Origin of the sequence: Streptomyces sp. CA-181903, assembly GCF_050937075.1 — a bacterium.
GTDB lineage: Bacteria > Actinomycetota > Actinomycetes > Streptomycetales > Streptomycetaceae > Streptomyces.
On the sequence record NZ_JBNJLY010000001.1, the window covers coordinates 4,457,766 to 4,512,837 of the forward strand.

At 73.0% G+C, this 55,072-nt stretch carries 50 protein-coding genes and 3 pseudogenes (2 of these 53 only partly in view); 28 read left to right on the forward strand and 25 right to left on the reverse strand.

Going from position 1 to position 55,072, the window contains the following annotated elements; genetic code table 11:
* From ACQEVS_RS20045 to ACQEVS_RS20055, 3 genes are all read right to left on the reverse strand, one after another.
* Positions 1-395 carry the 5' portion of a putative protein N(5)-glutamine methyltransferase gene (locus ACQEVS_RS20045; protein WP_433022247.1) on the reverse strand. 571 nt of this gene lie to the left of the window's left edge, so 395 of the gene's 966 nt are visible here — the first part of the coding sequence; its start codon is at positions 393-395; its stop codon lies beyond the left edge, outside the window.
* A 305-nt stretch (positions 396-700) separates the two neighbouring features.
* Positions 701-1,039: a deoxyxylulose-5-phosphate synthase gene (locus ACQEVS_RS20050; protein WP_433022249.1), complete on the reverse strand. Its 339-nt coding sequence runs from the start codon at positions 1,037-1,039 to the stop codon at positions 701-703.
* 71 nt (positions 1,040-1,110) lie between these two features.
* Positions 1,111-1,743, reverse strand: coding sequence for a MarR family winged helix-turn-helix transcriptional regulator (locus tag ACQEVS_RS20055; RefSeq protein WP_433022251.1), 633 nt, complete (start codon positions 1,741-1,743; stop codon positions 1,111-1,113).
* A 166-nt stretch (positions 1,744-1,909) separates the two neighbouring features.
* Between ACQEVS_RS20055 and ACQEVS_RS20060 the strand changes: the two genes are divergently transcribed.
* The 3 genes from ACQEVS_RS20060 (at position 1,910) to ACQEVS_RS20070 (ending at position 4,334) form a co-directional block, all read left to right on the forward strand.
* Positions 1,910-2,323: a DMT family transporter gene (locus ACQEVS_RS20060; RefSeq protein WP_433022253.1), complete on the forward strand. Its 414-nt coding sequence runs from the start codon at positions 1,910-1,912 to the stop codon at positions 2,321-2,323.
* A 42-nt stretch (positions 2,324-2,365) separates the two neighbouring features.
* Positions 2,366-2,686, forward strand: a complete 321-nt coding sequence (locus tag ACQEVS_RS20065) for a DMT family transporter (protein WP_433022255.1) — start codon at positions 2,366-2,368, stop codon at positions 2,684-2,686.
* A 157-nt stretch (positions 2,687-2,843) separates the two neighbouring features.
* On the forward strand, positions 2,844-4,334 hold the full coding sequence (locus tag ACQEVS_RS20070; protein WP_433022257.1) for an amino acid permease: 1,491 nt from the start codon (positions 2,844-2,846) through the stop codon (positions 4,332-4,334).
* Positions 4,335-4,708: 374 nt separating this feature from the next.
* Here ACQEVS_RS20070 and ACQEVS_RS20075 read toward each other — a convergent pair whose 3' ends face one another.
* The gene (locus tag ACQEVS_RS20075; protein WP_433022259.1) at positions 4,709-5,572 is read right to left on the reverse strand and encodes an AraC family transcriptional regulator; all 864 of its coding nucleotides are present in this window, start codon (positions 5,570-5,572) and stop codon (positions 4,709-4,711) included.
* A gap of 157 nt (positions 5,573-5,729) precedes the next feature.
* On the opposite strand from ACQEVS_RS20075, the gene ACQEVS_RS20080 reads away from it, so the two are divergent.
* Positions 5,730-6,995 carry a DMT family transporter gene (locus ACQEVS_RS20080; RefSeq protein WP_433022261.1) on the forward strand — a complete coding sequence of 422 codons (1,266 nt, stop codon included), beginning with the start codon at positions 5,730-5,732 and terminating at the stop codon, positions 6,993-6,995.
* Here the strand turns inward: ACQEVS_RS20080 and ACQEVS_RS20085 are convergent.
* Positions 6,982-7,500, reverse strand: coding sequence for a DinB family protein (locus tag ACQEVS_RS20085; RefSeq protein ID WP_433022263.1), 519 nt, complete (start codon positions 7,498-7,500; stop codon positions 6,982-6,984). The genes ACQEVS_RS20080 and ACQEVS_RS20085 overlap by 14 nt on opposite strands.
* Before the next feature lie 76 nt (positions 7,501-7,576).
* Positions 7,577-8,698 carry a phosphoserine transaminase gene (gene serC / locus ACQEVS_RS20090; RefSeq protein WP_433027727.1) on the reverse strand — a complete coding sequence of 374 codons (1,122 nt, stop codon included), beginning with the start codon at positions 8,696-8,698 and terminating at the stop codon, positions 7,577-7,579.
* 231 nt (positions 8,699-8,929) lie between these two features.
* Here serC and ACQEVS_RS20095 point away from each other — a divergent pair, with 231 nt between their 5' ends.
* Both ACQEVS_RS20095 and ACQEVS_RS20100 read left to right on the forward strand, forming a co-directional pair.
* A complete protein-coding gene (locus ACQEVS_RS20095) occupies positions 8,930-9,577 on the forward strand; it encodes a class I SAM-dependent DNA methyltransferase (RefSeq protein WP_433022265.1) in 648 nt (215 codons plus the stop codon).
* A 416-nt stretch (positions 9,578-9,993) separates the two neighbouring features.
* Complete coding sequence (locus ACQEVS_RS20100; RefSeq protein WP_433022267.1) at positions 9,994-10,143, forward strand: hypothetical protein; 150 nt, start codon at positions 9,994-9,996, stop codon at positions 10,141-10,143.
* A 159-nt stretch (positions 10,144-10,302) separates the two neighbouring features.
* Here the strand turns inward: ACQEVS_RS20100 and ACQEVS_RS20105 are convergent, their stop codons facing one another.
* On the reverse strand, positions 10,303-11,541 hold the full coding sequence (locus tag ACQEVS_RS20105) for an MFS transporter (protein ID WP_433022269.1): 1,239 nt from the start codon (positions 11,539-11,541) through the stop codon (positions 10,303-10,305).
* Positions 11,542-11,692: 151 nt separating this feature from the next.
* On the opposite strand from ACQEVS_RS20105, the gene ACQEVS_RS20110 reads away from it, so the two are divergent.
* From ACQEVS_RS20110 to infA, 3 genes are all read left to right on the forward strand, one after another.
* Positions 11,693-12,145: a winged helix-turn-helix transcriptional regulator gene (locus tag ACQEVS_RS20110; RefSeq protein WP_433022271.1), complete on the forward strand. Its 453-nt coding sequence runs from the start codon at positions 11,693-11,695 to the stop codon at positions 12,143-12,145.
* A 565-nt stretch (positions 12,146-12,710) separates the two neighbouring features.
* Entirely contained in the window at positions 12,711-13,574 is an 864-nt protein-coding gene (locus ACQEVS_RS20115) for a GNAT family N-acetyltransferase (protein ID WP_433022273.1), read from the forward strand.
* Entirely contained in the window at positions 13,571-13,795 is a 225-nt protein-coding gene (gene infA / locus ACQEVS_RS20120) for a translation initiation factor IF-1 (protein WP_433022275.1), read from the forward strand. Before ACQEVS_RS20115 ends, infA begins: the two co-directional genes overlap by 4 nt.
* Before the next feature lie 108 nt (positions 13,796-13,903).
* On the opposite strand, the gene ACQEVS_RS20125 is transcribed toward infA, so the two are convergent.
* From ACQEVS_RS20125 to ACQEVS_RS20140, 4 genes are all read right to left on the reverse strand, one after another.
* On the reverse strand, positions 13,904-14,254 hold the full coding sequence (locus tag ACQEVS_RS20125) for a hypothetical protein (protein WP_433022277.1): 351 nt from the start codon (positions 14,252-14,254) through the stop codon (positions 13,904-13,906).
* 4 nt (positions 14,255-14,258) lie between these two features.
* Positions 14,259-14,897 (reverse strand): TMEM175 family protein, encoded by a 639-nt coding sequence (locus ACQEVS_RS20130; RefSeq protein WP_433022280.1) that lies wholly within the window; start codon positions 14,895-14,897, stop codon positions 14,259-14,261.
* A 93-nt stretch (positions 14,898-14,990) separates the two neighbouring features.
* On the reverse strand, positions 14,991-16,184 hold the full coding sequence (locus tag ACQEVS_RS20135) for an alpha/beta hydrolase family protein (RefSeq protein WP_433022282.1): 1,194 nt from the start codon (positions 16,182-16,184) through the stop codon (positions 14,991-14,993).
* 404 nt (positions 16,185-16,588) lie between these two features.
* A complete protein-coding gene (locus tag ACQEVS_RS20140) occupies positions 16,589-16,831 on the reverse strand; it encodes a hypothetical protein (RefSeq protein WP_433022284.1) in 243 nt (80 codons plus the stop codon).
* 370 nt (positions 16,832-17,201) lie between these two features.
* Here ACQEVS_RS20140 and ACQEVS_RS20145 point away from each other — a divergent pair, with 370 nt between their 5' ends.
* On the forward strand, positions 17,202-18,212 hold the full coding sequence (locus tag ACQEVS_RS20145) for an aldo/keto reductase (RefSeq protein ID WP_433022286.1): 1,011 nt from the start codon (positions 17,202-17,204) through the stop codon (positions 18,210-18,212).
* Positions 18,213-18,389: 177 nt separating this feature from the next.
* On the opposite strand, the gene ACQEVS_RS20150 is transcribed toward ACQEVS_RS20145, so the two are convergent.
* From ACQEVS_RS20150 to ACQEVS_RS20160, 3 genes are all read right to left on the reverse strand, one after another.
* Complete coding sequence (locus ACQEVS_RS20150) at positions 18,390-18,806, reverse strand: NUDIX hydrolase (RefSeq protein ID WP_433022288.1); 417 nt, start codon at positions 18,804-18,806, stop codon at positions 18,390-18,392.
* Between the two features lie 262 nt (positions 18,807-19,068).
* The gene (locus ACQEVS_RS20155) at positions 19,069-19,263 is read right to left on the reverse strand and encodes a DUF397 domain-containing protein (RefSeq protein WP_433022290.1); all 195 of its coding nucleotides are present in this window, start codon (positions 19,261-19,263) and stop codon (positions 19,069-19,071) included.
* A gap of 15 nt (positions 19,264-19,278) precedes the next feature.
* Positions 19,279-20,130, reverse strand: a complete 852-nt coding sequence (locus tag ACQEVS_RS20160) for a helix-turn-helix domain-containing protein (RefSeq protein ID WP_433022292.1) — start codon at positions 20,128-20,130, stop codon at positions 19,279-19,281.
* Between the two features lie 723 nt (positions 20,131-20,853).
* On the opposite strand from ACQEVS_RS20160, the gene ACQEVS_RS20165 reads away from it, so the two are divergent.
* Complete coding sequence (locus ACQEVS_RS20165) at positions 20,854-21,315, forward strand: nuclear transport factor 2 family protein (RefSeq protein WP_433022294.1); 462 nt, start codon at positions 20,854-20,856, stop codon at positions 21,313-21,315.
* A gap of 375 nt (positions 21,316-21,690) precedes the next feature.
* Here ACQEVS_RS20165 and ACQEVS_RS20170 read toward each other — a convergent pair whose 3' ends face one another.
* On the reverse strand, positions 21,691-22,086 hold the full coding sequence (locus ACQEVS_RS20170; RefSeq protein WP_433022296.1) for a hypothetical protein: 396 nt from the start codon (positions 22,084-22,086) through the stop codon (positions 21,691-21,693).
* A gap of 453 nt (positions 22,087-22,539) precedes the next feature.
* Here ACQEVS_RS20170 and ACQEVS_RS20175 point away from each other — a divergent pair, with 453 nt between their 5' ends.
* The 4 genes and pseudogenes from ACQEVS_RS20175 to ACQEVS_RS20190 form a co-directional block, all read left to right on the forward strand.
* Positions 22,540-24,525, forward strand: a complete 1,986-nt coding sequence (locus ACQEVS_RS20175) for an acyclic terpene utilization AtuA family protein (protein WP_433027730.1) — start codon at positions 22,540-22,542, stop codon at positions 24,523-24,525.
* A pseudogene (locus tag ACQEVS_RS20180) lies at positions 24,522-26,119 on the forward strand (acyl-CoA carboxylase subunit beta). Before ACQEVS_RS20175 ends, ACQEVS_RS20180 begins: the two are co-directional and overlap by 4 nt.
* A gap of 24 nt (positions 26,120-26,143) precedes the next feature.
* A pseudogene (locus tag ACQEVS_RS20185) lies at positions 26,144-27,186 on the forward strand (biotin carboxylase N-terminal domain-containing protein); the annotation flags it as partial.
* A gap of 171 nt (positions 27,187-27,357) precedes the next feature.
* A pseudogene (locus ACQEVS_RS20190) lies at positions 27,358-28,239 on the forward strand (biotin/lipoyl-containing protein); the annotation flags it as partial.
* 61 nt (positions 28,240-28,300) lie between these two features.
* On the opposite strand, the gene ACQEVS_RS20195 reads toward ACQEVS_RS20190, so the two are convergent.
* Positions 28,301-28,459, reverse strand: coding sequence for a hypothetical protein (locus ACQEVS_RS20195; RefSeq protein WP_433022298.1), 159 nt, complete (start codon positions 28,457-28,459; stop codon positions 28,301-28,303).
* 345 nt (positions 28,460-28,804) lie between these two features.
* Between ACQEVS_RS20195 and ACQEVS_RS20200 the strand changes: the two genes are divergently transcribed.
* The 3 genes from ACQEVS_RS20200 to ACQEVS_RS20210 are packed head-to-tail and all read left to right on the forward strand — an operon-like array spanning position 28,805 to position 31,374.
* Positions 28,805-29,995, forward strand: coding sequence for an acyl-CoA dehydrogenase family protein (locus tag ACQEVS_RS20200; RefSeq protein ID WP_433022300.1), 1,191 nt, complete (start codon positions 28,805-28,807; stop codon positions 29,993-29,995).
* Positions 29,996-30,049: 54 nt separating this feature from the next.
* Entirely contained in the window at positions 30,050-30,781 is a 732-nt protein-coding gene (locus ACQEVS_RS20205) for an enoyl-CoA hydratase family protein (RefSeq protein WP_433022302.1), read from the forward strand.
* 50 nt (positions 30,782-30,831) lie between these two features.
* Positions 30,832-31,374 (forward strand): TetR/AcrR family transcriptional regulator, encoded by a 543-nt coding sequence (locus tag ACQEVS_RS20210; RefSeq protein ID WP_433027733.1) that lies wholly within the window; start codon positions 30,832-30,834, stop codon positions 31,372-31,374.
* Between the two features lie 62 nt (positions 31,375-31,436).
* Here the strand turns inward: ACQEVS_RS20210 and ACQEVS_RS20215 are convergent, their stop codons facing one another.
* Complete coding sequence (locus ACQEVS_RS20215) at positions 31,437-32,531, reverse strand: citrate synthase 2 (protein ID WP_433022304.1); 1,095 nt, start codon at positions 32,529-32,531, stop codon at positions 31,437-31,439.
* An 894-nt stretch (positions 32,532-33,425) separates the two neighbouring features.
* Between ACQEVS_RS20215 and pdxH the strand changes: the two genes are divergently transcribed.
* Both pdxH and ACQEVS_RS20225 read left to right on the forward strand, forming a co-directional pair.
* Positions 33,426-34,130: a pyridoxamine 5'-phosphate oxidase gene (gene pdxH / locus ACQEVS_RS20220; protein ID WP_433022306.1), complete on the forward strand. Its 705-nt coding sequence runs from the start codon at positions 33,426-33,428 to the stop codon at positions 34,128-34,130.
* Positions 34,131-34,573: 443 nt separating this feature from the next.
* Positions 34,574-36,046 carry a PAS domain-containing protein gene (locus tag ACQEVS_RS20225; protein WP_433022308.1) on the forward strand — a complete coding sequence of 491 codons (1,473 nt, stop codon included), beginning with the start codon at positions 34,574-34,576 and terminating at the stop codon, positions 36,044-36,046.
* A 120-nt stretch (positions 36,047-36,166) separates the two neighbouring features.
* On the opposite strand, the gene ACQEVS_RS20230 is transcribed toward ACQEVS_RS20225, so the two are convergent.
* Entirely contained in the window at positions 36,167-36,922 is a 756-nt protein-coding gene (locus tag ACQEVS_RS20230) for an SIS domain-containing protein (protein WP_433022310.1), read from the reverse strand.
* Positions 36,923-37,171: 249 nt separating this feature from the next.
* Between ACQEVS_RS20230 and ACQEVS_RS20235 the strand changes: the two genes are divergently transcribed.
* From ACQEVS_RS20235 to ACQEVS_RS20245, 3 genes are all read left to right on the forward strand, one after another.
* Complete coding sequence (locus ACQEVS_RS20235; RefSeq protein WP_185941432.1) at positions 37,172-37,864, forward strand: metal-dependent transcriptional regulator; 693 nt, start codon at positions 37,172-37,174, stop codon at positions 37,862-37,864.
* A gap of 1,774 nt (positions 37,865-39,638) precedes the next feature.
* Complete coding sequence (locus ACQEVS_RS20240) at positions 39,639-40,550, forward strand: alpha/beta fold hydrolase (RefSeq protein ID WP_433022312.1); 912 nt, start codon at positions 39,639-39,641, stop codon at positions 40,548-40,550.
* 406 nt (positions 40,551-40,956) lie between these two features.
* A complete protein-coding gene (locus ACQEVS_RS20245; protein ID WP_433022314.1) occupies positions 40,957-42,504 on the forward strand; it encodes an FAD-dependent monooxygenase in 1,548 nt (515 codons plus the stop codon).
* 70 nt (positions 42,505-42,574) lie between these two features.
* Here the strand turns inward: ACQEVS_RS20245 and ACQEVS_RS20250 are convergent, their stop codons facing one another.
* The 4 genes from ACQEVS_RS20250 to ACQEVS_RS20265 all read right to left on the reverse strand — a co-directional run bounded on the left by ACQEVS_RS20250 (position 42,575) and on the right by ACQEVS_RS20265 (position 46,481).
* The gene (locus tag ACQEVS_RS20250; RefSeq protein ID WP_433022316.1) at positions 42,575-43,171 is read right to left on the reverse strand and encodes a DUF7691 family protein; all 597 of its coding nucleotides are present in this window, start codon (positions 43,169-43,171) and stop codon (positions 42,575-42,577) included.
* Positions 43,172-43,246: 75 nt separating this feature from the next.
* Positions 43,247-44,875, reverse strand: coding sequence for a transporter (locus ACQEVS_RS20255; RefSeq protein WP_433022318.1), 1,629 nt, complete (start codon positions 44,873-44,875; stop codon positions 43,247-43,249).
* On the reverse strand, positions 44,872-45,660 hold the full coding sequence (locus ACQEVS_RS20260; protein WP_433022320.1) for an ABC transporter ATP-binding protein: 789 nt from the start codon (positions 45,658-45,660) through the stop codon (positions 44,872-44,874). Before ACQEVS_RS20260 ends, ACQEVS_RS20255 begins: the two co-directional genes overlap by 4 nt.
* A 146-nt stretch (positions 45,661-45,806) precedes the next feature.
* Positions 45,807-46,481, reverse strand: a complete 675-nt coding sequence (locus ACQEVS_RS20265; protein ID WP_185941426.1) for a bifunctional DNA primase/polymerase — start codon at positions 46,479-46,481, stop codon at positions 45,807-45,809.
* A 363-nt stretch (positions 46,482-46,844) separates the two neighbouring features.
* Here ACQEVS_RS20265 and ACQEVS_RS20270 point away from each other — a divergent pair, with 363 nt between their 5' ends.
* The 4 genes from ACQEVS_RS20270 to purU all read left to right on the forward strand — a co-directional run bounded on the left by ACQEVS_RS20270 (position 46,845) and on the right by purU (position 51,882).
* Positions 46,845-48,233: a transcriptional regulator gene (locus tag ACQEVS_RS20270; protein ID WP_433022322.1), complete on the forward strand. Its 1,389-nt coding sequence runs from the start codon at positions 46,845-46,847 to the stop codon at positions 48,231-48,233.
* Positions 48,234-48,678: 445 nt separating this feature from the next.
* Positions 48,679-50,226, forward strand: a complete 1,548-nt coding sequence (locus tag ACQEVS_RS20275; protein WP_433022324.1) for a hypothetical protein — start codon at positions 48,679-48,681, stop codon at positions 50,224-50,226.
* A gap of 103 nt (positions 50,227-50,329) precedes the next feature.
* A complete protein-coding gene (locus ACQEVS_RS20280; RefSeq protein WP_040890138.1) occupies positions 50,330-50,773 on the forward strand; it encodes an SCO4402 family protein in 444 nt (147 codons plus the stop codon).
* A 218-nt stretch (positions 50,774-50,991) separates the two neighbouring features.
* Complete coding sequence (purU, locus tag ACQEVS_RS20285) at positions 50,992-51,882, forward strand: formyltetrahydrofolate deformylase (RefSeq protein ID WP_433022326.1); 891 nt, start codon at positions 50,992-50,994, stop codon at positions 51,880-51,882.
* Positions 51,883-51,950: 68 nt separating this feature from the next.
* On the opposite strand, the gene ACQEVS_RS20290 is transcribed toward purU, so the two are convergent.
* Both ACQEVS_RS20290 and ACQEVS_RS20295 read right to left on the reverse strand, forming a co-directional pair.
* Positions 51,951-53,174 carry a zf-HC2 domain-containing protein gene (locus ACQEVS_RS20290; RefSeq protein ID WP_433022328.1) on the reverse strand — a complete coding sequence of 408 codons (1,224 nt, stop codon included), beginning with the start codon at positions 53,172-53,174 and terminating at the stop codon, positions 51,951-51,953.
* Positions 53,171-53,764 carry a sigma factor gene (locus ACQEVS_RS20295; RefSeq protein ID WP_433022330.1) on the reverse strand — a complete coding sequence of 198 codons (594 nt, stop codon included), beginning with the start codon at positions 53,762-53,764 and terminating at the stop codon, positions 53,171-53,173. Before ACQEVS_RS20295 ends, ACQEVS_RS20290 begins: the two co-directional genes overlap by 4 nt.
* A gap of 529 nt (positions 53,765-54,293) precedes the next feature.
* Here ACQEVS_RS20295 and ACQEVS_RS20300 point away from each other — a divergent pair.
* Positions 54,294-54,665 (forward strand): STAS domain-containing protein, encoded by a 372-nt coding sequence (locus ACQEVS_RS20300; protein ID WP_433022332.1) that lies wholly within the window; start codon positions 54,294-54,296, stop codon positions 54,663-54,665.
* A 293-nt stretch (positions 54,666-54,958) separates the two neighbouring features.
* Here the strand turns inward: ACQEVS_RS20300 and ACQEVS_RS20305 are convergent, their stop codons facing one another.
* Positions 54,959-55,072: the final stretch of a sensor histidine kinase gene (locus tag ACQEVS_RS20305; RefSeq protein WP_433022334.1), read on the reverse strand. It continues 975 nt past the right edge of the window; the window shows 114 of its 1,089 coding nt (coding positions 976-1,089); its start codon lies off the right edge, out of view — the gene reads right to left on this strand; the stop codon is at positions 54,959-54,961.

Here is a 55,072-nt window from a genome sequence, read left to right on the forward strand (position 1 = left end):
TCGAGGACGACCGCGCCGGGACGGGCCGCGGTGACGGCCTGCTCGGCCAGGAACTCGGTGCGGCGGCGGGGGACGAAGACCCCGGGGCCCACGGCGACGCGCAGACCGGCGAACTCGGCCCAGCCCAGGACGTGTTCCAGAGGGACGCCGGAGACGCGCCGCTCCACGAGGGCGTCGAGCGCGGCCGGGATGTCGGTCGTCGTTGCGGTACTTGCCGCAGGATTTGCTGCGGAGCTTGCCGCGGAGCTCGTCGATGAGCTCGCCGCGGAGTGGAGCAACTCGGCTTCCTCCTCCGCGAAGACGCACCCGGCGGCACGCAGCCTGGTGACGACCGAGGCGAGGAGGGCGGGGGAAGAGGGGGAGGAGAGAGGGGAAAGAGAGGACGGTGTCGACATGAGAGCCTTCCGGGGAATCAGAAGGGCACTCCCGTACGCCGCGTCGCCTATGCGGCGACCGCACTCTTCCGGAGGGGGAGCACCCGACCTGCCACTGCGGTGATCGGTCCCACCTCCTCGGGTCGTACGCGGTCCTGGTCGGCGTCACTGTACCTGACCTGCCGTCCGGCGGCCGTCCGGCGGCCGTCCGTTGGCCGTCCGGAGGCCGACCAGGGGCCGATGTGAGGCCGACCAGAGGCCGGCGGGAGGCAGGCCGGGGCAGAGGTCCCCTCCGCTTACCGGAATGCCATCGTCCGGTGGGTGGTTCAGGGCAGCTCGCGCCGGAGGAGCGCCCGCGCGAAGGGCTCACCGGTCCGGCGGGCGTACGTCATGCGCTCGCGGACCTCGAAGAGGGATCGCGGGCGGTAGCCGGGGCCCTTGTCGCAGCAGTCCGTGTGGAAGCGGACGCCTGCGTTCAGGAGCACGGAGAGGGCGCGCCAGCCCGCCGTGTCCCGGCGTCGCGGCGGCTGGAACGCGGCTCCCGCCTCGATCATCGGCTCCGCACAGCGCGGACAGCGCCGCGCCGGCTCGCCCGGCCCGAGCCGCTCCCGCTTGAAGGAGGCCCGGCAGGGGAGGCAGACGTGTGCGGTCTTCGCGCGAGGCATGGCGAGAAGGTTAGGCGGGGTGGCGCGGCGGGGCGAACGCTTATGCGGGGGGCAGGGGTTGCGGCCGGTGGTCAGCCCAGGGTGCCCCGCAGGGCCGCGACCGCCGCCCCGGCGCCGCCGTCGCTCTCGGCCGCCTCCTCCAGCGCGGCGGTGAGGGTGGCCTCGTACGTCGCGGTGGCGGCGGCGTGCCGTGCGCGGCCGGCGTCCTTGAGGACGGTGTAGACGCCGCGCTTGTCGTCCGGGCAGAGGTCGCGGTACGTGAAGTCGGCCGCGTTCAGCCGGCTCACCAGGCGGGTCACGGAGCTCTGGTTGAGGCCCAGCCGGTCGGCCAGTTCCTGCATGCGGAGTTCGCTCCGGGGCGCGGCGGCGAGGAAGCCCAGCGCCCGGTACTCGGAGAGGCCGAGGCCGTGGTGGCGTTGGAGCGCGGCGCTCAGCCGGTGCTCGACATGGGCGTGGAGGGTGAGGAAGCGGTGCCACATCCGGACGTCCGCGGAGGGGGCGGACGCGGGCGGTGGTGTGGGGTCCGCCGGACGGGCGGACTCGGAAGGCCCGGCGGATTCGGCGGACTTGTCGGTGGGCTTGGGGGAATCGGCGACGGCGGTCTGGTCGGCCTCGGTGGCCTCAGCGGACCCGGCGGCCCCAATAGCCCCGGCGGTGGCGGCGGGGCGGGCGGATTCGGCGGGCCTGGCGGTCGGTGCGGGCATCTGCGGCTCCGGAGCTGTGGCGAGAGTGGCGGTGAGGCCGGTGGCGACTGACGGCGTTGACACAAGATTACTTGCACGTGCATGCTTCTATCCATCGCCGAAAGCATGCACGTACATGCAACTACACGTGCCGACCATCCGCCAACGCACCGGAGGAGCCGGAACCATGGCCTGGATCTACCTGCTCATCGCATCCGTCTTCGAGGTCGTCTTCGCCCTCGCCACCAACGCCACCGAGGGCTTCACCCGGTTGGGGCCCTCGCTGCTGACCGCCGGAGCCGCCGCGGGCGGCATCTTCTTCCTGAGCCTGGCGCTGCGGACGCTGGACGTCGGTGTGGGCTACACCGTCTGGACCGGCATCGGGTCGGTCGGCACGGTCGTCCTCGGCTCGGTGATCTTCGACGAGCCGGTCAACGCCTGGAAGGTGCTCGCCTTCGTCCTGATCATCGGCGGGGTGCTCGGACTCAAGCTCGCCGACGGGTTCGGCGGGGCCGGGGAAGCGGGCGCGGGCGGTGACGCGCACGCGGAGGGCGGCGGCGACGCGTCCGCCGGCCGGCGTCGTACCCCGGCCTCCGCCTGACCCACCCGCCTCACACCACCACCCCTGTAAAGGAGCGCCGTCATGGCCTGGGTCTTCCTCGCCGTCGCCATCGTCTTCGAGATCGCCTTCGCGCTGGGTACCAATGCCACCAAGGGCTTCACCCGGCTCTGGCCATCCGTCTTCACCCTCCTCGCCGCCGCAGGCGGCATCTTCACCCTCAGCCAGGCGCTCAGGACCCTCGACGTGGGCGTCGGCTACACCATCTGGACGGGCATCGGCTCCATCGGCACCGTCGTCTTCGGCGCCGTCCTCTACAAGGAGAAGATCACGCTGCCGAAGGTGCTCTCCTTCGCCGCGATCATCGCCGGGGCCGTCACGCTCAAGCTGGCGGCCGGCGCCTGAGCCCCGGCGTACGGGGTGTGACCTGCGCCCCTGTGCTGTATGAAGATCTCGAAAACACTTGTCGATGGCCGAAAAGCGTACCTAGGGTCGCTGAACCGAGCTCCGTGCCGAAGAGGCGGCACGGCTCGTCGGCACGGATCGAGAAGGGTTCTGTTGCATGCAGCCACCGACAACGGGCGGGACGACGCCCGCCGGGCCCCTGGACGCCGTCCCCGGCAAGGGAAGCGCGGAGATCGCGGAGCAGGCCGGACCGGGCGGGCGGGACGGAGGGGGCGCGGCGGGTTCTACCGCCGAGGGCTACAAGCGCGGACTCGGCACCCGGCAGATCCAGATGATCGCCATCGGCGGCACCATCGGCACGGGCCTGTTCCTGGGCGCCGGAACGGCCATATCCCAGGCCGGGCCGAGCCTGATCATCTGGTACGCGGTGGCCGGCGCCGTCCTGTTCCTGGTGATGCGCGCGCTCGGCGAACTCCTCACCCACCGCCCGGTATCGGGCAGCTTCGCCGAGTACGCCCGGGAGTTCCTCGGCCCGTTCTGGGGGTACGCGACCGCCTGGACCTACTGGATCATGTGGGTCACCACCGGCATGGCCGAGATCACGGCGGCGGGGCAGTACGTCAAGTACTGGTTCCCCGGGGTGGAGCAGTGGCAGACGGCGCTGGTGTCGCTGGTGGTGCTGCTGGCCGTGAACATGATCTCGGTGAAGGCGTTCGGCGAGCTGGAGTTCTGGTTCGCGCTCGTCAAGGTCGTCGCCATCGTCGCGATGATCCTCGTCGGCGTCGCTGTCCTGGTCGTCGGCTTCGGTGACGTCGGTGACACCGCCTCCGTGACCCACCTGTGGAAGGACGGCGGCATCGCGCCGCACGGCGTGCACGACTCGCTGATGACGCTGCAGATCGTCCTCTTCGCCTACCTCGGCGTCGAACTCGTCGGCGTCACCGCGGGCGAGGCGGAGGACCCGCAGAAGAACATCCCCCGGGCCATCAACAGCCTCCCCGTCCGCTTCGGCCTCTTCTACATCGGCACTCTCGTCGTCATCCTCTCCGTCGTGAGCTGGGCCGAGTTCAGCCCGGGCGTCAGCCCGTTCGTCGCCGCCTTCGCCAAGATCGGCATTCCGGCGGCGGCGGGCATCGTCAACTTCATCGTGCTCACCTCCGCGCTGTCCTCCTGCAACGCGGGCGGCCTCTACTCGACGGCCCGCATGCTGCGCACCGCCTCCGTCAACGGCCACGCCCCCAAGGCCCTCTCCCGGCTCACCGGCCGCGGGGTCCCCGCCCCCGCGCTCTGGGTGTCGGCGGTCGTCATGGGACTCGGCGTCCTCATCAACGCCCTCGATCCGGAGCACGCGTTCGCCTACATCACCTCCGTCTCGACGGGCGGCGCCATCCTCGTCTGGAGCGTCATCCTCATCACCCACCTCCGCTACCGCCGGGCGGTGGCGAGAGGAGCGGCGGAGCCCTCTCCGTACCGCCTCCCCGGTGCCCCTTACACGAACATCGTGGCGCTGGCCTTCTTCGCGTTCGTGACCGTCCTCATCGCCTGGAGCGCGGACACCCGGATCGCCCTGTACGTGATGGGCGTCTGGGTCGTGCTGCTGCTCCTGGGCTGGGCGTTCCTGCGACGGGGGAGGACGGTCAGGGGCTGACGCGGGGGTCTGAGGTGGGGAGCTGAGGCGGGGACCGGACGGCGGCGCCGGGGGCTCGCGGCCGGCACTTGTCGATCGCCGACCGGCGTCCGGCGTCCGGCGATCACCGACCGGCGCCCGTTGACCGGCGCCCGTTGACCGGCACCCGGCACCCGGCACCCGTCGGCCGTCGCACGTTGGCCGTCGGCCGTCGACCGCCGAGCGGCACCCGTCGACCGTCGACGATGCTGCGGCCCGACGCCCGCGTACGGCCGCCTTCGGCGGGCTCGCCGGCCGCCCGTCCGTGCGCCCCGGCAACCGTGCCGGGGCGCACGGCGTTGCCGCCCCCCACCCGGCGCCGGTACGGCGTGGCGCGCCCGGCGTCCTGCCGCTGCTCAACGTCCGGCGGCCGCGCCCCGCAGCACCGCACGTCGGTACACCCCCGGGGTGATCCCGTACGCGCGCTTGAACCAACGGCCGAAGTGCGCCTGGTCCGCGAAGCCGGCGGACTCGGCCGCGTCCGCCGGTGGTACACCGCCCGCCAGCAGGTCCCGGGCCCGGCGGAGCCGCAGGAGGCGCTGGTAGTCGCTCGGAGGCATGCCGAACTCCGCGCGGAAGGCGCGGTACACGGCGTAGCGGCTGCAACCGGCCGCCTCGGCCAGGTCGCCGGCCGACAGCGGCTCGGCGAACGCCTCGTCCAGCAGGGCGCGGGCCCGGCGGGCCGCGTGCCGCCGGCCGCCGTCCGTGAGGGTGCGCCCGCGGGGAGCGCGGGTCGCGCCGCGGGCCGCCATGGCCAGGACGGCCGAGGCAAGCCGTTCCTCCCGGGCCAGTTCGCCGGCCGGCAGGACCAGGGAGGCATGCAGGCGCGCGAGGGCGTGGGTGAGCACGGGATCGGTGAGGACCGGGCGGACGAAGAACGGCGGCGCGACGGCGCGCCCTCCGCACGCGTCGGCGGCGTCGGCGAGTACGTCGGACACCACGGACGCGCCGATGTGGACGATGCGGTACCGGTAGCCCGCCTCCGCCGCCGCGTGCCCGTCGTGCACCTCGTCCGGGTTGAAGGCCATCACCATGCCGGCACCGCTGGTGTGGTGCGCCCCGCGGCAGCGGAACCGCTGGGCGCCGAGGTCGGTGATGCCGAAGGAGTAGCCGTCGTGGGCGTGTGGTGCGTAGACGTGGTCGAAGAAGTGCGCGTGCATGGCCTCCACCGGGCGTGTGGGGTCCCGCCAGTACCGCACCCAGCCGCTCCCGCTCGCCATACGCCCATTCTGACCGGCGCGTTGACGGCGCGCACCGCCGGCCCGCAGTGGCGATCCGCGCTGCGGCCTGCACTGGCGGCCTTGCGCCGCCGGTCCACGCCCCGGCCCGCACCAGCGTTCAAGACGGCCGGACCGCCCGCCTGCCAAGGTCCGGTCCATGGCGACGAAGAGAGGGCCGAGCAACCCGTACCTGCTCCTGATGGTGACCATGACGCTGTGGGGGAGTGCCTTCTCCAGCTCCAAGGCGGTGGTCGGCCAACTGCCGCACTCGGTCGCCGCGTTCCTGCGCTTCGGCGGGGCCGCGGTCGCCCTGTCGGCCGCTTCCTGGTGTCTCCGCGATCGTGGCGCGCGCGAGGGCGGGCGCGGGACCGCGACGGGATCCGTACGCGCCGCCGGGCTCGCCGCCGCGGCGGGCGTCCTGGGCGTCTTCGCCTACAACGGTTTCTTCTTCTGGGGTCTCTCGCTGGCTCCCTCCCTGGACGCGGGCATCCTCATACCGGTCATGAGCCCGGTGTTCACCAGTACGTTCCTCCTCCTGACCGGCCGGGAGAAGGCGACCGGGGCCCGGTGGGCGGGCCTCGGCCTGGGGCTCGCCGGCGCGGCGGTCTTCCTCGTCGGCGCGGCCGGCGGAGGAGGGGACGCGTCCCGGCTGCGGGGCGACGCCCTGTACCTGCTCAGCGCGGTGTGCTGGGCCGCGTACACCCTGCTCGGCCCGCGGGTCCTGGCCGGCGTCGAACCGCTGCGTGCCACCACCTACGCGACCTGCGCGGGCGCCGCCCTCCTCGGCGTGCTCGCTGCCCCCGACCTGGTCGCCGTGCGATGGGGCGAACTGCCGTCCGGCGTCTGGCTGAACAGCGTGTACCTGGCCGTCGGCGCGGCGGCCGTGGCCAACCTCCTCTACTACCGCGGGGTGCGCGCGGTGGGTCCCGCGCGGGCCTCGCTCATGATGTTCACCGTCCCCGTCGTCAACATCGTGTGCGCCACTGTCTTCCTCGGCGAATCCGTCGGGCCGCTCCAGGGCGCAGGCGCGCTGGTCCTGCTCCTGGGTGCCGCGATCGCTCTCACCCTGGGCAGGGGCTCCCGGAGCGGGACCGGTCCGAGGCCCGGCTCACTGTCGGCCGGGCCCGTACCGACGGCGGACGGACCAGCGAACGGACCAGCGGACAAACCGGCGGACGGACCAGCGGTCGGACCAGCGGTCGGACCGGAAGGCAGGCCCGAGGCCGAATCGGATGACAGGCCGGGGGCCGGGCGGGATGACAGGCCGACAGGCGGGCCAACGGGCAGGCCGACAGACGGGCCGATGGCCAAGCCGAGGAGCGAGCCCGAAGGCGTCGAACCGCCCGAACCCGTCGAACCCGCCACCACCGGACGGCAGAACCCACCAACAGAGGGCAACCGCCCATCGCCTACACGCCCGTGACCCCGTCCACCGCCTCCCGGAGCAGATCCGCGTGCCCGTTGTGCCGCGCGTACTCCTCTATCAGGTGGATGAGGATCCACCGCAGCGACACCACGTCCGAGCCGACCCCCTCGGCCTCCTCCGGCGAAAGCCGCCCCACGTCGTCCAGCGACGCGCCCGCGATCAGCTCCCGCCCCACCGCGATCTCGGCCCGCCAGCCGGCCAGGGCCTCGTCCAGCCCCTGGCCGGGATCGAGCGCGAAGCCGGCGTCCGCCGGCACCTCCGGCACCGTCCGGCCGGCGAACACCCGCTGGAACCAGTTGCGTTCCACTATCTCCATGTGCCGGACCAGGCCCAGCAGGGACATCGTGGAGGGTGAGACGGAGGTGCGGCGCACCTGCTCGTCGTCGAGCCCCCGGCACTTCGTCTCAAGCGTCGCGCGCTGGAAGTCGAGCCAGCTCTCCAGCGCCTCGCGCTCGCCGGCGAGCGGGGGCGGAACGGGTCGGCCGTCCGGTGTCGTCGTCATGGAGCCACCTTCCCACGCACCACTGACAATCGCCCCGGTTCGTCGGCCTCCCCGCGCCTTCCCGCAGGTCAAAGCTCTACAGCCGCTCCACCACGAAGTCGACGCACGCCGTCAGCGCCTCGACGTCCGTCGGGTCGATCGCCGGGAACATGGCGACGCGCAGCTGGTTGCGGCCCAGCTTGCGGTACGGCTCGGTGTCGACGATGCCGTTGGCGCGCAGCACCTTGGCCACGGCCGCCGCGTCGACGTCGTCCGAGAAGTCGATCGTGCCGATGACCTGCGACCGCTTGGCCGGGTCGGTGACGAACGGGGTGGCGTGCTTGGACGCCTCCGCCCAGCCGTAGAGGGCGCGGGCCGAGGCGGCCGTGCGGCGGACGGCGAAGTCGAGGCCGCCCTGGCCGTTCAGCCACTTCAGCTGCTCGTCGAGGAGGAACAGGGTGGCGAGCGAAGGGGTGTTGTACGTCTGGTTCTTCCGCGAGTTGTCGATCGCCGTGGGCAGCGAGAAGAACTCGGGGACGTGCCGCCCGGAGGCGTGCACCCGGGCGGCGCGCTCCAGCGCGGCGGGGGAGAAGACGCCGATCCACAGGCCCCCGTCGGAGGCGAAGGACTTCTGCGGCGCGAAGTAGTAGACGTCCGTCTCGGCGATGTCGACGGGCAGGCCGCCCGCGCCGGAGGTGGCGTCCACGAGGACGAGCGCCCCGTCGTCCGCCCCCGCCACGCGCCGGATCGGCATGGCGACGCCGGTGGACGTCTCGTTGTGGGTGAGCGCGTAGACGTCGGTGCCGGGTTCGGCGTGCGCCTCGGGGTGGGTGCCGGGGTCGGCGGAGACGACGGTCGGCTCGGCGAGCCAGGGCGCGAGCTTCGCGGCCTTGGCGAACTTCGAGGAGAACTCGCCGAAGGAGAGGTGCTGCGACCTGGACTCGATCAGGCCGTGGGTGGCGATGTCCCAGAACGCGGTGGACCCGCCGTTGCCGAGGACCACCTCGTAGCCGTCGGGGAGCGAGAACAGGGCGCGGAGGCCGTCGCGGACCGAGCCGACCAGGTTCTTCACCGGCGCCTGGCGGTGGGAGGTGCCCAGCAGAGAGGATCCGGTGGCCGCCAGGGCGGCGAGTGCCTCCGGGCGCACCTTGGACGGGCCGGCGCCGAAACGGCCGTCGGCGGGCTTGATGTCGGCGGGGATCTGGATGTCAGCCTGGATGTCAGCCACGGGGGCAGCCTAATCCGTCGGACGGCCGTGAGTGGAGGAATGTCCAGCGGCTGAGACGTGCGTTCGGGCAGGCGGGGACGCGTGGTTGGGCGTGGTGAGGGGGCGGTGGGGCGGGGCCGGGCACCTGGCGCGGAACAGCCGGCGCACCTCTCCTCATTCTCGTGATAGCCGGGATCCCACACCCCCCTCCCCGCTGGAGGCCGCGCCCGCTACGGTCTCCGGATGACCGAACCCGACGCCCTCCCCGCCACCCGCGAGGCATACGACGCCCTCGCCGCCACCTATGCGGACCTCTTCCGCGACCACCTGCGCGAACGCGCCTTGGAACGCGCGGTCCTGAGCGCCTTCGCCGAGCTGGTACGGGCGAACGGCGACGGTCCGGTCGCCGACCTCGGCTGCGGACCGGGCCACATCACGGCCCACCTCCACGAGCTAGGCCTGAACGCCTTCGGCGTCGACGCCTCGCCCGCGATGATCGAGCTCGCCCGCGAAGCGAGTCCTGCTCTGCGGTTCGAGACCGGCTCGATGGCCGCCCTGGACATCGAGGACGGCGCGCTCGGCGGAGTGCTCTCGCGCTGGTCCGTCATCCACACCCCGCCGCGCGACCTGCCTCCCATCCTCGCCGAGTTCGCCCGCGTCCTGGCCCCCGGCGGCCACCTCCTGATCGCCTTCCCCGCCACGGACGGCCCGGACGACGAGCCGCAGCCCTACGACCACACGGTGGCGACGGCTTACCGCTGGTCCCCCGACCACCTTTCGGCCCTCCTCCGCGAGCACGGCCTGACGGAATCGTCCCGCCTGGTGATCGAACCGGAGCCCACGGACCGCCGGCAGTTCCGCGAGGTCCAGCTGCTGGCGCGGAAGGCGTAAGGGGCGATACGGGCGGTCCTGGGACGCCGCTTCGGCCGCTGGCGCTTCGCCCGGGAGCGCCCGCAGGGAGGGCGGGCCGTTTCCTCGGACCGTACGGTGACGATCCGGACGCCGGGCCGTGCACCGGATGAGCGCGAGACTTCCGCCCCGTCGGCCGGACCCGTGGAGCACTCCTGCCCGGATCCGCGGCGACGAGCCCTGGTCGGCTTCACGGACGTCGGCACGTCGAGCGCGCGCCGGTTCCGAACGGTGTACGCGGCCCTGGCCGCCGGGTCGCGCCGACTACTGAGGTTCCGGGAATGGGAGGACGCCGTGGTGGTCGCCCCGGGCGGGTACCGCACTCGCGTCTGGCGCGTGCGGGTGCGGGTCGGCGCGACGGGCCGCCGAGCGCGTGGGAGGAAGCGGGAGGGAAGCGGGTGGGAAGCGGGAGGAAAGTCGCCTCGATCGAGGAGGCCGTGCACCGCATCCGCTCTGAGACCGCGTCCGCCGTGCCCATGGTCCGCGCCGGCGTACCCAGCGACATCGCCGCCGATCCCGCCGAGGCCGTCATGGTGATCGCCGCGTGATCGGGAAACGCTATCCGCGGCACCCCGACCTCGGGGGCCGGGGTGCCGTTCACGACTTTCGGCCCCGAGGGAGTGTGCCGTGGACGACAGCTGCCAGGCCGACGACGACCTGGGTGTCCCTCTCCCGGTGAGGGCCCCTGAGCGCTGACCGGGCGCACCTCAGCGGCGCGACGCGGCTTCCGCCGGGCCGCCCCGGGTCAGCAGCCACAGCAGAAACCCGAGGAGGCTGAACCCGGCCCCCAGCGCGCACACCGCACCCCACCCTGCGGCCGCGTAGAGGGAGGTGGCGGCGAGGGCGCCGATGGCGCTGCCGAGCGAGTAGAAGACCATGTACCCGCCGATCAGACGGCTGCCGGCGTCCGGGTGGAGGGCGTAGATCAGGGTCTGGTTGGTGACGTGGACCGCCTGCACGGCGAGGTCGAGGAGGATCACGCCGACGACCAGTGCCCAGAACGAGCCGCGTGTGAAGGCCAGGGGCAGCCAGGAGGCGGTGAGCAGGGCCAGGGCGATGCCGGTGGTGCACCGGGAGAGGCCGCGGTCGTTCAGGCGTCCGGCCACGGTCGCGGCGAGGGCGCCGGCGACGCCGATCAGGCCCAGCGCTCCGATCGCACTGTGGGAGAAGCGGTACGGCGCCTCGCTGAGCGGTAGCGCGATGCTGCTCCACAGGGTGCTGAAGGAGGCGAAGACCAGCAGGCAGAACGCGGCCCGGAGCCGCAGCAGCGGTTCCCGGGCGAAGAGGGCGAGGGTGGAGCGCAGGAGCTGTCCGTAGCGCAGGGCCGTCGGCGGGGTGGCGCTGTGGCGCGGCAGCACGCGGTACAGGACGAGGGCGAGCAGCGCGGTCAGCGACGCCGACGCGACGTAGACGGAACGCCAGCCCGCGAGGTCGGCGAGGAGGCCGGACGCGGTGCGCGCGAGGAGGATCCCGACGACCACGCCGCTGGTGACCAGGCCGACGACCCGCCCGCGCCCGGCGGGCGGGGCGAGGGAGGCCGCGAAGGCCACCAGCGTCTGCGTGACGACGGCGAGCAGTCCCGTCGCCGCCATACCCGCGAGCAGCACCGCCGCCGAGCGGGCCGTGGCCACCAGGACCAGCGCCGCGACGAGGAGCAGCAATTGGGCGACGATGAGCTTCCTGCGGTCGGCGATGTCGCCCAGCGGCACGAGGAAGAACAGCCCCAACCCGTACCCGGCCTGCGTGAGCGTCACGACGCTGCCGACGAGCGCCGGGCTCATGGCGAGGTCGTGGCCCATGGTCACCAGGAGCGGCTGGGAGAAGTAGACGTTGGCCACGGCCGCCCCGCAGGCCACGGCGAAGAGGAGGACGAGGCCGCGGGAGAGGACGAACGGGGTGTTCTCCTCGGTTCGTATCCGGGGCCGCTGTGTCGTGGCCTGTCGCATCGTGGTTCGTAGCGTCGTGACTCGGCGTGTCTTGGCCTCGCTGTCGCCGGGCACCGGCATCCCCGCCTCCCTCTGGTTGCAACTTGCTACCAGGACCAGACCGTAAACCCGCTTGGTAGCATGTTGCAACCAGCTGAGAGTGAGGGACGCCATGGTCACCAGGACCCGCTTCGACGACAGCGATTGCCCCGTCGCCCGCTCGGTGGACGCGATCGGCGACTGGTGGTCCCTGCTGATCGTCCGGGACGCCTTCGACGGGAGCCGGCGCTTCGGCGAGTTCCAGCGCAGCCTCGGCGTCGCCAAGAACATCCTCACCGCCCGGCTCCGCGCCCTCGTCGCCGGCGGCATCCTGGAATCCGTCCCCGCGTCGGACGGCAGCGCCTACCGCGAATACGTCCTGACGCCGAAGGGCAAGGCGCTCTTTCCCGTCATCGTCGCGCTGCGGCAGTGGGGCGAACAGAGCTTCTTCGCCCCCGGCGAACCCCACTCGGAGCTCCTCGACCGCCGCCAGGAACGGCCTCTGCGCCCGCTGGAGGTACGGTCCGCGGACGGCCGCCGACTGGACCCCGACGACACCGTCGTCCACAAGCTGCCCGCACGGTGACCTGAGCTGGGGCGGGTTGACGTCCTTGCCGGGCGCGGCAGGGCGGTCGTGCCGGGCATGGCAGGGCGGTCGTTCCGACGGTGGGCCGCGTCCCACGCCGGAACGCGGCCCTCGGCTCATGCGCCTACGCCGGCCCGCCGTAAGGGACGGTGATGAGCTCCATGGCGTGGCCCGGCGGGTACATGAAGTACACGCCGCGGCCCCGACGATCGTGTGGTTCGACTCGGCCGGCGGGGAATGCCTCCAAGAGCATCTCCCGGCGCCTACCGGCACCTCCATGCCTCACCCGGCCGGTGACCGGCACGCGGTGCCGCCGTCGATCTCACGACGGGCGGGCGGATGACGGGCGGGCGGATGACGGTGCGTGAGTGAGCGTTCCGGAAAAGGAGTTGAGCGAGGGGCGAGCCGGGGCTACGTTCGTGGTGGACCGCGAAGTCGTCGTAGGGAGGTGAGACCCGTGAACGCAGTCACCCATGGGTGCTCCCTCAATCCGCTTCGGTCCGGCGGCTGACATTCGGTGTCGCCGGGAGCGCCTGAGACCAAGGCACTCCTGAAGGAGACTCCGATGAATACGAAGCCTTCCCCCTCCGGCCTGAGCGAGGACGCGGTGACGGTCACGCGCGTCGCGGACAGGCAATGGCACGCGCTGGACGATGACCTGGTGGTCGGCCGCGGATACGCGGAGCGTCGGGCCGACGGGCGCCTGTTCGTCTGCATCGATGCCTGGCACGACGCCGCTTTCGGCCGGCTCGCCGAGGCGATGCTCGCGGAAGTTCCCACCCCGCTGCACGCGGTGGTCGACGAAGCCGACGCCGGACTGACGGCGCGCTGGCAGCGGGCCGGATTCACGGTCCGGCGCCGCGAGTGGGAGTACGCCGTGCCGACCGACCCGCAGGTCACCGGCCTCGGGGCGGTCACGCCGCCTCCCGGTGTGACGATCGTGCCCGCCGGTCAGGCCGACGAGCGTCTGCTGCGGGCCGTCGACCGCGCGATCCGTGACGAGGTCGAGGCGACCGCCGGGTGGCAGTCGATGCCCGCTGAGGTGATCCCGCGTCCTGCGGGCGACACCGTCGTCGACCCGTCGAAGTACGCGGTGGCGGCCGCGTCCGACCGCTACCTCGGCCTGATCCGGGTGGTGACGGTGAACCGGCCGCGCATCGGGCTGCTCGCCGTCCGGGCCGGCGAGCAGCGCCGCGGCATCGCGCGGGCGCTGCTGGCCCACGCGCTGGAGACGCTGCACCGGGCCGGGCACGCGGCGGCCTGGACGGAGGTCCAGGAGACCAACGTGGCGGCCAGGGCGCTCCTCGCGGGCGTCGGTGCCAGGCCGGTGGGCAGCAACCTGGAGCTGGAGATGCAGCTGAGGCCGAAGTCGCAGCCGGAGCCGGAGTTGCAGCCGAAGCCGGAGCCGAAGCCGGAGCTGGGCCGATGACCCGGGCCAAGAACGTCATCGAGGCCCCGGGCAGGGTCGTCGAGTGCCTGCGCAGCACCATGTTCACCGTGGAGCTCGACAACGGCCACCGGGTGCTCGCGCACATCAGCGGGAAGATCCGCAAGAACTACATCAGGATCACGCTGGAGGACCGCGTGCTGGTGGAGCTCTCACCGTACGACCTGTCACGCGGCCGGATCGTGTTCCGGTACCGCAACTAGCGCCGACCGGCCGGGCGTTCCCCTGCGGCCGCCCCTCGAACCCGGATCACGAGACGACGTCACGCGACAGGGGTTCGAGGGGCGGCAGCCGCGGGGAGACGGCGTGGCTCAGAGCCAGCGCTGAGCCGCTTCGACGCTGTCCCCGCCGTTGCTGTTGAACGCGATGGCGGCCTGTGGGGAGTATCGGCGGATCAGGTTGGTGATCTGCTCGAAGAGGGGCAGCAGTTGTTCGGTCTTGCGGATTCCGCCGCCGATCACGACCACGTCCCATGGCCGCTCGGTCAACGACGCGACGAGCGTCGGCTCGGCCGATTCGTCGAAGACGACGAGCGCCATGGCCGCGTCGATACCGTGCTCGCCGAAGCGGGCCAACTCGGCTTCGAGGGCAGCGCGAAGAGCGGTTCCGTCGGCGCCGGGTATGCCCTGGGGGTCGTAACCGACGACAAGTACAGAAGACATCCGCCTACCCTACCGAGGCCCGTCCGGCGCGGAGGCGCCCCAGAAGGGACGCGCCGCAGGCGGCGACGGCCGGAGCGAAGAACCACATCACGTAGGCGTAGGTGAACACCCAGGCCAGAGCGCCGCTGAGGACGAACCAGAAGCCGACCGACCAGGAGGCGCCGGCCTGCCGACGGGTGGCGGCCGGGGTGTCGCCGATCAGGCCGGCGGCGACGGCGATCTCCTTCACCGTCGCCTCGCAGCACACCATGGCGGCCATCGTGCCCGCGAACAGGGTCTGCGCCATCGGATTGGTGATCGAGGCGCCGATGACCGCGGTCGGAAACGGCAGGAAGGCGACCAGAAGCAGAAGAGGCGCGTGCCAGAACGCGAACGCCCTGGACAGCCGGCGGACGCGGTCCATCAGCTCGTGATGCCGCCGCCACACCGACCAGAGCAGCACGAACGCCAACGCGAACGCCAGGAAGGCGTCCCGCTGGCCGGCCAGGTAGTCCCACAAGGCCCGTCCGGACGTGAGCTGCCGTCCGTCCGGATGCTTCAGTTCCACCGCCAGCAGGGTCATCGCGATCGCGAAGATCGCATCGGTGAAGAAGACCAGCCTCTCCGGCGAGAGCCCGGCTTCGAGACGCGCGTCGGTGCTCATGGGGACTCCCTGCCATCGGGATCTTCGACGTGGTCATGGACAGACGACGTGGTCATGGACAGAGAGGGCGCCAGGATCGGGGTACCGGGCCGCTCAGAGGGTCTGGTCGAGCCAGTCGTACATGTACTGGTGGAGAGTGGACCGACCGCCGTACGCGCAGTGCTCGCCGAGCCCTTCGGCCCCCGGAAGGGTGACGAGGGTGCTCGGCCCCTGGAGGGCCTGGTGCAGCCGGGCGGGCTCGCCCTTGAAGAAGGCGTCGCCGTCCGGATCGAAGATCAGCGCGGGCGTGGTGATCTGCCCGACGACGCCGTCCAGCGTGTAGGCGCTCGAACGGCGGACGTAGTCGGCGAACGAGTCGGCGCCGAACGTCCACACGCCGTGGCGCAGCGCCCAGCGCAGGGCGGTGCTGCCCGTCATCGCCATCCGCAGGACGCGTTCCGCGTCGTCGTCCCGGCCGTCCAGTATCCATTGGAGCAGCCACGGAGGGAGCGGCCGGGTGGTGGCGTCGAAGTAGCTGTAGATGCCGCCGTCGAGGACGAGCGCGACGGCGCGGTGCTCGAACGCCGCGGCTCGCGGCACGAGTTGACCACCGAAGCTGTAGCCGTACAGGACGACGCGGTCGGGGTCGATCTCCGGGCGGGTCAGGGCGTGATCCAGTACGGGGGTGATGACCGCCTCCCAGTCGGGGCGGAAGAACAGCCGCCGCTCGCGCAGCGCGGCGCCCTGCCCCGGACCGTCGTAGGCCAGGCAGTGGTAGCCGCGGCGCAGCGCGGACGCCGCCACGGCGAAGTACGCCTCCTCAACGATCGAGTCGAACCCGCTGGTGAAGACGACGGTGGGGCGCGGTTCACCCGAGTCGTCCGCCAGGAAGAGGTAACCGGGCAGGGAGGTGCCCTCGTACGGAATCGCGACCCGCTCCACGGGGGTGTCCAGGTGCGCGGCGGCGGTCGCGAACGTAGTGTGGGCGAGGGCCGCCAGCTCCTTCGCCCGGTGGTCTCCGAACGGGTCGTCGCGCAGGTAGAACTCGGCCGTCCGGTAGTAGTTCGACGCCCGCAGCAACGCCTCGCGACCACCGACGCGCTGCCCGGCCGCCAGCGCCTTGTCACCCCGCTCGTGGACGCGGGCGGCGGTGGCCCGCCACTGTCGGTACCAGGCGCTCTCGTCCCCGTCCGGGATCGCCTGCGCGGTGACGGTCACCTCACCGAGATCGGCCCCACCGTACGCGGCGAAGCACGCGGTGCGCAGGGCCTCGAAGGAGAAGGATTCGTCATCGAAGAGGAACTTCACTGCGGACCCCCACCTCCGGGACGGCACGGCACCGTCTCGCCCTACCCAGAGCGGACGCGCGCCAACCGGAGCGCACGGCAAAGAGGCCACCGGAGCGGCGGCCGGGGAGCTCGCCTGATACGGCGAGGGTGGTCGTGGCCGTTGTCGGCTCTAGGCGTTCGGGGGGGCGAGTGCCTGATCGTGACGGAGCGATCCGGTCAGTCCAGGCCGCGGCAGAACCATCGTGCCCCGGCCCTGGCCGCCCACCCCGGGCGCAGGATCAGAGTCGGGCGATTCGATTCGACGTGGTTGAAGCGCTTGCGACCGGTCGGCCTTCCAGCGGCTTTCGACTACAAGGCGGGCACCAAGTCACGTCGCGCCGACCAGGACGTGTCCGGGCGGTCACGAGGGCCACCCGGACACGGTCACGTGCGGCGGAACGTCTTTGGCGGCAGGCCGGGACGCCAGAGCTGTACAACGAGTTCAGCGCCCTCGACGGTGGTGAGGACGACCTCACGTAGATCGAGGCGGAAACCTGGGGACGCCGTCTCCAGCAGGCCCCGGCCCCGGCCCCGGCCCAGGCCCAGGCCCAGGCCGGGGCCGACGTGGCAGTCGGGATCGACGGGGAGGTAGCGGTCGACTCCGCTGTCACGAAGGCGCATCGGCACGCCACCGGCACCCGCGTGTCACAGGGGGACTCGACGGCGCAAGCGCGATAGCGCACAGGTTGTGGAAGTCAGGGCTGCGCTCGGTCACCGCCAAGTCCACTGTCATTGAGCCGCTCATGAGCACATCACCCGCACCTGACAGCCGCGCCCGCTACCTCACCGCACCCTGCACGACCTGCGCTGTCAGGGGCGCCGCGATCCGCCCCCCCGGTCAGCGGAATCTCTGAGTGGTCGGGCGGTGAGTCGGTCGTGGCGGCGGGCCCGCGAGGGCGGTTCGCCGTCGAGTGGGGGTGAGTAGTGCCCCGGGCCTCCGCATTCCAGACCGAGACGTATTGCGTTAGAGCGCACTCCAACTCCTAGGTTCGGCGGCATGCGATACGTCAAACTCGGCACGACCGGACTGGAAGTCTCCGCTATCGCCCTGGGCTGCATGAGCTTCGGTGAGCCGGGCCGGGGCGGCGAGCCCTGGTCGCTGGGTGCGGATGCCAGCCGGGAGATCATCAAGCAGGCCCTTGAGGGCGGCGTCAACTTCCTTGACACGGCCAATGGGTACAGCGCCGGAAGCAGCGAGGAGATCGTCGGCCAGGCGGTCAAGGACTTCACCCGGCGCGAGGAGGTCGTTCTCTCCACCAAGGTCTGGATGCGGATGCGCCCCGGTCCGAACGGCGCCGGGCTGTCCCGTAAGGCGATCTTCGCCGAGCTCGACGCCTCCCTGAAGCGACTGGGGACCGACTACATCGACCTGTACCAGATCCACCGCTGGGACTACGACACCCCGATCGAGGAAACCCTAGAGGCGCTGCACGACGCGGTCAGGTCCGGGAAGGTCCGCTATATCGGAGCCTCGTCCATGTACGCCTGGCAGTTCAGCAAGGCCCTCTACCTGGCTGACCTGAACGGCTGGACCCGGTTCGTGTCGATGCAGGACCACTACAACCTCATCCACCGGGAGGCAGAACGGGAGATGCTCCCACTCTGCGCCGACCAGGGAATCGGCGTGATCCCGTGGAGCCCGCTGGCGCGGGGCAGGCTGACCCGGGCCCGGGACACCGCCACGGCGCGTGCCGAGACCGACGAGGGCGGCAGGATCCTCTACCGCGACGGGGATCAGGCAGTGGCCGAGCGCGTCCACGAGATCGCGGGCAAGCGGGGTCTGTCCCCGGCCCAGGTCGCCCTGGCCTGGGTCATGCGCAACCCGGTGGTCACCTCTCCGATCGTCGGGGTCACCAAGCCGGCCCAGCTGGCCGACGCGATCGCCGCAGTGGACGTCGAACTCGATGAAGACGAGGCCGCCTACTTGGAGGAGCCCTACCAGCCGCACGAAGTCGCCTATCTGAAGGAGTCCTTCTACAAGCAGCGTCCTGGGGCGGTCTCCCGGTAGCCCGGGCCACTGCCGGGCCTACGACGAGTCTTTGGCATCGGCTTTCACAGCGTTGTGGTCGAACCGGCGGTGTTTGCGGGCGGTCGCGCGCGACACCGTGTCACGGGCCTGGACCCGGCCGACATCACCGGCCGGCCCGCCGGCCGTGACGACTCGTCCTCCGCCTGTGGAGGCTTCTCAGCCGCCGTCCGACGTCCTCAAGGCCATTGCCGCACCGGTAATGAGGAGGTGTTCGTGTGGGCTCACGCCTTCGGCGATGCCGGGGTAGGTCACGAACGCGAAGGCGGTGATGTCCGAGCGGACGCCCGGCAGTTGGATGCCTGCGATGTCGTCCGCTTGCAGGTTGTCGCACGCGAACAGGTAGGCGGTGGAGCCGGTGCCCACGATCGGCTCCATGCCGAGGACGAACCGGGGTTCGACCCGGATGTGCAGGTCCCGGCGTACGTGGTAGGTCATCGCGTTCCGGGCCGACTCGTTCGGAAGCGCCGGTCCGCCGGGCAGCCGCCAACTGCCGTCCGCGGTCTTGAGCATGAGGAGACGGCCTTCGGCGTCGGTGAGGTGCGCGAGGCCGGCGATGTGGGGGGTGGGGGGCATGGCTCTCTTCCTTGCGCGGGGTGGATGTTCCGTTGGCGGGAGAGTGGCGAACGAGAGGTCCCGGCAGTGTGTTTACCCGAACTGCCATTAGCGCGCAGCCGAGTGCTGCTGCGTGGCTGGCACCGTCCGGAGCAGTGGCGACGTACGGAAGGTAGCGGCGCGCGGAGAGCCGGTGCAAGGGTTCACCGGTGAACGGTTGCACCGGCATATGACAAAGGCCCCCCACCTGCACAGATGGAGGGCGAGCAAGCCTGCTGGACCGCTAAATCGGGTGACTAGACCAACCGGCCTTGACGCCGGAGATGAAGGTGCGCAGTTGGGCGCGGGACGCCTTGATGGTCACGTCCGGCACGTCGCTCTCGCGGATCAGCACTTCGCCGGGGACCTTCCTCGCCAACTCTATGCACTCGTCTCTGTCGTTGGAAAAGGAAGACTTCTGCCACTTCGCTTCCGACATCTGAATGCCTTGCCTTCACAATTGATTCGCGATGCTGCGGATGAAATCCCGGGAACCCTTCGGGGAAAGGGCGGTCTTTTTGGCGTGCCGCAGGATGCACCGGTAGTTTTCGAGGTGCTCGTCGGTGTCCAGAAAGAGCGATCCGTGCGCGGTGTCGATCTGTACGGTATCCAGGCGCGGAACAGGGCCTGCCGCGTAGGTGCAGGAGCTGTTGGCTCCCGGGAACGAACCATGGGAAAAGGGGATCACGTGAATGGTGATGCCGCCGTGGGTGCTCATTTCCAGTAGCCGGTCCAATTGTCGGAGCTGACCCTCCTTGCCGGGATGGATCATCCGCAGCGCTGCTTCATGGATCACGAAGGTGCACGGTGTCGCGGGAGTGCGCTGCATCACACACTTTCGGCTCATTCGATGCGATACGCGGCGTTCCACCTCCACTGAGCTGAGCGGCGGAACGGTGTTTCGAAAGAGGCTTGCCGCATATTCCTCGGTCTGCAGGAGCCCCGGGATGTACGCGAACTGCATAACAGTCAAGCTCGTGGCGTGATATTCCAACTCCGCGAGGTCGAGCATGGTGGTGGCCAGGGTTCCCCGGAATTGCTCCCACCAACCCTTGTGGCGCTCCTCTGCCATCCTTACCAAGGTCTCAACGAATGCGCCGTCCGGGCAGGCGTAGAGGTCGGCGAATGTGCGGATGCGCTCCGCGCTCACGCCGAGCCGCCCGGCCTCGATGTTGCTGATGCGGCTGCGGTCCGCGCTGATCAGGCGCCCGGCTTCGGCGACGTTCAAGCCTGCTTGCTCCCGCATCCTGCGCAACTCGGCGCCGATCCGCTGTTGCCGCGCAGTGGGCGCCGTCCTTGGTGGCATGCCGCTCTCGCTCCTTCTCCTGGGCTTGCGGCACAGTCTCGCGTGTGCCATCTGGCGGGTCTAGCCGGTACATGAAGTTGCCAGACAGGTTGCAAGCGTTCACCGGTGACCCCTATGGTCCTGCGCCACATCTCGCCGCGCGTCGGGACGAACCGAAGGGGCTGCGCCCACTTGTCCGTCAGGCGACCCGGAAGGCAGCCAAGTCGCAGGCAGCGTCGGATGGGCGGGCCCGACATCGCGAAGGGGGCGAGCCCATGAGGGGCACCCTGTTCAGGCCGCGTTCGGACCATGACCCGGGTGGCAGCCCGGAGATGCGCCGACGGTGAGGCGAACGCAACGGCGTCAACATCGCGTGCTCTGTTTCGTCAGTAGAGGTGTTTCGGGGGGCGGGCTCGACTTCTCTCCGGGTGCCGCGCCGTGGCCGCATGCGGACCCTTTCGCCGATGTGCTTCGTCGAGTCCTGCTTCCGCACCTTGGGCTAATCGAGTCCAGGCCGGTGCGCCGTTGCCATGCATGCCGATTTCAACTTCCGTGCGAGACCGTCTCCGCATGTCCCCGTGTCGCTCTTCAAGCTCTCGGTTGTCATCGGGGGACAAAGACGTTGACCGGTTCGGGACTCAGCAGGCCGGGAGGGTGGTCCTACCGTGGTGGCGATGCTCGTGCCCCGATACCGCGAGGGGCCCGTGGCCGCCTCGCTGTTCCATCGAGCGACCGGAGGCAAGCGTGTCTGACCGCACGATCGGGAACCAAGGCGACGCCATACGCAGGAACATCGAGGTCGTAGCCTCCCACCTGGACCGCGAAGCGCGCGACATCGAAGCCGCGCTCGCCCTGTACACCGACGACGTCGTGTGGGAAGCCCCGGCCCGGGGCGTGGTCCTGCGCGGCAAGGACCGGATCGCCGAGAACTACCGCGTTCTGTTCGAGTCGCTGGACATCCACTCCACCACCCTTCTGCGGCAGATCGCCACGGAGGAGTGGGTTTTCAATGACAAGCTCCTGTCCGTCACGATCACCGGAGACCGGATCCCAGGGCTCGACTTTCCTGTCGGCGCGAAGCTGTCCGTGCGCAAGCTCGGCGCCTTCCAGCTGCGCGACGGACTGATCTGCCGCGAGATCTCCCATGAGTCATGGCGGCCCGCCGGCGGCATCACCGACAACGACGACATCCCAGCGCATCCTTGATCGGTATGCAGACAGCGGCGCCGTAGGCGCCGGTGATCGGCCGTTTCCGCCGTCCGGTAGCTATCCGTACGCGAACGGGCGGCCGGCCACGCTCACTTGGTGGACCGCTCGTCTGCCCTTCGCTGACCGGGTGTCCGGGCGGACGCCGCCTCCCGGAAGCCGTCAGGTTCAGGTCGTGGATCTCGCCGCGTTGCCACCGCCGCCCAGCTCCGCCATGTCGTCGTACGGGGCATCGCGGCTGCGAAGTGCGGCAGTTGGGCGGGTCGAGTGTCGCCCTCGTGACCGATGCCGGCTACGACCCTCACCCGCCCGGCCCGGGGCCCGCAGGACCTGCCCGTCGAGGTCGGCCGGCTCGTTCTTCAAGCGTCGCCCACTTCAAGCGTCGTCCACCTCGTACGGCGGTGACGGCCGGTTCCAGACGGCGTCGAATCGATCGACGACCCGGCGGAGTTCCCGGGCGTTACGAGGCGGCATGGCCTGCATCACGGCATCGAGGAGAACGCGCGCCTCGAAGGGGTCGCCGCAGCAGTACCAGTCCGCGTTTCCCCACTCGTGGTCATCCCACAATCGGCGCTCGGGGCGGTGGACGTAGTCCTTCCACAGGCGCATGGCCGCGCTGACGTCGCCCGGCCGCAGGTAGTTTCGGCTGCGCTCAAGACGGGAGATGTCGGACAGCGCGCGCGAGGAGAAGCCGTCGATGACTGTGCTCGCTTCCGGTTTCCGGTGGCGGGGAAGGCCGGCCCGGACGTGTCCCGGCCGGCTACGCGGCATGGACCTTTCGGTTCGTCGTCATGCCGTACGTCGTGCCACGATCCCGTTCGGTCTCGAACGCGCCGGCTCGATCGGGGGCGTTCGCGGCGGCGGCCGTGAGGGTGAGGTGCGCGCGACGATCCCGGGGGCGAGCTGTCCCTTTCCGGCCCGGTTTGGGGTCGTCCTGCGGATCACTGGACGGACGCCTCCGCGCCCGCGCGCCCGCTCACCCGTCCGTCCGGTCGCCAGCCGTCCCGCCGGGCGGCACCGGAACCGGCCAAGTCGGCCTACGGGTCTCAAGCCGCCGTGCGCCACCGGATGTTGCGGGTCAGCGTTTACGTGCCGTCCGCCGCCGGATCGGACCGGCCGGAAATCGAGCAAGCATGCTTGCTTGTTTTCCAAGGCGCTGCAACGCTCCCCAACGTGCTGAGGATCGGGAACGCCTCCGGCTTCTACGGTGACCGTTTCGACGCGATGGAGGAGATGCTCACCGGCGGCCCCCTGGACGTGCTCACCGGGGACTACCTCGCCGAACTGACCATGCTCGTCCTCGGCCGCGACCGGCTGAAGGACCCGGAGCGGGGTTATGCCCGCACGTTTCTGCGCCAGCTGGAAACTTGCCTGGGGATGGCCGCCGAGCGCGGTGTACGGATCGTCGCCAACGCGGGCGGGCTCAATCCCGCCGGGTTGGCGGGCCACGTGCGGGAGTTGGCCGAGCGGCTCGGGACCGGCACCCGCGTCGCCTACGTCACCGGCGACGATCTGCTCCCCACCCGTGACTGGGGCCCCGGCGTGCTCACTGCCAACGCCTACCTCGGCGGGGCCGGGATCGCCGCCTGTCTGCGAGCCGGGGCGGATGTCGTCGTGACCGGCCGGGTCACGGACGCCGCGCTGGTCAGCGGGGTGGCGGCCGCCCACTACGGGTGGCGGCCGGGGGCGTACGACGCCCTCGCGGGCGCCGTCGTCGCCGGGCATGTGCTGGAGTGCGGGGCGCAGGCGACCGGCGGGAACTACGCGTTCTTCCGCGAGCACGACATCCGTCGTCCCGGCTTCCCGATCGCCGAAGTGCACCCTGACGGCAGCTCGTTGATCACCAAGCACTCCGGCACCGGGGGTGCGGTCACCGTCGGGACCGTCACCGCCCAACTGCTGTACGAGACGCAGGGTGCCCGCTACCCGGGCCCGGACGTGACGGCCCGGCTCGACACCGTCCGGCTGACGCAGGACGGTCCGGACCGGGTGCGGATCGACGGGGTCCGGGGCGAGCCGCCGCCGGCGTCGCTCAAGGCGGGGCTGACCCGGCTGGGCGGGCTGCGCAACGAGGTCGTGTTCGTCCTCACCGGCCTGGACATCGAGGCCAAGGCGCGGCTGGTCCGCGCGCAGATGGAGGCCGCGTTCGCCCGCCGCCGGCCCGCGTCCGTCCGCTGGAACCTGGCCCGTACGGACCACCCCGACGCGGCCGTCCAGGAGGAGGCGAGCGCGCTGCTGAGGCTGGTGGTGCACGACCCGGACCCGGAGGCGGTCGGGCGGGCGGTCGGCGCGGCGGCCGTCGAACTGGCGCTGGCGAGCGTGCCGGGGCTGCACCTGACCGCGCCACCCGGTCCGGGTTCCCCCTACGGGACGTTCGAGTCCGTGCCCGTGGATCCCGCAACCGTCCGGCACGTCGCCGTCCTGCCGGACGGGACGCGCGTCCCCATCCTCCCGCCGCCCGCACGTCCTGCCGACGCGCCGCCGCCCGCACGTCCTGCCGACGCGCCGCCGCCTGCGCGGTCTGACGACGTCCCGCCGCCTGCGCGGACCGTCGACGGGCCCCCGCCCGAGCGGCTCGCCGACGCGCCTCCGCCCGTGCGGACCGCCGACGGACCCGCACCCGAGCAGACCGGCAACGTCCCTCCACCCGCGCGGACCGTCGGCACGCCCCTGCCCGCGCGGCCCGGCGAAGTCCTCCCACCCGCGCGGCTCGCCGACGCACCCCCGCCCGAGCGGCCCGCCGAAGTCCTCCCACCCGCGCGGCTCGCCGACGCACTCCCGCCCGCGCTCCCCGCCGACGTCCCGCCGCCCCCACCTCCCGCCGACGCGCCACCACCCCCACCCCACCCCGCGCTCCCGGAACCGCTGCCCGCCGGGCCCGTGCGCCGTGTGCCCCTGGGGCGCGTCGTGGGTGCGCGCAGTGGAGACAAGGGTGGCAGCGTCAACGTCGGGGTCTGGGCGCGGGACGAGGACGGGTGGCGATGGCTGGCGCACACGCTCACCGTCGACCGTTTCCGCCAACTCCTGCCCGAAACGGCCACGCTGGAGATCACACGGTACGTCCTCCCCAACCTCCGTGCCCTCAACTTCGTCGTCGACGGCCTCCTCGGGCGCGGCGTCGCGGAGAACGTCCGCTTCGACCCGCAGGGCAAGGGCGTGGGGGAGTGGCTGCGCGCCCGGTACACGGAGATACCGGAGGTGCTGCTGTGACCGTCCTGACCTCCCGGCTGGACACCGACGGCCCGGACTACGCGGCCAACCGGGCCGCCATGCTCGACCGTCTCGCCGAGGTCGAGGCCGCCCACGCCCAGGCGGTCGCGGGCGGCGGTGAGAAGTACGCGGCCCGGCACCGCGCCCGGGGAAGCTCCTGCCGCGCGAGCGCGTCGAGTCGCTGCTCGATCCGGACACGCCGTTCCTGGAACTGTCGCCCCTGGCCGCCTGGGGCACCGAGTACGCGGTCGGCGCCTCGCTCGTCACCGGCATCGGCACGGTCTCCGGCGTCACCTGCCTGATCAGCGCCAACGACCCGACCGTGCGCGGCGGGGCGAGCAACCCGTGGACGCTGCGGAAGGCGCTCCGCGCGCACGAGATCGCCCGCGCCGACCAGCTGCCGGTGATCAGTCTGGTGGAGTCCGGCGGCGCGGACCTCACCGGTCAGAAGGAGATCTTCGTCCCGGGCGGCGCCCTCTTCCGCGACCTTACCCGCCTCTCCGCGGCCGGCATCCCCACCGTCGCCGTCGTCTTCGGCAACTCGACGGCCGGCGGCGCGTACGTCCCGGGCATGTCGGACCACGTCGTCATGGTCAAGGAGCGCGCCAAGGTGTTCCTCGGCGGGCCGCCGCTGGTGCGGATGGCCACGGGGGAGGAGGCCGACGACGAGTCGCTGGGCGGCGCGGACATGCACGCGCGCGTCTCCGGTCTCGCCGACCACTTCGCCGTCGACGAGTACGACGCCCTCCGGCAGGCCCGCCGCATCGTCGCCCGCCTCCACCACCCGCCCGCGGCCGCCGCCCCCTGGCCGTCCGAACCGCCCCGTTACGACCCGGACGAGCTGCTGGGCATCGTCCCCGGCGATCTCCGGGTGCCGTTCGACCCGCGCGAGGTGATCGCCCGTATCGTCGACGGCTCGGACTTCGACGAGTTCAAACCGCTCTACGGCGCCGGGCTGACCGTCGGCTGGGCCCGGCTGCACGGCCGGCCGGTCGGGATCCTCGCCAACGCGCGGGGCGTCCTCTTCAGCGCCGAGTCGCAGAAGGCCGCGCAGTTCATCCAGCTCGCCAACCAGCGGGACATCCCGCTCCTCTTCCTGCACAACACCACCGGCTACATGGTCGGCCGGGACTACGAACGCGGCGGCATCATCAAGCACGGCGCCATGATGATCAACGCGGTGTCGAACTCCCGGGTGCCGCACCTCTCCGTCCTCCTCGGCGCCTCCTACGGCGCCGGCCACTACGGGATGTGCGGGCGGGCGTACGACCCCCGGTTCCTCTTCACCTGGCCCAGCGCCCGCGCCGCCGTCATGGGGCCCAGACAGCTCGCCGGCGTCCTGTCGATCGTCGCCCGCGCGTCGGCGGCCGAGAAGGGGCTGCCGTACGACGAGGAGGCCGACGCCGGGCTGCGCGAGGCGGTGGAACGGCAGGTGGAGGCGGAATCGCTGCCGCTGTTCCTCTCCGGGCGGCTGTACGACGACGGGGTCATCGACCCGCGCGACACCCGGACCGTGCTCGGACTGTGCCTGGAGGCGGTGTACGGCGCACCGGTGGAAGGGGTCCGGGGCGGCTTCGGGATCTTCCGCATGTGACGTCCCCGCCGGGGAGGGGTGACCGTGATCGAGACCGTGCTCGTCGCCAACCGGGGCGAGATAGCCTGCCGCGTCGTCCGCACCTGCCGCGCGCTCGGCATCGCGACCGTCGCCGTCCACTCCGACGCGGACGCCGGGGCGCTGCACGTCCGCGCGGCCGACACGGCCGTCCGCCTGCCCGGCACCGCGTCCGCCGACACCTACCTGCGGGCCGACCTGCTCGTGCGGGCCGCCGTCGCGGCGGGGGCGGATGCGGTGCATCCGGGGTACGGATTCCTGTCGGAGAGCGCCGCGTTCGCGCGGGCGGTGCGGGCGGCGGGACTGGTGTGGATCGGGCCGCCTCCCGAGGCGATGGAGGCCATGGCGTCGAAGACCCGCGCCAAGGAGATCGCGGCCGGCGTCGGTGTCCCGGTGCTCGCGCCCCTCGACCCGGCCGTCGTCCGCCCCGCCGACCTGCCCGTCCTCGTCAAGGCGGCGGCGGGCGGGGGCGGCCGGGGCATGCGCGTGGTACGCGAACTCGGTGCGCTGGAGGGCGCCTTGGCGTCGGCCGGCGCGGAGGCGGCCGCCGCGTTCGGGGACGGCACGGTGTTCGTGGAGCCGTATGTGACGGGCGGGCGCCACGTCGAGGTGCAGGTCGTGGCCGACGCCCATGGCACGGTCTGGACCCTCGGCACCCGCGACTGCTCCCTCCAGCGCCGCCACCAGAAGATCGTCGAGGAGGCGCCGGCACCCGGCCTGCCCGCCGGGCCGGCGGACGCCTTGTGCACGCACGCCGCCGCACTCGCCCGCGCGGTCGGGTACGAGGGAGCGGGAACGGTGGAGTTCCTGATCGGGCGTGACGGGCGGCCGTGGTTCCTGGAGATGAACACCCGGCTCCAGGTGGAGCATCCGGTCACGGAGTGCGTGTACGGGGTCGACCTGGTCGCCCTGCAACTGCGGGTCGCGGAGGGCGGACGGCTGGAGGGCGAGCCCCTGTGCCGCACGGGCACGCGGTCGAGGCGCGGCTGTACGCGGAGGATCCGGCGCGGGAGTGGCGGCCGTGGACGGGTGTGGTGCGTGAGGTGACGTTCGAGGGGGCGTCGGCGGGGGGCTTCGGGTGCGGGGTGCGGGGCGTGGGTCTCGGGGGCGGGGCGGGACGGGGGAACGGGCTGGTGGCGGGCGCGGGCGCGGACGCGGGTGCGGTTGCCGACGACGGGGCGGGCGGGCCGCACCCGGGGATCCGGGGTGATGCGGGGCTCGTGGGCGGCCCGGGCGCGGACGCGGGCCTGTGGCCCGGCGGCGTCGGCGGGCTGCGCGTCGACCTCGGCGTCGGGCCCGGCGACGACGTCAGCCCGTACTACGACGGGCTGCTCGCCAAGGTCGTCGCCCACGCCGCCGACCGCGCGGCGGCCCTGCGGCTCCTCGCCCGCTCCCTCGAACGCGCCCGCATCCACGGCCCGGTCACCAACCGCGCCCTCCTCGTCCGCACGCTGCGGCACCCGGAGTTCACCGCCGGGGGAGCGGGAACGGACTTCTACGACCGCCGCCTCGCCGAACTCGGCGTCACGGACGGCACCTTGTATGAGGAGGACACCAGGTACGCGGCCCTCGCCGCCGCGCTCGCCGACGCGTGGGGGCGGTCGCCGTTCGGCGGGTGGCGGAACGTTCCGTCCGGGCCGCAGGTGAAACGGTTCCGGTCGGAGCCGGACGGGACGGAGTACGAGGTCCGCTACCGCGTCGGCCGCGACGGGGGCCTGGTGGAACCGGCCGGACCGGAGGCGCCGCGGCTGTGCGCGGTGGAGCGGGCACCGGCGGACCGGCCGAGGGCCGGTGACGCCCGCGGCGCCCGAGTGGTCCTGGAGACGCCCCACGGCGTCCGGCGGCCGTACGCGGTCGCGTTCCACGACGGCTCGGCGTACGTGGACGGGCCGTCGGGCGCCTGGTCGTTCACCGTCCTGCCCCGCTTCCCCGACCCGGCTCCGTCCGTGTCACCCGGTTCGCTGCACGCACCCATGCCGGGCACGGTCGTCCGGGTCGCCGAGGGCGTCGCGCCCGGACGGGAAGTGGTGGCCGGGCAGCCGCTGCTCTGGCTGGAGGCCATGAAAATGGAACACCGCGTGACGGCCCCCGCCGACGGCACCCTCACCGCCCTGCACGCGACCGTGGGCCGCCAGGTGTCCACCGGTGACCTGCTCGCCGTCGTCACACCGGGGGTGAACCGCCGATGCGGCCGGACGACCGCAAGTCCGCGTCGGACAAGTCGGCGTCCGCGTCGGGCAGGTTGTTGTCCGGCGCGCACTCGTCCGCGCCGGACAAACCTCTGGCCCGACCGGACAGGTCGACGGGTACGCCGTCGGACATGCGCCCGCTTGCACCGGACAAGCCCCGAGCCGCACCGGACAAGCTGTCGGCCGCGCCGGGTGAGCCTACGGCCGTACCGGACAAGCTCCCGCCCGTACCGGACAAGCTCCCGGCCGCACCGGGCGAGCCTATGCCCGTACCGGACAAACCCACACCCGTACCGGACAAGCCCTCGGCTGCACCGGACAAGCCCCCAGTCGCATCAAGCGAACCCGCGCCCGTATCGGACAACCCCACACCCGCACCGGACAAGCCCTCACCCACCCCCTCAACGCCCGCATCCCCAACATCCCCGACACCTCCACACCCTCCCGCCCCTCCCGTCCCTCCCGAGGAGGCAAAGCCATGACCACCACCCCGCACGGCTCCACGGCCCCTCGCACCCCCCGTACCCCTCACACCTCCCATCCCTCTCACGCCCCGCACGGCACCGCCGAGCAGCAAGCGCTGCGCGCCGCGGTCGCCGCGCTCGGGGCGCGTTCGCTCTCCCCGGACGAGCTCTGGGCGGAGGCCGGCAAGCTCGGATACCTCGGGGTGAACCTGCCCGAGGAGTACGGGGGCGGTGGCGCCGGCATCGTCGAACTCGCCATTGTGCTGGAGGAGCTGGCGGCCGCCGGCAATCCGCCTCTCCTCATGGTGGTGTCGCCCGCCATCTGCGGCACGGTCATCGCCCGCTTCGGCACCGACGAACAGAAGCGGCGATGGCTCCCGGGGCTCGCGTCCGGTGCGACGCGCATGGCCTTCGGGATCACCGAGCCCGACGCCGGTTCCAACTCCCACCGCATCACCACCACCGCCCGCCGCGACAAGGGCGACTGGCTGCTCACCGGCCGCAAGGTGTTCGTGTCCGGCGTGGACGTCGCCGACGCGACCCTGATCGTGGGGCGCACCGAGGACGCCGCGACCGGCCGGCTCAAGCCCTGTCTCTTCGTCGTCGACCGCGAAGCACCCGGCTTCCACCGCAACCCCATCCCCATGGAACTCTCCGGTGACATCCGTCAGTTCGAGCTCGTCCTCGACGACGTGCGGCTGCCGGCCGACGCGCTCGTCGGCGACGAGGACGCCGGGCTGCTCCAGCTCTTCGCGGGGCTGAACCCGGAGCGTGTGATGACCGCCGCGTTCGCCCTCGGGCTGGCCCGGTACGCGCTCCGCATGGCCGTCGAGTACGCCCGCGTCCGGCAGGTCTGGGACCGGCCCATCGGCGCCCATCAGGCCGTCGCGCACCCGCTCGCCGACGCCCACATCGGCATCGAACTCGCCCGGTTGATGACGCACCGGGCCGCCGGGCTCTACGACGCGGGCGACGACGCGGCCGCGGGGGAGGCGGCGAACATGGCCAAGTACGCGGCGGCCGAGGTCGCCGTCCGCACGGTGGACCGGGCCGTGCACACCCTCGGCGGCAACGGTCTCACCAAGGAGTTCGGCCTCGCCGCGCTCCTCACGGCGGTGCGGGTGGCGCGTGTGGCACCGGTGAGCCGGGAGATGATCCTCAACTATGTGTCCCACCGGTCACTCGGGCTGCCCAAGTCGTACTGAACCACGTACCGTTCGTCCGTACGACCCGGGGCGTACCGGGAGACTGGAGAGGCCATGCCCGTACACCTGGGAACCGCCGGCGGCGTCACCACCCTCACCCTCGACCGCCCCGCCCGCCGCAACGCCCTCTCCGCCACCGTGATCGACCGGCTCCGCGCCGGGCTCGCCCGCGCGGACGACGACCCGGGCACCCGAGCCGTCGTCCTCACGCACACCGGCGGCACCTTCTGCGCGGGCGCCGACCTGGAGGAACCGCCGGGCGCCGCCGAACTGGCCGCTCTGCTGCGGGAGATCGTCGAGTTGCCGAAGCCGGTGGTCGCGCGCGTCGACGGGCACGTCCGGGCCGGCGGCCTCGGCCTCGTCGGCGCCTGCGACATCGCGATAGCGGGGGAGGGCGCCACGTTCGCGTTCACCGAGGCCCGGCTCGGTCTCACCCCGGCGGTGATCTCGCTGCCGCTGCTGCCCCGGCTCGACCCGCGCGCGGCGGGCCGCTACTACCTCACCGGCGAGACGTTCGACGCCCACGAGGCGGTGCGCGCCGGCCTGGCGACGGTGGCGGTGCCGGACGTCGGCGCGGCCCTGGAGACCGTCCTCGACGCCCTGCGGGGGGCCTCCCCGCAGGGCGTCGCCGAGTCGAAACGCCTGGTCACGGCGGATGTCCGGGCCGCGTTCGAGCGCGATACGGAACGGCTCGTGGCGCTGTCGGAGCGGCTGTTCGCGACGGACGAGGCGCGCGAGGGCATCGCCGCCTTCCTGGAACGGAGGCGCCCCGCGTGGCGACAGTGACCACCGACACCACCGGCCAGAGCCGCGGCCGGGCCACCCGCCGCCGGGTCATGGACGCCGCAGTCGACTGCCTCGCCGAGTACGGCTGGACGGGCTCGACGGTCACCGTGGTGGCCGAACGGGCGGGCGTCTCGCGCGGTGCCCTCCAGCACCACTTCCCCACCCGTGAGGACCTGTTCACGTCGGCTGTCGAGTACGTGGCCGAGCAGCAGTCGGCGGCCCTCCGCGCGCTCGTCGAGAGCGCGGCGCCCATCGTCGGCCCGGCCCGCCGGTACCTCGCCGTCACCGAGCTGGTGGACCTCTACACCGGCCCCCTCTTCCGCGCCGCCCTCCACCTCTGGGTGGCCGCGGCGACCGAGGAACCGCTGCGCCCGCGCGTCGTCGAACTGGAGGCGCGCATCGGCCGCGAGGCGCACCGGATGGCCGTCGAACTGCTCGGCGCCAACGAGAAGGAACCGGGCGTCCGGGAGACCGTCCAGGGCCTGCTCGACATGGCCCGCGGCCTGGGCCTCGCCTCGCTCCTCACGGACGACGGGGCGCGGCGGCGCCGGGTCGTGGAGCAGTGGATGGGGATCCTGGACGACGTGCTGTAGGGACCGTGCTGTAGGGGCCGGGGGCCCTGCCCCTACAGCACGCGGGTCGGCGTTCCCGTGGGTCAGCGCTCCCGGAACCCGGGGATCTCGCGCGGGTCGCGCGGGCCGGGGCCCACGTACTTGGCCGACGGCCGCACCAGGCGCCCGGTGCGCTTCTGCTCGAGGATGTGCGCGCTCCACCCGGCCGTCCGGGCGCAGGTGAACATCGACGTGAACATGTGCGCCGGCACCTCGGCGAAGTCCAGCACGATCGCCGCCCAGAACTCGACGTTGGTGGCGAGCACCCGGTCGGGACGGCGGTTGTGCAGCTCCTCCAAGGCCGCCTTCTCCAGCGCCTCGGCGACCTCGAAGCGGGGCGCGCCCAGCTCCTTGGCCGTCCGCCGCAGCACCCGCGCCCGCGGGTCCTCGGCGCGGTAGACGCGGTGGCCGAAGCCCATCAGGCGCTCGCCCTTGTCCAGGGCCTGCTTGACGTAGGCGGTGGCGTCGCCCGTGCGCTCGATCTCCTCGATCATGCCGAGGACGCGGGACGGCGCGCCGCCGTGCAGCGGCCCGGACATGGCACCGACAGCGCCGGACAGCGCCGCGGCGACGTCCGCGCCGGTGGACGCGATGACGCGGGCGGTGAACGTGGAGGCGTTCATGCCGTGTTCGGCGGCCGACGTCCAGTAGGCGTCGACGGCGGCGACGTGCTTGGGGTCGGGCTCGCCGCGCCACCGCTTCATGAACCGCTCGACGACGGTCTCCGCCTTGTCGATCTCCCGCTGCGGCACCATCGGCAGGCCCTGGCCGCGCGCCGACTGGGCCACGTAGGAGAGGGCCATGACGGCGGCGCGGGCGAGGTTGTCGCGTGCGGTGGCCTCGTCGATGTCGAGCAGCGGCTTCAGGCCCCACACCGGGGCGAGCATGGCGAGCGCCGACTGGACGTCGACGCGGATGTCACCGGAGTGGACGGGGATGGGGAACGGCTCGGCGGGCGGCAGCCCGGGGTTGAACGAGCCGTCGACCAGCAGGCCCCAGACGTTCCCGAAGGAGACGTGGCCGACCAAGTCCTCGATGTCGACGCCTCGGTAGCGGAGTGCGCCGCCCTCCTTGTCGGGTTCGGCGATCTCCGTCTCGAACGCGACGACTCCTTCGAGTCCGGGTACGAAGTCGGACATCAGGCGGCTCCTCGTGATGTGTTCGACAAGCGGCTGCCGACCGTGGCGGTGTCCCCGGCCGGTGGTCGGCGGAAGGTCTGGTGAGGTCTGGTGCGTGTGGTGTCTGCGGTGCTGCTGCGGCTGTCCCTGCCCCCGGGCCCGTCCCGGACGGTGGCGGGGCGGGTGCCGGCCGGATGCGCGGCCGTGGCTCGCGCTCCGTGGTGTGTTCCTCGGGTCGTGCTCGGGGTGGTGCTCGGGGGTCGTACTCGGCTCGGTCTCGGCTCGTTTCCACCGGTCATGTTTTCCACCGATGGTGCTTTCCACCGGTCATGCCCCGTGCGGGAGCACTTCACCCGGCACTTCACCCGTCTCCTCGGAGAGCCGGGCCAGGCCGGAAACGATAGCCGGTGCTGTGGGGGGTCCACAGCCTTCCACCTGGCGATTTTGGTGGGTTCGCCACATGCGGGGAAGGGTGATGTCCGGCACACCGTGCATTTCACCACGGGAAGGGTTGAGGGGAGCGGTGGCGGGGCAGGATGAGTGGCTTCTTCGTGCGAAGACCGTTCTGCCGGCCGGTTGTCATGGCCGGTTGTCGCAACCGGTTGCCGTGACAGGTCGCCGCCCCCGGGCGTACGGCGTCCGGGCCGCCCGGTCGCTGAGCAGCGGGCGGGTGGACGACGTGGGGCCGCGGCCGACGCCCGATCCCCGCTTGCATCTCCCGCCTGGTCCGCGCCCGGTCCGCAGCCGATTCCCGCTCGAATCCCCCTCCTGGTCCGCATCCGATCCGCAGCCGACATCCGCTCGAATCCGCGGCTGATCCGCAGCCGACCTTCGCACGAATCCACGCCCGATTCCCGTCCGATCGCCGCCCCGCGGGTGCTGCGGACGCCCCCGCGTGTACTGCAAGATGAGCGGATGTCTCACGTCACGCCCGTCCCGCCGGCCGAGGACCCCGACAGCCCGCTGGACCCCGCCGCCATGCGCGCCCAGTACCGCACCTCCGGCCTGCGGGAACAGGATCTGGCCGACGATCCGTACCGGCAGTTCGCCCGGTGGTTCGCCGAGGCGACGGCGAGCGGGCTGGAGGAGCCCAACGCCATGATCGTCTCCACGGCGGACGCGGCGACCGGGCGGCCGAGCTCGCGGACGGTGCTGCTGAAGGCGTACGACGAGCGCGGGTTCGTCTTCTTCACCAACTACGGCTCGCGCAAGGGGCTGGAGATCGCGGCCAACCCTCATGTGTCGCTGCTGTTCCCGTGGCATCCGCTGGCCCGTCAGGTCATTGTCGCGGGCCGGGCGGAACGCGTCGCTCCGGAGGAGACCGCGGCCTACTTCCACTCCCGCCCGCACGGTTCGCAGGTCGGCGCCCTGGCGAGCGTCCAGTCCACGGTGGTCGGCTCCCGGGAGGAGATCGACGCGGCGTACGCGCGGCTGGCGGCGCGCTACCCGGAGGGCACCGAGGTGCCGGTGCCGATGGAGTGGGGCGGCCTGCGGGTGGCGCCGGAGAGCGTGGAGTTCTGGCAGGGGCGGGAGAACCGGCTGCACGACCGGTTGCGGTTCGTGCGGGTGGTGGACTCCGCTTCCGAAGCGGGGTGGCGGGTGGAGCGGCTGTGCCCGTAGGGACACGGCGCCGGGGCCGCGCACGGCCGCCCGTTCGCGTAGGCCCCTGAAACGCGGACGATGGAAACGCAGACGATCCGTGGGCCGCTGACCGCCGCGCCTCACGGCGCGGCGGTGCCGAGCGGACGACTCGGCGGCCCACGGATCGGGTGACTGCTGGGAATTGAGCCGGCTTCCCCGGGACCCGTCAGGGCCCGGAAGACCCGGCGCTGCGCTCTGCGCGACGACGGGCGCTAGCCCGCAGTCACCTCACGCGTCCGGACTGAAATCACTGTCCGATCACCTCCCTTCTCGTGTGCCCCACACAGTAGGCAGCCGCCGGGAGGGTCACAACCGAATTTCCGCGAGCACGGATTTCGGCGAAGACGGTGTGGTGTCCGGCGGGGTCGAGTTGAATGGCCCGTCGTGCAGGACATGCGGACGCGTCCAGCAGGGGGTATCTCGTGACCGCTCCACACCACTCCGGTCCCGCCCGCCACGAGGCCCGGCCGGCGGCGGGGGACACCGACGCCGTCGATCCCGGTTCCGTCCCCGGTGCCGACCGTGACGCCGAAGGCCGCGGGTCCCCCTCCGACGGCGACGACCACGATCTCCTCGCCGCCCTTCTCGACGGCATGGACGCCGCGCTCTGCGCGTTCGACGCCGAGGGCACCGTGACCCACTGGAACCGCGAGGCCGAACGCATCCTCGGCTGGACGGCGAAGGAGGCCGTGGGCCGGCAGGGCCTCGCCGGCTGGGCGGTGCGCGAGGCGGACGCGGCGGCGCTCGACGCCCGGCTGGCGGACGCGATGGGCGGCAACGGACGGCAGGTGGACGAGTTCGCGCTGGTCACCAAGGACGGCGGCCGGGTCCTGGTCCGTACCCAGACCTCGGCCGTGCCCGGACCCGACGGCGCGCCGGCGGGCGTGTACTGCGCGTTCAGCGAGGTCCACACCCAGATCGACCTGGAGCGCTCGGTGGCGCTCAGCGAGGCCCTGTTCGGGGACGCGTCCTGGGGAGTCCTGCTGATCGACGCCGACCTGCGGCCCGCCCTCGCCAACGCGCACGCGGCGCGGGCCCTGCGGTGCAGCCGCTCCGGACTGCTCGGCCGCCCGCTCGGCGACCTGCTCGACCAGGGGCTGGAGGACGTGGAGAGCGCCCTCCAGCACGTCCTCGCGACCGGCGCGCCGCCCGCCCCCACCGAGCTCTGGGTCACCGTCCGGGGCGGCGCCGACACGGCGTCGGACGGCCGCGCGGCGGGCGCGCCCGAGCGGCGCTGCTGGCGGAGCGGGTTCCTCCGGCTGGCCACGCCGCTGGCCGAGGAACCGGTGCCGCTGGGGGTGGCCTGGCTCTTCCTCGACGTCACCAAGGCCCGGCTGGCCGAACAGGAGAGCGCCCGGCTGCGGTTCCGCGGCAGCCAGCTGCACCGCGCGGGCCGGGCCGTCGCCGAGTGCGAGGACCCCATGGAGGCCGCCGCCCTCTACATGGACTTCGCCCTCGCCGGCTTCGCCGACCACGCCCTGATCGACCTGCTCCCCGAGCCGGAACCCGACCCCGAGCACCCGATCCGGCTGCTCAGAGCCGCCGCCACCCCGGCGGGGGCGACGGGCGGGAGCGGCACCGCCTCCGTCCGCGGCTGCCTCCCGGTGCCGTACGCGGAGGGGCACCCGGCCCTCCAGGCGGTCGAGCGCTGCGGCTCCGTCCGGGCCGTCTCCGACCGCACCCGCGACTGGGCCGCCGCCCGCAAGTGGCCCGCCGGCACCCAGCACGCCCTCTCCACCGCGCTGCGCAGCCGGGGGCGCACGGTGGGCGTGGTCACCTTCCTGCGCGGCCCGTCCCGCCGGCCGTTCGACCGGGCGGACGCGACGTACGCGGAGGACATCGCGACGCGGGTGGCGGCGGCGGTGGACCTGGCGGCGGCGACGGCGGCGGGGTAGGGACACCGCGGTTTCCGGCCGCCCTGCCCGTTTTGGCGCAGGGGAAAGATCCGACCGGCGCAGGGGAAAGAGCCGGCTGGTGCCGGACGAAAATCCGGCCGGTGCCGGAGAAGGATCCGGCTAGTGCCGGAAGAAGATCCGGTCCCGGTACTCGGCGAGCACCCGGCCGTTCCACTCGTGCCCGCCGTCCACGTTCCCGGACCGCAGCATCGGCGGCTCGATCCCGCGCGCGGCGAGCTCCCCGGCGGCCGAGGCGATCACGGCCTGCATCAGGGCGCTGGTGACGACGGTGGAGGCGGGCGCGAAGGGCGCGGCGATGCCCTCGGCCGTCAACTCCGCGTCCCCGATGCCGATCTTGCTGTCGACGACGACGTCGCAGTGGTCCCTCAGGAACGTCCCGGACATGTGCCGGGACTTGGTGTGCTCGGCGTAGGCGAGCGACGTCACGCCGACGACCTTGAGGCCGAGGGCCCGGGCGTTCATCGCCATCTCGACGGGCAGCGAGTTGCGGCCGGAGAGCGAGATCACGACGAGCACGTCGCCCGCCTGCACGGGACTGGTGTCCAGCACCGCGCCCGCGAGCCCGTCCACCCGCTCCAGGGCGCTGCCCAGGGTGGCGGGGGTGACGTCGACGCCGACCGTCCCGGGCACGGCGAGCAGGTTGACCAGGGCCAGGCCGCCGGCGCGGTAGACGACGTCCTGGGCGGCGATGGACGAGTGGCCGGCGCCGAAGACGAAGATCCGTCCGCCGTCCGCGACGGTGTCGGCGATCAGGGCCGCCGCGTCGGCGATGTGCTCCGCCTCCTCGTCGCGGGCGCGCCGGAGCAGCTCGATCGCGGCGTCGAAGAACTGGCCGGCCAGCTTGTTCCCGCTCATCGCCATGGGCTCCTCGGCATCTCTGTCGGCGTCGTCGGCGTCAGGTCAGGTCGCCCGCGCGGCGGCGACCTGCGGCGCCGGCGAGGTGCCGGCGGCGCGGGACCGTCGTGGTGGCGCGGCTCACGTTGCGGGTTTGACCTGCGCCCTGTCAATACGGCGGTCCCGGCCCGGGCGGTACACGCCCGGCTTGTCAGTGGTATGCGTCAGAATTGGTGCCAGGGCCAGCGCACGACTTATCGAGGGGCACGCATGTCCGGACTGATCGACACCACGGAGATGTATCTCCGCACCATCCTGGAGCTGGAAGAGGAAGGTGTGGTCCCGATGCGTGCGCGCATTGCGGAGCGGCTGGACCAGAGCGGGCCGACGGTGAGCCAGACGGTCGCGCGGATGGAGCGCGACGGCCTGGTCACGGTCGCCGGGGACCGCCACCTGGAGCTCACCGAGGAGGGCCGCCGGCTGGCGACGCGCGTCATGCGCAAGCACCGGCTCGCCGAGTGCCTGCTGGTCGACGTGATCGGCCTGGAGTGGGAGCAGGTCCACGAGGAGGCGTGCCGCTGGGAGCACGTGATGAGCGAGGCCGTCGAGCGCCGCGTGCTGGAGCTGCTGCGCCACCCCACCGAGTCGCCGTACGGCAACCCGATCCCCGGCCTGGAGGAGCTCGGCGAGAAGGCCGAGGCCGACCCCTACCTGAACGAGGACATGGTCAGCCTGCTCGACCTGACGCCCGGGACGGAGGGCAAGACCGTCGTCGTGCGGCGCATCGGCGAGCCGATCCAGAGCGACGCGCAGCTGATGCACACCCTGCGTCGCGTGGGGGTGCAGCCGGGTGCCGTGGTCAGCGTGACGGAGTCGCCCGGTGGGGTGATGGTCGGCAGCAGCGGCGAGTCCGCCGAGCTGGCCTCGGAGATCGCCTCGCACGTCTTCGTCGCCAAGCGCTGATCCGGCGCCCGCCCCGGGCCCTTCACCGGGACGACCGGCGCTGACCGGTGGTTTCACCTCCGCCGCCGGCTCGACGGCCGGTCGTACGACACCCGCCCGCGCGGCCCGCACGGCCCACGCGCGCCGGCCCCGCGCCGCCGCGCGGGCCCACGCGCCTCTTCCGGCGGGGTGCCGGCGGGTTCGGCGGTGTGGTCAACTACCCATTCCCCGGCCGGAGTCGGCGGAAGTCGACGGATCGCGTACAGACGCCCCCGGGGCGTGCCACGCTGGCGTAGTGGCATATGCGCTCGCGCCGCCGACCAGGGAGGGGGCCCGATGAGGCACGGGGTGCTTTCTGCACTGCCCGCGTCTGCTGGGGCGAGTGTGTCGCTCGCGGCTTCGGCCGGGACGGCGGAAACGGCCGAGGACACGACGGCGCGTGCCGCGACCGCCGCCCGAGCCGCCGCCGCGACGCCGGCCGCGGCCCGATCCGCCCCCGTGGCTACGGCCCTCTCCCCTCGCGCGGCCACGGCCCGGCCCGTGCCCGTGGCGACGGCCCGCTTCCCTCACGCGGTCACGGCGGGATCCACCCCCGTGGCTATCGTCCGGTCCGCCCACGCGGCCACGGTCCGGCCCTTCGCGGCGCGGAGGCCCGCGTTCCCGCATCTCGTCCGGGCACCTGCCCACTCCGTCGACGGGGCGCCCGCCTGGGCCACCGCAGGGGCTCTCGCGGCGCGGAGGCCCCCGCTCCTGTACCTCGTCCGGGCACCTGTCCGTCGTACCGACGTGCTCTCGGCGCCCCGGACCGCCACTGCGGGGGCCCTCGCGGCGCGGAGGCCCGAGTGCCCGCACCCGGCCCAGGCGGCCACCCCGGCGCAGGCGCCGCACGGGGCACACGCGCCGACCGGAGCGCTGCGTGCGAGGAAGCATGCGCACCTGGCGGAAACGCCGCACGTGATTGCTGCCATCCGCTTGACGCGGGTGCCGTACGAAGCGTCGGCGACGAGCGTGTCGGTTCGTGCGGCAGTGGTGCGGTGCGCGATCGCTGCCGTCCGCCCGGCGCGGGTGTCGTGCGGAGCGCCGGTGCCGGTCGCGGCGCCTGTCGCGGACGCATCCGCCCGTTCGCCGGGCGTGCCGGGCATGGTTGTCTCCCTGCGCCCGGCGCGGATGTCGGGCGGAATGTCGGCGTCGGGCAGTGCGCCGGCCGCGAGCGGATCGGCGTGCCCGGCAGGAGTGCCGGGCACGGGCGCTCGCGCCTGCCCGGCGCGGGTGCTGTGCGGAGTGGCGATGCCGGTCGGGGCGCCGGCCAGAGGCGGACCGGTGCGCACGGCCGGAGTTCCGTGCACGGTCGATTCCACCCGCCCGGCACGAGCGTTTCGTGTGATCACCCCCGCCCACCCGGCGTGCGCGCCCCGCATGGCGCGAGTGCGGGCGGCGATCCGGGCGGCGCGCTGCGGTGCGTCGGCGCGGTCGACGGGGGCACCGCTCACCGGACATCCGCGCCCCGCAGGGGCGCGAAGCATGACAAGGGCCCCGGCGCCCTCGCGGGCGGCCGGGGCCCCGCCTCCCCGTATTCCCCCTCTGGCGACCCGGGGCCCCGAGCTCCCAGGGTGCGCCTCGCGGACCTGTTTCCCCGAGCGGTCCGCGCCCGAGTCGATTTCTCCCCTTGGCGACGACGGTCAACCCTCGGCCCCGGTCACTCGAACGAGGGGTGTTGGGCGCGAGAACCGTCCCATTCGAAAGGGGGTTCCATAAGGTGGAGCTGTCCGGGGGTGAAGTGGGGATGCCAGGAGTGATGGCGCGGCGTATCGATGTCAGTGGGAGCGGTGGAGTGCGGCTCGCCGCCTGGGAGTTCGCCGACCGGACGCGGACGGTCGACGCGCTGGGCAGGACCTCTGTGCACCCGATGCCGGCCGTGGCCCGGGGCCGGGAGCCCGGCGCGGGCGGGGTCCTGCTGCTGCACGGGCTGATGGGCCGTGCGGCGCACTGGGCCGAGACGGCCCGCTGGCTCTCCGCGCGGTACCGCGTGGTGGCCCTCGACCAGCGCGGGCACGGGCGCAGTGAGAAGCCTGTCGGGGGCCCGTACGTGCTGGATGCTTATGTGTCCGACGCCGAGGCGGTCGTCGAGCGGCTGGGGCTCGCCCCCGTCACCCTCATCGGGCACGCGATGGGCGCCCTCACGGCCTGGCGGCTGGCGGCGCGCCGGCCCGACCTCGTCCGGTCCCTCGTCATCTGCGACATGCGCGCCTCCGCCCTGGGCGCGGCCACCCAGCGCCGCTGGGGCGAGTGGTTCAAGTCCTGGCCGGTGCCCTTCGCCACGCTGGCGGACGTCCGGCACTGGTTCGGCCAGGAGGACCCGACCCTGGACCGCCCGGCCCCCGCGCGCGGTGACTTCTACGCCGAGGTGATGGCCGAACGCGCGGACGGCTGGCGCCCGCTCTTCTTCCGCCGCCAGATGCTCATGGCCCGCGAGGCGTACGCGCACGACGCCCACTGGGAGGAGCTGGCCCTCGTCGAGTGCCCCGCCCTCGTCGTCCGCGGCCTGGACGGGGAGCTCGGCCGGGCCGAGGCCCAGGAGATGGTCCGCGTGCTCCCCCAGGGCCGCTACGCCGAGGTGGCCGACGCGGGTCACTTCCTCCACTACGACCAGCCCGCCGCCTGGCGCCGCGCGGCCGAACCCTTCCTCCGGGCGTCGGCGCCGGTGTAGCGACGGCGTCGGTGTGACGATGGTGCCGATCCTCCGACGGCGCCGATCCAGCGACGGCGCCGATCCAGCGTCGGCGCCGGTGTGGCGACCGCGTCGATCCAGCGGCGGCGCCGGTGTCGGGCGGAACCCGTCCGCTGCCCGCCCGGCCCTCGCCCGGAGGCCGCGTGACCCCGCCCCGGCGACCGGCCGCCCCGGCGACCGGCCGCCCCGGCGACCGGCCGCCCCGGCGACCGGCCGCGCCGGGCCCTGCCCGTACCGCGCCCTCGCGCCCGCAGCCTGCCGAAACGCTCACCGAAAAGCCTCACGCCCCACGCTCCCCATGAAATTCAACAATCGTTGACATTCCATCGGCCCAGGTGTGCACTGGAAGGGAACAGGTCATAGGAATCGGCCAAAGGAGGCCGTCATGTCCGCTCGTACCGCCACACCCGCCCGCACCGAGCCGCCCGCGGACGTGCTCGTCGTCGGAGCCGGTCCGACCGGTCTGCTGCTGGCCGGGGACCTCGCCGCCGCCGGCGTGAACGTCGTGCTGTTGGAGCGGCGGAGCGCGGAGTCCAACCTCACGCGGGCCTTCGCCGTGCACGCCCGGACCCTGGAGCTCTTCGACGCGCGGGGGCTCGCCGAAGAGCTGATCGCCACCGGGCATCTGGTGGACGGGGTCCGCCTGTTCGGGCGGATGGCCATCGACCTCACCCGGCTGGAGACCCGCTTCCCGGGGGTCCTGATGACCCCGCAGTACCACGTCGAGCGCCTTCTCGAAGAGCGTGCCGCGGCGGCGGGTGCCGACATCCGGCGCGGCGTGCGCTGTACCGGACTGCGGCAGGACGCCGACGGGGTCGAGCTGGACGTCGAGGAGGCGGACGGCACCGCGCGCACGCTGCGGGCGCGGTACGCGGTCGGCACCGACGGCGTGCGCAGCACCGTCCGGCAGGCGCTCGGCATGCCGTTCCCGGGGCGGGCGGTGCTCGACTCCGTGATGCTCGCCGACGTACGGCTGGCCGCCGCGCCGCGCGAACTGCCCGCGTTCCGGGGCGGCGCCGAGGGATTCGCGTTCGTCGTCCCGTTCGGCGACGGCTGGTTCCGGATCATCGCCTGGCGGCGCGGCACCCGGCTGCCCACCGACGCCCCCGTCGACCTGGACGACCTCGAAGGCGTCACCCGCGCCCTCTTCGGCACCGACTTCGGCATCCGCGAAGCCCGCTGGACCTCCCGCTTCCACAGCGACGAGCGCCAGGTGCCCCGCTACCGGGACGGCCGGGTGTTCCTGGCCGGCGACGCCGCCCACGTCCACTCGCCCGCCGGCGGCCTGGGCATGAACGCCGGCCTCCAGGACGCCGCCAACCTGGGCTGGAAGCTCGCGGACGTCCTCCACGGCCGGTCCGGGGAAGCCCTGTTGGACAGTTACCACGACGAACGCCACCCGGTCGGCGCGCAGGTGCTGCGCGTCAGCGGTGCCATCGTCCGCGCGGTGCTGCACGACTCCCCGCTGATCCGGGGCGCGCGCAACGCCGCCGCCCGCGTCCTGCCCCTCGCCCCGGCCGTGGGGCGCCACCTGGCCCGTACCGTCTCCGGACTCGCGGTCGCCTACCCGGCACCCCCCGGCTCCCACCCGCTCACCGGCCGGCGCGCGCCCGACCTGCCGCTCGTCGAGACAGGCGACGGCCCCACCCGCCTCTACGAGGCACTGCGCGCCGGCACCCACCTCCGCGTCCTGCCGCGCGACACCGGCCCCGACGTCCCGCAGGCTCCGCCCGGCGCGCTCACCGTCACCCGCGCCGACGCCGTACGGACGGCCCTGCTCGTCCGCCCCGACGGCTACGTGGAGTCGGCGGAGGAACTGCCGCCGAGCTGGACCCTGCCGGAGGCGGGGGCAGGAACGGAAACGGAAACGGGGAAGGAGCCGACGGCACCGGCCGGACCGGAGGCCGCGGACCGGAACGCCGTCGTGGCGTGACCGGCCGGCACCGCGCGGCGGGAAACGGACGGACGTATCCGGCACCGCGGTCCGGTGCCCGTACGCCGTCTCACGACAGGAAGCCGACGACCCCGAACCCCGGCATCCGGCCCGCCGACCGCATCCAGCCGACGCACTCCTCGATCACCTCCATCGTCAGGGGATCCACGGCCCGCCGCTGCTCCTCCGTGGTGGCCTCCCACTGCGCCAGACCCTTGGCGCACGCCTCCGCCGTCCACTCGCCGTAGCCGGGCAGGTCGGTGAACGGCAGTGGGGCGGGGAGGGAGTAGGTGAGCTCGGACACGGAGACGGCGGTGATGCCCAGACCCGCCATCGCCTCGTCGAGGACGGGCAGCCACGAGGCCCGTATCGGGCAGAAGTTGGTGTTGGGAAGGCGGTAGCCGGTGAGCTCACAGAGCCTCTTGTACGCGTAGCCGTACTGGAAGGCGAACTCCTCGCCGAACGGACCGCCGTTGACCACCGCCTCCAGGGCCTGGTAGGCGGTGGGGGCGCCCCGGCTTATCTCGCTGCTGAAGTAGTCGTCGTCGGCCGCCAGATCGGCGCCGAAATTGTCGCGGACGGCGTGCAGCAGCCCCTCGTCGCGGCAGCCGATGAAGGCGCGCGCGGCGGCGAGGTCGAGCAGCGTGAGGGACATCGCGGAACTCATGGAACCACCGTAGACCCCGGCACTGACAACGCCCCGGGCCCACGGTGGCACCCCTTCCGAACAGCCCTTCCGCCCCTACGCCTTGCTCGCCGCCGCCAGGATCTCCGGCAGCCGTCGCGCCATCCGCGGCGCGGCGAACCGCAGCCCCGCCCAGGCGGCCAGCGGTCCGTAGACGACGCCGAGCGGCAGCACGGTCCACAGCAGTCCGTGGCCGTCCGTCAGGTGCAGACCGATCGTCAGCCCGATCAGCGGAGCGCACACCGCCAGTCCGGCCAGCGACCAGAGCGTGCCGAGCCAGGCGATGCCGGACTGGCCGGGGGCGACGTTCTTGAAGGCGTGGTCCTGCGGGACGGAGTACGGGTACTGCACCGAGGCGATGGCCCCCGTTCCCAGGAAGCCCCCCAGCGCCGCGAGGCTCAGGCCCAGCACCTCCGGGCACTGGTCCCACCTGCCGGTGATCGCGGCCATCGCCAGGGTGAGCGCGACGAGGTAGGGCGCCGAGATCAGGGCCAGGGCCAGCGCACGGCCGCGCAGTTCGGCGAGCGCGTCGCGCGGCGAACCGATCGTCTGGAGGACCATCCAGAAGGCCGGGCCGTCCTGACCGAACTGGTTGTACATCAGACCGGTCAGCATGATGACCGCGACGGAGATGAAGTACAGACTGTGCGAGCCCTGCACGATGTTGATCAGTGGGATCGCGACGCCGATGCCCAGCGTCGACCCCCAGGTCGTCTTGATCTTCGGATCGCGCCAGGCGTAGCGCAGCTGACGCTGGGCGGCCGTGCCCACGCGGCCGGCGGGCAGCAGGCGGGCGGCGCCCGCACCGGCCCCGCGCTCCTTCTCCGGCTTCGCCGCGGTGACGAGGGTGGAGGAGTCCGGCGAGGTCATGACCTGGGTGAGGGTGCGCTGCCACCAGAGCATCAGGAGGGCCAGCAGGGCGGCGGTCAGGGCCAGTTCCGCGGCGGCGAGACCGTACTCGCCCTCGCTCGCGGCCCGTACGGAGTCCAGCGCCGAGCCCGGCGGGATCCAGCGCGTCACGTCGGCCACCGGCTCCAGCCGGGCGAGCCCGGCCTCGCTCAACTTCCGCACCGCAAGGTTGACGAGCTGCGCCCCGACGCCGACGATCACGCCGCTGAGCAGCGCGAGGTCCTTTCCCTTGCGGCTGGACAGCAGCCGGACGTTGGCGGTGGCGACGGCCCGTGTCAGGGCCACGCACACCAGCAGCGTCAGCAGCACCGCCGGCACCGCGACGGCGAACGCCGCGGCCCCGTGCGCCGTCGCGATCACCGAGCCGATCAGGATCAGCAGCGTGAACGCCGGGCCGATGCCGATCAGCGAACTGACCAGCAGCGCGGTGATCAGCGGTGCGGGCCGCAGCGGCAGCATCGCCAGCCGCGTCGGGTCCAGGGTCTCGTCGCCGCCGGGGAAGAACAGCGGCACCACCGCCCAGCCGAGCGCGACCAGCACCGCCAGCGGCACGGTGAACGCCGCCGCGTGCTCGGCGCCGCGCAGCGCCACCAGACCGAGCAGCTGGAGCGCGCCGAACAGGGCGACGAGGACGATGGACGTGATGAAGACGGCCTTGCGCTTCTTCGACTGCCGCAGGCCGTTGCGCAGCAGCGTCAGTTTCAGACGGGCGAACAGCGGGGTCAGCGAGAGCAGGGGAGCGGCGGGTGTGGCGGGAGTGACGGTCGCGGCGGTCATCGGACGCCGCCCAGCCAGTCGAGCTCCTGGCCGTCGCTGGTCCCGCGGGCGCCCACGAGGTCGAGGAACGCGGCCTGGAGCGTCGACGCCTCCCCCCGGACCTCCTCCAAAGTGCCGTGCGCGCGAATGCGGCCCGCGGCGAGGACGGCGACCCAGGAGCAGAGGGACTCCACCAGCTCCATGACGTGACTGGAGAAGACGACCGTGGCGCCCGAGGCGGTGTAACGTTCCAGCACCCGACGGATGGACTGCGCGGAGACCGGGTCGACGCCCTCGAACGGCTCGTCCAGGAAGAGGACTTCGGGGTTGTGCAGCAGCGCCGCCGCGAGCCCGATCTTCTTGCGCATGCCGGTCGAGTAGTCGACGACGAGCTTGTGCTGCGCGCCCACGAGGTCGAGCACGTCGAGGAGCTGGGTGGCCCGCTGGTCCACCTCGTCACCGGGCAGTCCGCGCAGCCGTCCGGTGTAGGCGAGGAGTTCGCGCCCCGACAGCCGCTCGAACATCCGCAGCCCCTCGGGCAGCACGCCGATCACGGACTTGGCGGCGGCGGGATCCTCCCAGACGTCGTGCCCGGCGATCTCCACGCGCCCCGAGTCGGGCCGCAGCAGGCCGGTGACCATGGACAACGTCGTGGTCTTGCCCGCCCCGTTCGGTCCGACGAGCCCGATGAACCGGCCGGCGGGTATCTCCAGATCGATCCCGGCGACCGCCACCTGTTCGCCGAACCGCTTCCAGAGTCCCTCGACGCGCACGGCCGCGGATGTCGCTTTCCGTCCCACTGCCATCCCTCGCTCCTGGTGGTGCCCGGGGGGCGGCAGGCCCCGCCCCGTCCTCAGCCTAGGGTCGGCCGGGGACGGAAGCAGGTGACAAACGTCAGCGACTTCCGGACGACGTATCCGCTGGTCCGGGGGGCTCGCGGAGGCGCCGGCCGCTACCGGCCCCGCGCCTCCGCGGACTGTCCGCCGCAGGCGTAGGCGAGCGCGCTGACCAGTTCCTCCGCGTCCGGCAGCCAGCGGTTGGCGGCGGTGGGCTGGCGCGCCCACTGGACGGCGCCGCGGTTGCCCACCCGGCTCGGCGGCGCCACCACGTAGTCGCCCTCGCCCCGCGCCACCAGGTCCAGTGAGGAGGGGCGCCAGCCCAGCTTGCGCGCCGCGTCCGCGACCTTGAGCGCCCCGCCCGGCAGGACGAAGAAGAGCATCCGGCGGAACGGGGTGCTGGTGATCGGGCCCAGCTCGATGCCCATCCGCTCCATGCGGGCCAGCGCCAGGCAGCCGGCGGACTCGGAGACGTCCAGGGCGTCGAACGTCCGCCCGGTCGGCAGCAGGACCGCGGCGCCCGGGTGTTTGGCCCACATCCGGCGCGCGCCGACCGCGCTGCCGGTGGCCTGCGTGGCCCAGTCCGGCCGGGCCGGGTGGGCGCCGGGGGCGGGGCAGTCGAGGTCGCCGCAGGAGCAGCGTTCCCGGCCGTCCACGGCCTCCAGCCAGGTGCCGGCGAAAACGTCCCAGTGCCGCTCTTCCGCGTACCGCACCGCGGCGTCGAGGACGCGCTCGCCGCGTTGTTGGGGAATGCGCGGGGTCCCTACTCCGATCGTCTCTTCCACGTTCATCACAACTCCCCTTGTCACCAGGGGTTACGGGCCGTCCCGGGGGTGCATGGGGGCAGCGGGGATCAGCACACGGGGCGCACGGATGCATGTGCGGGGGCGCAGAGGCGGCTTCGCCCCGGGAGGGGGGTAGCCACCTGCGAGCAGGAAGCCGGCACAGCCGACGCATTCATCAACGCTCTGGCATCAATACGGGAAAGTCCGGCATTCTCAGGACATTGGGGGGAAAGATCGCAGAGGAAGGCGCTCTCAGCTGTCCCAGCTTCTCCGTACTTCGCGAGGTCCCTCGCGAAGAACCCCGTGACGGACTCCGCGAGGAAATCCGCGAAGTCCTTCGCGAACGCATAGCAGTCTCAGGGGGTACAGATGGCCGCACGGCCACTCGTCGCGCGGCAGCCGAACGAACGGCTGCAGGCGCTCATCCAGGAGGCCGGCTGCTCCAACGCCGGCCTGGCGCGCCGCGTCAACATGTGCGGCGCCGAGCACGGCCTTGATCTCCGTTACGACAAGACGTCCGTCGCCCGCTGGCTGCGCGGTCAGCAGCCCCGCGGGCGCGCCCCGGCCGTCATCGCCGAGGCCCTCGGCCGCAAGCTGGGCCGGACGGTCACCATCGACGAGATCGGCATGGCCAACGGCAAGAACCTCGCCTCGGGCGTGGGCCTGCAGTTCTCCCCGACCGTCATGGGAGCGATCGAGCAGGTCTGCGAGCTGTGGCGGAGCGACGTCGGCCGGCGCGACTTCCTCAGCGGCACCTCGGTGGCCTCGTCCGCGCTGGTCGAGCCCAGCCGCGACTGGCTGATCACCGGCGCCGACCCGCAGGTCGCGCGGAGCGCGGGCGCCCGGGTCGGGGTGTCGGACGTGGAGGCGGTCCGCGCCACCACCGAGGCGCTCGTCGAACTCGACCACCGGTACGGGAGCGGGCACGTCCGCCCGGTCGTCGTCCACTACCTGAACAGCGTCGTCTCCGGGCTGCTCGCCGGCTCGTACCGGGAGGCGGTCGGACGCGAACTCTTCGCCGCCGTCGCACGGCTGACCGAACTCGCGGGCTACATGGCCGTCGACACCGGGCAGCCGGGGCTCGCCCAGCGCTACTACATCCAGGCCCTGCGGCTCGCGCAGGCCGCGGGCGACCGCGGTTACGGCGGCTACGTACTCGCCGCCAGCATGAGCCACCTCGCCGCGTCGCTCGGCAACCCCCGCGAGATCGCCCAGCTCGCGAAGGCGGCACAGGAGGGCGCCCGGGGGCAGGTCACACCGCGGGTCGAGGCGATGTTCCACGCGGCGGAGGCCCGCGGGCACGCGCTCCTCGGCGACGCCCGGTCCTGCCAGACCGTCGCCGCGAAGGCCATCACCAAGCTCGAACAGGCCGACGGAGGCATGGACTCGGGCGACGACCCGCCGTGGATCCGGCACTTCGACCGCGCGTACCTCTCGGACGAACTGGCCCACTGCCACCGCGACCTGGGCCAGTCCGAACCGGCCCGCCGGCACGCGGAGGACGCCCTCGCCAACCACCCGGAGGGCCGCGTCCGCCGCCGCGCCATCGGCCTCCTGCTCCTCGCCACCGCACACGTGCAGCAACGCGAGGTGGAAGAAGCCTGCGCGATGGGCACCCGGGCCCTGGAACTCCTCGGCACCCTCCGGTCCAACCGCGGCGCGGAGTACCTGGAGGACTTCCAGCAACGCCTCCAGCCGTTCCGGGACGAGCCGGTGGTACGGGACTTCGGGGCGCGGATGGAGATGCAGGCGGCTTAGGGGGAGGGGGCGGGACCGTCGGGCGGGCTGACTGTTCAGCCCGTCCGGCGTTTGAGGACAACCGCGCGGAGCGCGGTTTCGGGGGCTGGGGGCCCGCCCCCAGGAAGCGGCGAAGGGGCGGGACCGGGGCCCCACCCCCTCCGGGCCGCAACGTGGCCTGCCGCCAAGTCACCGGGTAGCGTGAGCCGCCGTTCCGTACCCGTACAGCATGAGGAGTCCCGGTGACGCAGAGCGGACAGGGAAACGAGCCGCAATTCCCTGCGACCCCGCCGGGCGGCGGGCAACGGACGCCGCTGCCACCCGAGATGCCTCCGCCCGGCGCCGGCGCCGCGCCCCGAATACCCGGCGCGCCCGTCCCCCGCAGGGACTGGGCCCGGCGGCGCGCGCCTTCGAGCCCGTACCGCCCCTGCCGGGCCGCGCCCCGGCGCCCGAGTACCTGCCGCCCGTGGCGGGCGCGGGCGCGGGTGTCGGCGGTGGCGAGGACGAGCCGGCCACGCAGTATTTCCCGCCGTTCCAGGAGTCGCCGTTCCAGGAGTCGTCGGCCCCCGCGCCGAACGGCGACGGGGAGGCGACGCGCTACCTGCCTCCGGTCACTCCCGGCACTCCTCCCACCGGAACCGCCGCGGACTCCGCCGCCACGCAGTACCTCCCGCCGATCCCGGGCGGGACCTCGGCCGGCCCTCCGTCGGACGCGGCGTCGGCCGCGACGCAGTTCCTGCCGCCGGTTCCCGGCGCACCGGCCGCCGGTCCGCCCGCCGGGGAGGCGGCCACCCAGTACCTGCCGCCGGTGCCCGGCCCGTCGTCCGCCGGTTCGCCCGCCGGTTCGTCCGCCGGGGAAGCGGCGACCCGGTACCTCCCGCCGGTGCCGGGCGGTCCCGCCGGAGCCGGCCCCGACGCGGGGTCGGCAGCTACGCAGTTCCTGCCGCCCGTCCAAGGGGCCATGGGGAACCCCGCCGCTCCCGGTGACTCGGCCGCCACGCAGTACCTCCCGCCGGTCGTTCCCGGAGCGGCAGGGGTGGCGGGCACGGCAGGTGGGGCAGGCGCGGCGGGAGCCTCGGCGGCGGCGGGCGCCCCGGCTGCCGGCGACCGCAGCACCCCGCCCGCCGAGTTCGACACCCTCTTCCGCCAGTCGGCCGCCTCCTTCCGTGAGGCGACCGCACAGCCCGGCCCCGCGGGCGCCGGCGCCCCGGCGGCACCGCCCGGCCCCCGTCTGCCCGGCGCCCACGCCGGCCCCGCCGGCCCGCGCGTCCCCGGCTCCCCGCCGCCCGGGGCCGCCGCTCCGGCCGCCGGCTACGCGCCGCCCCCGCCCGCCCCGGCGAAGCCGGCCCGCTCGGGCCGGGGCCGGAGCGTCGCCGTGATCGGCGGCGTCGTGGCCGGCTGCGCCGTCGCCGGACTCGCCGCGGGAGCGTTCTTCTGGGGCGGAGGTGACGACAAGGGCAAGGAACAGGAGCCCCAGAAGGCCGCCTCGGTCGCGACGGAACCGAGTGCGTCGGCCGGCCCCGACAGCGCCAAGAGCAAGCAGCCCAAGCCCGCGGACCCGGGGGAGGGCCAGGCCAAGGCGCTGGACGCGCTGCTCCAGGACAGCGGCAGCAGCCGGGGCGCGGTCATCCGGGCCGTGGACGCCACCAGGAACTGCAAGGACCTCGGCAAGTCGGCGGGCGACCTCCGCGACGCCGCGAAGGACCGGAACGGCCTGGTCGACCGGCTGCGGACGACCTCCGTGGACAAACTGCCCGGCCACGGCGACCTCACCGCCCAGCTCACCAAGGCGTGGCAGTCGTCCGCGTCCGCGGACACCCACTACGCGGCCTGGGCCGATCAGGTCGGCGGCAAGCACGGCTGCCACAAGGGCCACGCCCGTCCCAGCAAGGAGGCCCTCGCCGGCGACCGGGCCAGCGGTGAGGCGACGGCCGCCAAGAAGCGGGCGGCCGACCTGTGGAACCCGATCGCGAAGAAGTACGGACTGCCGCAGCGCCAGTGGACGCAGCTCTGACGCCGACCGGCACCCGTGGACACGAAGCCGGAACGGGAACGTACGATCGATCGCTGTGCAAGGTTCGGAGAAGTCTTCCCGTCGCGGCCGTCGCTCGACCACCATGGACGGCATGCCGCTCAATGACATGCCATGGTGGCGCTGGCGGGCGAACGTCCGCTCGGCGCTGCACATGCTCTCGGACCCGGCCTTCCAGCAGGAGTGCTGGCTGACCGGGCGCGAAGGGTACGGAGACGTGACCGACGCCGTCTACCGCCTGGTCGAGGACACCTGGCTGGACAACTGGTCGGCGGAGAAATACGTCGGTACGGTCTTCCGCGACTCGGGCGAGGCCGCCCTGGTGGACGTGGCGGTCCTGCGCGTGCTGCGGATCATGCACCAGGTCGGCGCCGACGCGCCGGTCTCGGCCTACCTGGAGCACCACGGCTGGCCCGAGGCCGTCCGGGCGGCCCGCGAGGCGCACGTCCGGCTGGCGGCGGGGGACGGGGACGACCCGGACGTACCGCCGCGCTCCCTGCCCGTCCTGGCCGTCCTGACGAAGGTCTGACCGGGGCGGTCCGGCCCCGCCTTGGTCCGCGGGGCCGGGACGACGCCGCGCCGGCCGGACGAGACCGTACGTGCCGGGGCCCCGCGCCCCGGCCCGACTCAGGCCCGCACCCCGGTCCCACTCACGTCCGCACCCCGGTCCCACGCCGGCCCCGCACCCCGGCCCCGCGGAACCGAGTGGTCCGGTGGAGCCCCGCGGGTATGCGACGCTATTGGGCTATGAACGCCTCGCAGCCGGCGCCGCCCGCGCGGACCGCACAGCCCGACCAGTACGTCCTCACCCTCTCCTGCCCGGACAAGCAGGGCATCGTCCACGCGGTGTCCAGCTACCTCTTCATGACCGGTTGCAACATCGAGGACAGCCAGCAGTTCGGCGACCACGACACCGGGCTGTTCTTCATGCGGGTGCACTTCGGCGCCGAGGCCCCGGTGACGCTGGAGAAGCTGCGGGCCAGCTTCGCCGCCATCGGCGACGCGTTCCACATGGACTGGCAGATCCACCGCGCCGACGAGAAGATGCGCATCGTCCTGATGGTGTCCAAGTTCGGGCACTGCCTCAACGACCTGCTCTTCCGCTCCCGGATCGGCGCTCTGCCGGTGGAGATCGCGGCGGTCGTCTCCAACCACACCGACTTCGCCGAGCTCGTCGGCTCCTACGGCATCCCCTTCCACCACATTCCGGTGACGAAGGACACCAAGCAGGAGGCCGAGGCGCGGCTGCTGGAGATCGTCCGCGACGAGAAGGTCGAACTGGTCGTCCTCGCCCGCTATATGCAGGTGCTTTCGGACAGCCTCTGCAAGGAGCTGTCGGGCCGGATCATCAACATCCACCACTCCTTCCTGCCGAGCTTCAAGGGCGCGAAGCCGTACCACCAGGCGCACGCCCGCGGTGTGAAGCTGATCGGTGCCACCGCGCACTACGTCACCGCCGACCTCGACGAGGGCCCGATCATCGAGCAGGAGGTCGAGCGGGTCGGCCACGAGGTGACCCCCGAGCAACTGGTCGCCATCGGCCGGGACGTGGAGTGCCAGGCCCTGGCCCGCGCGGTGAAGTGGCACAGCGAGCACCGGGTGCTGCTGAACGGCCGCCGCACGGTCGTCTTCGCGTAAGACCGTCTCGCGGCCGCCCGGGCCCGCCCGCGTTCGCGGGCCCGGCGGTTGCCCCCCTCTTCCCGCCGCTACAGCCGTGACAGCGAGGCCGTGGCGAAGAGGACGTCCCGGATGGCCTCCGGGTCCCCGTCCTGCCCGGCCGCGGCGTCCTGCGGCTCGACCCGCCCGGCGGCGAGCCGGCTGAACTCCAGCCCGTCGAGCGCCACATGGGCCACTTCCGTCTGCGGCGAGGCGCGGGCCGTGGGGGAGTCCAGGGCGATGTACCAGTGGCCGCCGCCACTGCCCTCCACCTCCAGGTGGAGCGTGCGTCCCGGGGCGCCGGCGGTGGTCAGCACGTGCGGCGGGGGTGCCAGTCCGGCGCGGCGACGGCCGGCGATCGCGCCCGGCAGCATCCGGGCCGCCAGGTCGATCATCCGGTGCAGATGGGACGGCGCCGGCGGCTCGTACGGGTACGCGACCGCGTCGGCGACGTCCTCCGCGTGCACCCAGCACTCGAAGGCGCGGTCGAGGAAGGCGTCCCGCAGCGGAAGACTGAACGGGCCGTACTCGACGCTCGTGGCGGCCGTGGCCCCCGCGTTCCCGGCGTCATCGCTGTCCCCCGCGTTTCCGGCGGCGAAGGAAGCGCTCCTTATCAGGGCGCGGCTCTGGTCGCGCCAGGCCGCGTGGGCGCTGCCGGAGGGCCGGCCCTCCTCGGCCGACCACAGGGCCTCCGTGCGTCTGTCGGGCGACACCGGCCCGCGGCCGACGGGCGCCTCCGCCGCTCCGCCGCCGGACAGGACGGCCATCGCGGCGGCCGGCACCGGCACCGGGTCGGGCAGGCCCAGCGAGCCGGCGACGAGGCCGTCCACCGCCGTGAGGTGGCTGATCACGGCGGCCACGCTGACCTCCCGTTCGGCGGGCCGGTGCCCGTCGAACCAGGCGAGCCGCACCGGCGCCCGCCAGTCCTGCTCGCCGATGTCCCGCAGCAGGGCGTCGAGGCGGGCCGTCTCCGCCTCGTAGGGTGCGGCCCAGCCGGGCACCGGGATCCGGGCCGGGCGGCGGCCGAGGCAGTGCGCGAGCACCCGGGAGCGCAGGGACGGGTCGAGGTCGAGGCTGTCCTCGGGATGCAGTAAAGCGACCGCGTCCCGCAGCCGGACGGCCTCTTCGGCGCAGGAGGCGCAGTCGGTCAGGTGCTCTTCGACGGCCGCGGTCTCGTCGGGCGAGCAGGCGGCCAGCGCCCAGGCGCCGAGCAGCGACGTGAGCGCGGGATGCGGCCGGGAGAGCCGGGACGGCCGGAGCGGGTGCCCGGTCATCGCGGGTCTCCGCCGGGGGAGGCCGGTGGCGGGCCGCCCGCGCGGTGGCCCGGCCGGCGCGGGCCGTGGGCGGTGGAGAGCAACTGGAGCCCCAGACGCAGCCGGCGGCGCGCCTCGTCCTCGGTGACGCCCAGGCCGGCGGCGGCCCGGCGGTAGTCGAGGCGGCGGGTGTAGGCGAGGTCCAGGGCCTCGCGCAGGGGTGCGGGCATGGAGCCGACGATGTAGTCGGCGCGGGCGGCGGCGGAGGCCGCGCGGACGCGTTCGTCGATCTCCTCGGGGGTGGCCGGGCCGCCGGGGCCGTCGCTCTCCGACCGGCGCAGCCGGGCGACGGCCTGCCGGTGGGTGAGGTCGGCGAGCCAGGAGCGCAGCGGGCCCTGCCGGGGGTCCCACTCGCCGGGGTGCTCCCAGACGTGCCCGAAGACGTCGCGCGTGATCCGGTCGGCGCCGGCCTCGTCGCCGAGGACGCGGTGGGCGAGGCCGTGCACGAGGGAGGCGAAGCGGTCGTACAGCTCGCCGAGCGCGGCCGCCTCGCCGTGCGCGAGCCGCTGCTGCATCCTCCGGTCCCACCGTGGTGGTGCGTCCGTCGTCATCCGCCCCTCCTCCCGTGCGTCGTCATGACGCCCGCACTTCGCAATGTAACGGGAGGGTCCGACAACGGGCGCTCGTTCGGACGGAAATCCGGGCAACTCCGGGGAAGATCAGGGAAGCGCGGGCACGCGGCCGTCGCGGGTGATAGGGCTTGACGGAGCCGCGGCGCCGCCGGCCGCCGGCGCGGGGATCCGGGGCGGCCGCCTCGTCCTCGCAGGTGGCGGCTGGGACGACGGCGCACCCGTCGGCCGTCCATCAGGCGATCGGTGTTTGACCGGACATGCTCGAATGTGCCGATGTGTTATGCGGGTGTGACCGGATCCGAGGGGAGGGCGGGTCCGGGCTGGGCATAGGGTCAAGGCGGTGGTTTATGCCAGACGGCAATTCGCGGCGGATCCGGCTCCGGATCCCCGGGGGTCGTGCGACCGTCGCGGAGCGCACGGGACGGCGGCCAGACCGCGGAAGGGCTCAGTCCGGAATTGCGCCGGAAAGCGCGAACAGCCGGCGGACCGAGTGGAAGGGCTCGAACGCGTGACGTTGAAGGTGTGGGAGCGCGAGCAGGGGAACTGGGCCGTGCTCCAGGTCAGCGGCGAGATGGATCTGGTGACCTCCCCGGCGGTCCGGCAGCGCGTGCACGACGCGGTGGCGGAGGGACGGCGGAGTCTGGTGCTCGACCTCGGCGAGGTGCGGTTCTGCGACTCCAGCGGGGTCGGCGTGCTCATCGCCGCCCGGCGGCTGATGCGCTCCTGCCAGGGCCGGCTGCGGCTGATCCTGCCCGCCCAGGGGGCGGTCGAGGGATCGCACGTCAACAGGGTGCTCGCCGCGCTCGGCGTGCGGCGCCTCTTCGACGTCTACCCGGATCTGGCGAGCGCCACCGCCGAGACCGACCCCCTCTCGGCCTAGCGACGAGCGGCCTGGCGACGAGACCGAGCCCCTCCCGGCCCAGCCGTCCGAACGGTCGGGCCGCCGCCCCGCGTTCGGGGCTGTCAGGCATGCCCGGAGACGCCGCACGGCGACTTCGTCCGGGGGCACACGTGTCGGCTCCCGGCCGGCTCTGGCCTGTGCCGCACGGTCCCCACTGCGCGGAAGCGCACGATCTCCACCGAGCGGAGGCGCACGGTCCCCACCGCGCGGAGGCCGCGTGCTCATCCACCGCCCGGAGGCCGAACGCTCATCACCGCACGGAAGCCGCACGCTCATCCCCCACGCGGAAAGCGCGCCCGCACCACGAACCCGTCGTCCTCCGTCGGCGCCGCCTCCAGCGTGCCGCCGAGGCTCTGCGCGCGTTCCCGCAGCCCCACCAGGCCGTG

What these genes read in the sequence shown, in the direction of transcription:
- ACQEVS_RS20050 (WP_433022249.1), bottom strand. Translation starts at nt 1,039, where the DNA reads ATGCCTCGCGCGAAGACCGCACACGTCTGCCTCCCCTGCCGGGCCTCC.
- ACQEVS_RS20055 (WP_433022251.1), bottom strand. Translation starts at nt 1,743, where the DNA reads ATGCCCGCACCGACCGCCAGGCCCGCCGAATCCGCCCGCCCCGCCGCC.
- ACQEVS_RS20060 (WP_433022253.1), top strand. Translation starts at nt 1,910, where the DNA reads ATGGCCTGGATCTACCTGCTCATCGCATCCGTCTTCGAGGTCGTCTTC.
- ACQEVS_RS20065 (WP_433022255.1), top strand. Translation starts at nt 2,366, where the DNA reads ATGGCCTGGGTCTTCCTCGCCGTCGCCATCGTCTTCGAGATCGCCTTC.
- ACQEVS_RS20070 (WP_433022257.1), top strand. Translation starts at nt 2,844, where the DNA reads ATGCAGCCACCGACAACGGGCGGGACGACGCCCGCCGGGCCCCTGGAC.
- ACQEVS_RS20075 (WP_433022259.1), bottom strand. Translation starts at nt 5,572, where the DNA reads ATGGCGAGCGGGAGCGGCTGGGTGCGGTACTGGCGGGACCCCACACGC.
- ACQEVS_RS20080 (WP_433022261.1), top strand. Translation starts at nt 5,730, where the DNA reads ATGGCGACGAAGAGAGGGCCGAGCAACCCGTACCTGCTCCTGATGGTG.
- ACQEVS_RS20085 (WP_433022263.1), bottom strand. Translation starts at nt 7,500, where the DNA reads ATGACGACGACACCGGACGGCCGACCCGTTCCGCCCCCGCTCGCCGGC.
- ACQEVS_RS20095 (WP_433022265.1), top strand. Translation starts at nt 8,930, where the DNA reads ATGACCGAACCCGACGCCCTCCCCGCCACCCGCGAGGCATACGACGCC.
- ACQEVS_RS20105 (WP_433022269.1), bottom strand. Translation starts at nt 11,541, where the DNA reads ATGCGACAGGCCACGACACAGCGGCCCCGGATACGAACCGAGGAGAAC.
- ACQEVS_RS20110 (WP_433022271.1), top strand. Translation starts at nt 11,693, where the DNA reads ATGGTCACCAGGACCCGCTTCGACGACAGCGATTGCCCCGTCGCCCGC.
- ACQEVS_RS20115 (WP_433022273.1), top strand. Translation starts at nt 12,711, where the DNA reads ATGAATACGAAGCCTTCCCCCTCCGGCCTGAGCGAGGACGCGGTGACG.
- infA (WP_433022275.1), top strand. Translation starts at nt 13,571, where the DNA reads ATGACCCGGGCCAAGAACGTCATCGAGGCCCCGGGCAGGGTCGTCGAG.
- ACQEVS_RS20125 (WP_433022277.1), bottom strand. Translation starts at nt 14,254, where the DNA reads ATGTCTTCTGTACTTGTCGTCGGTTACGACCCCCAGGGCATACCCGGC.
- ACQEVS_RS20130 (WP_433022280.1), bottom strand. Translation starts at nt 14,897, where the DNA reads ATGAGCACCGACGCGCGTCTCGAAGCCGGGCTCTCGCCGGAGAGGCTG.
- ACQEVS_RS20145 (WP_433022286.1), top strand. Translation starts at nt 17,202, where the DNA reads ATGCGATACGTCAAACTCGGCACGACCGGACTGGAAGTCTCCGCTATC.
- ACQEVS_RS20150 (WP_433022288.1), bottom strand. Translation starts at nt 18,806, where the DNA reads ATGCCCCCCACCCCCCACATCGCCGGCCTCGCGCACCTCACCGACGCC.
- ACQEVS_RS20155 (WP_433022290.1), bottom strand. Translation starts at nt 19,263, where the DNA reads ATGTCGGAAGCGAAGTGGCAGAAGTCTTCCTTTTCCAACGACAGAGAC.
- ACQEVS_RS20160 (WP_433022292.1), bottom strand. Translation starts at nt 20,130, where the DNA reads ATGCCACCAAGGACGGCGCCCACTGCGCGGCAACAGCGGATCGGCGCC.
- ACQEVS_RS20170 (WP_433022296.1), bottom strand. Translation starts at nt 22,086, where the DNA reads ATGCCGCGTAGCCGGCCGGGACACGTCCGGGCCGGCCTTCCCCGCCAC.
- ACQEVS_RS20175 (WP_433027730.1), top strand. Translation starts at nt 22,540, where the DNA reads ATGGAGGAGATGCTCACCGGCGGCCCCCTGGACGTGCTCACCGGGGAC.
- ACQEVS_RS20195 (WP_433022298.1), bottom strand. Translation starts at nt 28,459, where the DNA reads ATGTCCGACGGCGTACCCGTCGACCTGTCCGGTCGGGCCAGAGGTTTG.
- ACQEVS_RS20200 (WP_433022300.1), top strand. Translation starts at nt 28,805, where the DNA reads ATGACCACCACCCCGCACGGCTCCACGGCCCCTCGCACCCCCCGTACC.
- ACQEVS_RS20205 (WP_433022302.1), top strand. Translation starts at nt 30,050, where the DNA reads ATGCCCGTACACCTGGGAACCGCCGGCGGCGTCACCACCCTCACCCTC.
- ACQEVS_RS20210 (WP_433027733.1), top strand. Translation starts at nt 30,832, where the DNA reads ATGGACGCCGCAGTCGACTGCCTCGCCGAGTACGGCTGGACGGGCTCG.
- ACQEVS_RS20215 (WP_433022304.1), bottom strand. Translation starts at nt 32,531, where the DNA reads ATGTCCGACTTCGTACCCGGACTCGAAGGAGTCGTCGCGTTCGAGACG.
- pdxH (WP_433022306.1), top strand. Translation starts at nt 33,426, where the DNA reads ATGTCTCACGTCACGCCCGTCCCGCCGGCCGAGGACCCCGACAGCCCG.
- ACQEVS_RS20230 (WP_433022310.1), bottom strand. Translation starts at nt 36,922, where the DNA reads ATGAGCGGGAACAAGCTGGCCGGCCAGTTCTTCGACGCCGCGATCGAG.
- ACQEVS_RS20235 (WP_185941432.1), top strand. Translation starts at nt 37,172, where the DNA reads ATGTCCGGACTGATCGACACCACGGAGATGTATCTCCGCACCATCCTG.
- ACQEVS_RS20240 (WP_433022312.1), top strand. Translation starts at nt 39,639, where the DNA reads ATGGCGCGGCGTATCGATGTCAGTGGGAGCGGTGGAGTGCGGCTCGCC.
- ACQEVS_RS20245 (WP_433022314.1), top strand. Translation starts at nt 40,957, where the DNA reads ATGTCCGCTCGTACCGCCACACCCGCCCGCACCGAGCCGCCCGCGGAC.
- ACQEVS_RS20250 (WP_433022316.1), bottom strand. Translation starts at nt 43,171, where the DNA reads ATGAGTTCCGCGATGTCCCTCACGCTGCTCGACCTCGCCGCCGCGCGC.
- ACQEVS_RS20255 (WP_433022318.1), bottom strand. Translation starts at nt 44,875, where the DNA reads ATGACCGCCGCGACCGTCACTCCCGCCACACCCGCCGCTCCCCTGCTC.
- ACQEVS_RS20260 (WP_433022320.1), bottom strand. Translation starts at nt 45,660, where the DNA reads ATGGCAGTGGGACGGAAAGCGACATCCGCGGCCGTGCGCGTCGAGGGA.
- ACQEVS_RS20265 (WP_185941426.1), bottom strand. Translation starts at nt 46,481, where the DNA reads ATGAACGTGGAAGAGACGATCGGAGTAGGGACCCCGCGCATTCCCCAA.
- ACQEVS_RS20270 (WP_433022322.1), top strand. Translation starts at nt 46,845, where the DNA reads ATGGCCGCACGGCCACTCGTCGCGCGGCAGCCGAACGAACGGCTGCAG.
- ACQEVS_RS20280 (WP_040890138.1), top strand. Translation starts at nt 50,330, where the DNA reads ATGGACGGCATGCCGCTCAATGACATGCCATGGTGGCGCTGGCGGGCG.
- purU (WP_433022326.1), top strand. Translation starts at nt 50,992, where the DNA reads ATGAACGCCTCGCAGCCGGCGCCGCCCGCGCGGACCGCACAGCCCGAC.
- ACQEVS_RS20290 (WP_433022328.1), bottom strand. Translation starts at nt 53,174, where the DNA reads ATGACCGGGCACCCGCTCCGGCCGTCCCGGCTCTCCCGGCCGCATCCC.
- ACQEVS_RS20295 (WP_433022330.1), bottom strand. Translation starts at nt 53,764, where the DNA reads ATGACGACGGACGCACCACCACGGTGGGACCGGAGGATGCAGCAGCGG.